Source organism: Aeromonas sp. INTO2, assembly GCF_049860605.1.
In the GTDB taxonomy this organism is placed as follows: domain Bacteria; phylum Pseudomonadota; class Gammaproteobacteria; order Enterobacterales; family Aeromonadaceae; genus Aeromonas; species Aeromonas caviae.
This window is the reverse complement of record NZ_CP187588.1, coordinates 53,673-109,172: the sequence shown is the minus strand read 5'-3', so window position 1 is coordinate 109,172 and position 55,500 is coordinate 53,673. Positions and strand designations below refer to the sequence as shown.

The 55,500-nt window shown below is 60.5% G+C and carries 62 protein-coding genes (2 of these 62 running past the window's edge); 15 read left to right on the top strand and 47 right to left on the bottom strand.

All coding sequences use genetic code 11. The features are described 5' to 3' along the window. The 9 genes from ACPW74_RS00635 to murJ all read right to left on the bottom strand — a co-directional run. Positions 1-62 carry the beginning of a PilW family protein gene (locus tag ACPW74_RS00635; RefSeq protein WP_081332015.1) on the bottom strand. Its footprint begins 940 nt before the window's first position, so 62 of the gene's 1,002 nt are visible here — the first part of the coding sequence; it begins with the start codon at positions 60-62; the stop codon falls past the left edge of the window. Continuing rightward, on the bottom strand, positions 59-622 hold the full coding sequence (pilV, locus tag ACPW74_RS00630) for a type IV pilus modification protein PilV (protein WP_029313786.1): 564 nt from the start codon (positions 620-622) through the stop codon (positions 59-61). The genes ACPW74_RS00635 and pilV overlap by 4 nt, the downstream gene beginning before the upstream one ends. A 3-nt stretch (positions 623-625) precedes the next feature. Continuing rightward, positions 626-1,033, bottom strand: coding sequence for a type IVa pilus pseudopilin TppA (tppA, locus tag ACPW74_RS00625; RefSeq protein WP_041210959.1), 408 nt, complete (start codon positions 1,031-1,033; stop codon positions 626-628). A 110-nt stretch (positions 1,034-1,143) separates the two neighbouring features. After that, complete coding sequence (gene ispH, locus ACPW74_RS00620; protein WP_134997695.1) at positions 1,144-2,079, bottom strand: 4-hydroxy-3-methylbut-2-enyl diphosphate reductase; 936 nt, start codon at positions 2,077-2,079, stop codon at positions 1,144-1,146. Then, on the bottom strand, positions 2,079-2,531 hold the full coding sequence (gene fkpB / locus ACPW74_RS00615) for an FKBP-type peptidyl-prolyl cis-trans isomerase (RefSeq protein WP_041210958.1): 453 nt from the start codon (positions 2,529-2,531) through the stop codon (positions 2,079-2,081). The genes ispH and fkpB overlap by 1 nt, the downstream gene beginning before the upstream one ends. Beyond that, entirely contained in the window at positions 2,528-3,031 is a 504-nt protein-coding gene (lspA, locus tag ACPW74_RS00610; RefSeq protein ID WP_039039988.1) for a signal peptidase II, read from the bottom strand. Before lspA ends, fkpB begins: the two co-directional genes overlap by 4 nt. Further along, positions 3,031-5,892 carry an isoleucine--tRNA ligase gene (gene ileS / locus ACPW74_RS00605; RefSeq protein WP_201890519.1) on the bottom strand — a complete coding sequence of 954 codons (2,862 nt, stop codon included), beginning with the start codon at positions 5,890-5,892 and terminating at the stop codon, positions 3,031-3,033. The genes lspA and ileS overlap by 1 nt, the downstream gene beginning before the upstream one ends. After that, positions 5,892-6,866, bottom strand: coding sequence for a bifunctional riboflavin kinase/FAD synthetase (gene ribF, locus ACPW74_RS00600; protein ID WP_042014890.1), 975 nt, complete (start codon positions 6,864-6,866; stop codon positions 5,892-5,894). Before ribF ends, ileS begins: the two co-directional genes overlap by 1 nt. 207 nt (positions 6,867-7,073) lie before the next feature. Continuing rightward, on the bottom strand, positions 7,074-8,636 hold the full coding sequence (murJ, locus tag ACPW74_RS00595) for a murein biosynthesis integral membrane protein MurJ (protein WP_279981128.1): 1,563 nt from the start codon (positions 8,634-8,636) through the stop codon (positions 7,074-7,076). 191 nt (positions 8,637-8,827) lie between these two features. On the opposite strand from murJ, the gene rpsT reads away from it, so the two are divergent. Beyond that, entirely contained in the window at positions 8,828-9,091 is a 264-nt protein-coding gene (gene rpsT / locus ACPW74_RS00590) for a 30S ribosomal protein S20 (RefSeq protein ID WP_005308808.1), read from the top strand. Positions 9,092-9,139: 48 nt separating this feature from the next. On the opposite strand, the gene ACPW74_RS00585 is transcribed toward rpsT, so the two are convergent. The 8 genes from ACPW74_RS00585 to rppH form a co-directional block, all read right to left on the bottom strand. Beyond that, entirely contained in the window at positions 9,140-9,442 is a 303-nt protein-coding gene (locus ACPW74_RS00585) for an ArsR/SmtB family transcription factor (RefSeq protein ID WP_029313781.1), read from the bottom strand. A gap of 48 nt (positions 9,443-9,490) precedes the next feature. After that, positions 9,491-10,423 (bottom strand): transcriptional activator NhaR, encoded by a 933-nt coding sequence (gene nhaR, locus ACPW74_RS00580; protein ID WP_010673095.1) that lies wholly within the window; start codon positions 10,421-10,423, stop codon positions 9,491-9,493. Continuing rightward, the gene (locus tag ACPW74_RS00575) at positions 10,410-10,790 is read right to left on the bottom strand and encodes a hypothetical protein (RefSeq protein WP_183149949.1); all 381 of its coding nucleotides are present in this window, start codon (positions 10,788-10,790) and stop codon (positions 10,410-10,412) included. The genes nhaR and ACPW74_RS00575 overlap by 14 nt, the downstream gene beginning before the upstream one ends. A gap of 20 nt (positions 10,791-10,810) precedes the next feature. Beyond that, positions 10,811-12,001 carry a Na+/H+ antiporter NhaA gene (nhaA, locus tag ACPW74_RS00570; protein WP_010673093.1) on the bottom strand — a complete coding sequence of 397 codons (1,191 nt, stop codon included), beginning with the start codon at positions 11,999-12,001 and terminating at the stop codon, positions 10,811-10,813. 277 nt (positions 12,002-12,278) lie between these two features. After that, positions 12,279-13,073, bottom strand: a complete 795-nt coding sequence (gene thyA / locus ACPW74_RS00565; RefSeq protein ID WP_223933439.1) for a thymidylate synthase — start codon at positions 13,071-13,073, stop codon at positions 12,279-12,281. Further along, positions 13,073-13,897, bottom strand: coding sequence for a prolipoprotein diacylglyceryl transferase (gene lgt / locus ACPW74_RS00560; RefSeq protein ID WP_279981091.1), 825 nt, complete (start codon positions 13,895-13,897; stop codon positions 13,073-13,075). Before lgt ends, thyA begins: the two co-directional genes overlap by 1 nt. 66 nt (positions 13,898-13,963) lie before the next feature. After that, positions 13,964-16,243: a phosphoenolpyruvate--protein phosphotransferase gene (gene ptsP, locus ACPW74_RS00555; RefSeq protein ID WP_279981090.1), complete on the bottom strand. Its 2,280-nt coding sequence runs from the start codon at positions 16,241-16,243 to the stop codon at positions 13,964-13,966. Positions 16,244-16,256: 13 nt separating this feature from the next. Further along, positions 16,257-16,784: an RNA pyrophosphohydrolase gene (gene rppH, locus ACPW74_RS00550; RefSeq protein WP_082035008.1), complete on the bottom strand. Its 528-nt coding sequence runs from the start codon at positions 16,782-16,784 to the stop codon at positions 16,257-16,259. Between the two features lie 731 nt (positions 16,785-17,515). Between rppH and mutH the strand changes: the two genes are divergently transcribed. Then, complete coding sequence (mutH, locus tag ACPW74_RS00545) at positions 17,516-18,190, top strand: DNA mismatch repair endonuclease MutH (RefSeq protein WP_042014896.1); 675 nt, start codon at positions 17,516-17,518, stop codon at positions 18,188-18,190. Positions 18,191-18,239: 49 nt separating this feature from the next. Here mutH and ACPW74_RS00540 read toward each other — a convergent pair whose 3' ends face one another. Continuing rightward, positions 18,240-19,493, bottom strand: coding sequence for an IS256 family transposase (locus ACPW74_RS00540; protein ID WP_113069873.1), 1,254 nt, complete (start codon positions 19,491-19,493; stop codon positions 18,240-18,242). Positions 19,494-19,661: 168 nt separating this feature from the next. Here ACPW74_RS00540 and ACPW74_RS00535 point away from each other — a divergent pair, with 168 nt between their 5' ends. Further along, a complete protein-coding gene (locus tag ACPW74_RS00535; protein WP_103260846.1) occupies positions 19,662-19,991 on the top strand; it encodes an isoamylase early set domain-containing protein in 330 nt (109 codons plus the stop codon). A 102-nt stretch (positions 19,992-20,093) separates the two neighbouring features. Here ACPW74_RS00535 and rplS read toward each other — a convergent pair whose 3' ends face one another. From rplS to ffh, 5 genes are all read right to left on the bottom strand, one after another. Beyond that, positions 20,094-20,441 (bottom strand): 50S ribosomal protein L19, encoded by a 348-nt coding sequence (rplS, locus tag ACPW74_RS00530; protein ID WP_005313505.1) that lies wholly within the window; start codon positions 20,439-20,441, stop codon positions 20,094-20,096. Positions 20,442-20,473: 32 nt separating this feature from the next. Then, positions 20,474-21,223, bottom strand: a complete 750-nt coding sequence (gene trmD / locus ACPW74_RS00525) for a tRNA (guanosine(37)-N1)-methyltransferase TrmD (protein WP_010673086.1) — start codon at positions 21,221-21,223, stop codon at positions 20,474-20,476. A 34-nt stretch (positions 21,224-21,257) separates the two neighbouring features. Beyond that, the gene (gene rimM / locus ACPW74_RS00520) at positions 21,258-21,779 is read right to left on the bottom strand and encodes a ribosome maturation factor RimM (protein WP_039039979.1); all 522 of its coding nucleotides are present in this window, start codon (positions 21,777-21,779) and stop codon (positions 21,258-21,260) included. A gap of 24 nt (positions 21,780-21,803) precedes the next feature. Next, positions 21,804-22,052: a 30S ribosomal protein S16 gene (gene rpsP / locus ACPW74_RS00515; protein WP_010673084.1), complete on the bottom strand. Its 249-nt coding sequence runs from the start codon at positions 22,050-22,052 to the stop codon at positions 21,804-21,806. Between the two features lie 179 nt (positions 22,053-22,231). After that, positions 22,232-23,611 (bottom strand): signal recognition particle protein, encoded by a 1,380-nt coding sequence (gene ffh, locus ACPW74_RS00510; RefSeq protein ID WP_010673083.1) that lies wholly within the window; start codon positions 23,609-23,611, stop codon positions 22,232-22,234. 284 nt (positions 23,612-23,895) lie between these two features. Here ffh and ACPW74_RS00505 point away from each other — a divergent pair, with 284 nt between their 5' ends. Beyond that, entirely contained in the window at positions 23,896-24,687 is a 792-nt protein-coding gene (locus ACPW74_RS00505) for a cytochrome C assembly family protein (RefSeq protein WP_279981089.1), read from the top strand. A gap of 39 nt (positions 24,688-24,726) precedes the next feature. Then, a complete protein-coding gene (locus ACPW74_RS00500; RefSeq protein ID WP_010673081.1) occupies positions 24,727-26,007 on the top strand; it encodes an HlyC/CorC family transporter in 1,281 nt (426 codons plus the stop codon). A gap of 30 nt (positions 26,008-26,037) precedes the next feature. On the opposite strand, the gene ACPW74_RS00495 is transcribed toward ACPW74_RS00500, so the two are convergent. Continuing rightward, a complete protein-coding gene (locus tag ACPW74_RS00495) occupies positions 26,038-26,505 on the bottom strand; it encodes an Rrf2 family transcriptional regulator (protein ID WP_039039978.1) in 468 nt (155 codons plus the stop codon). Between the two features lie 111 nt (positions 26,506-26,616). Here ACPW74_RS00495 and hmpA point away from each other — a divergent pair, with 111 nt between their 5' ends. Further along, the gene (hmpA, locus tag ACPW74_RS00490; protein ID WP_039039977.1) at positions 26,617-27,810 is read left to right on the top strand and encodes an NO-inducible flavohemoprotein; all 1,194 of its coding nucleotides are present in this window, start codon (positions 26,617-26,619) and stop codon (positions 27,808-27,810) included. Between the two features lie 82 nt (positions 27,811-27,892). Here hmpA and ACPW74_RS00485 read toward each other — a convergent pair whose 3' ends face one another. From ACPW74_RS00485 to ACPW74_RS00460, 6 genes are all read right to left on the bottom strand, one after another. Next, positions 27,893-28,483: a tetratricopeptide repeat protein gene (locus ACPW74_RS00485; protein ID WP_029313773.1), complete on the bottom strand. Its 591-nt coding sequence runs from the start codon at positions 28,481-28,483 to the stop codon at positions 27,893-27,895. Positions 28,484-28,879: 396 nt separating this feature from the next. Next, complete coding sequence (gene mdh / locus ACPW74_RS00480) at positions 28,880-29,815, bottom strand: malate dehydrogenase (protein WP_010673076.1); 936 nt, start codon at positions 29,813-29,815, stop codon at positions 28,880-28,882. Between the two features lie 242 nt (positions 29,816-30,057). Next, positions 30,058-30,720 (bottom strand): arginine ABC transporter permease ArtM, encoded by a 663-nt coding sequence (artM, locus tag ACPW74_RS00475; protein ID WP_010673075.1) that lies wholly within the window; start codon positions 30,718-30,720, stop codon positions 30,058-30,060. 2 nt (positions 30,721-30,722) lie between these two features. After that, a complete protein-coding gene (artQ, locus tag ACPW74_RS00470) occupies positions 30,723-31,373 on the bottom strand; it encodes an arginine ABC transporter permease ArtQ (RefSeq protein ID WP_042014905.1) in 651 nt (216 codons plus the stop codon). Between the two features lie 3 nt (positions 31,374-31,376). Further along, a complete protein-coding gene (locus ACPW74_RS00465) occupies positions 31,377-32,114 on the bottom strand; it encodes an arginine ABC transporter substrate-binding protein (protein ID WP_010673073.1) in 738 nt (245 codons plus the stop codon). Between the two features lie 24 nt (positions 32,115-32,138). Then, positions 32,139-32,879 carry an ATP-binding cassette domain-containing protein gene (locus ACPW74_RS00460; protein WP_041210949.1) on the bottom strand — a complete coding sequence of 247 codons (741 nt, stop codon included), beginning with the start codon at positions 32,877-32,879 and terminating at the stop codon, positions 32,139-32,141. A 200-nt stretch (positions 32,880-33,079) separates the two neighbouring features. Here ACPW74_RS00460 and argR point away from each other — a divergent pair, with 200 nt between their 5' ends. After that, positions 33,080-33,550, top strand: a complete 471-nt coding sequence (gene argR / locus ACPW74_RS00455) for a transcriptional regulator ArgR (protein WP_005308670.1) — start codon at positions 33,080-33,082, stop codon at positions 33,548-33,550. 79 nt (positions 33,551-33,629) lie between these two features. On the opposite strand, the gene ACPW74_RS00450 is transcribed toward argR, so the two are convergent. From ACPW74_RS00450 to glnK, 5 genes are all read right to left on the bottom strand, one after another. After that, positions 33,630-34,535 carry a Dyp-type peroxidase gene (locus ACPW74_RS00450; protein ID WP_039039974.1) on the bottom strand — a complete coding sequence of 302 codons (906 nt, stop codon included), beginning with the start codon at positions 34,533-34,535 and terminating at the stop codon, positions 33,630-33,632. 89 nt (positions 34,536-34,624) lie between these two features. Then, entirely contained in the window at positions 34,625-35,659 is a 1,035-nt protein-coding gene (locus ACPW74_RS00445; protein ID WP_104455236.1) for an ABC transporter ATP-binding protein, read from the bottom strand. 40 nt (positions 35,660-35,699) lie between these two features. Next, on the bottom strand, positions 35,700-37,325 hold the full coding sequence (locus ACPW74_RS00440; protein ID WP_279981087.1) for an ABC transporter permease: 1,626 nt from the start codon (positions 37,323-37,325) through the stop codon (positions 35,700-35,702). A 39-nt stretch (positions 37,326-37,364) separates the two neighbouring features. After that, positions 37,365-38,372, bottom strand: coding sequence for a Fe(3+) ABC transporter substrate-binding protein (locus ACPW74_RS00435; RefSeq protein WP_039039971.1), 1,008 nt, complete (start codon positions 38,370-38,372; stop codon positions 37,365-37,367). Between the two features lie 228 nt (positions 38,373-38,600). Beyond that, positions 38,601-38,939 (bottom strand): P-II family nitrogen regulator, encoded by a 339-nt coding sequence (gene glnK, locus ACPW74_RS00430; protein ID WP_005332325.1) that lies wholly within the window; start codon positions 38,937-38,939, stop codon positions 38,601-38,603. Positions 38,940-39,140: 201 nt separating this feature from the next. Here glnK and arfB point away from each other — a divergent pair, with 201 nt between their 5' ends. Together arfB and ACPW74_RS00420 are read left to right on the top strand one after the other, a co-directional pair. Next, positions 39,141-39,557, top strand: coding sequence for an alternative ribosome rescue aminoacyl-tRNA hydrolase ArfB (arfB, locus tag ACPW74_RS00425; protein ID WP_279981086.1), 417 nt, complete (start codon positions 39,141-39,143; stop codon positions 39,555-39,557). A gap of 26 nt (positions 39,558-39,583) precedes the next feature. Further along, a complete protein-coding gene (locus tag ACPW74_RS00420) occupies positions 39,584-40,078 on the top strand; it encodes a methylated-DNA--[protein]-cysteine S-methyltransferase (RefSeq protein ID WP_010673066.1) in 495 nt (164 codons plus the stop codon). A 606-nt stretch (positions 40,079-40,684) separates the two neighbouring features. Here ACPW74_RS00420 and ACPW74_RS00415 read toward each other — a convergent pair. From ACPW74_RS00415 to ACPW74_RS00385, 7 genes are all read right to left on the bottom strand, one after another. Then, complete coding sequence (locus ACPW74_RS00415; RefSeq protein WP_041214468.1) at positions 40,685-41,881, bottom strand: NupC/NupG family nucleoside CNT transporter; 1,197 nt, start codon at positions 41,879-41,881, stop codon at positions 40,685-40,687. Positions 41,882-42,063: 182 nt separating this feature from the next. Then, a complete protein-coding gene (locus ACPW74_RS00410) occupies positions 42,064-42,999 on the bottom strand; it encodes a LysR family transcriptional regulator (RefSeq protein ID WP_010673064.1) in 936 nt (311 codons plus the stop codon). A gap of 82 nt (positions 43,000-43,081) precedes the next feature. Continuing rightward, positions 43,082-43,618, bottom strand: a complete 537-nt coding sequence (locus ACPW74_RS00405) for a glutathione peroxidase (protein WP_010673063.1) — start codon at positions 43,616-43,618, stop codon at positions 43,082-43,084. Between the two features lie 59 nt (positions 43,619-43,677). Next, a complete protein-coding gene (locus ACPW74_RS00400) occupies positions 43,678-44,241 on the bottom strand; it encodes an NnrU family protein (protein WP_210600295.1) in 564 nt (187 codons plus the stop codon). Between the two features lie 261 nt (positions 44,242-44,502). Next, on the bottom strand, positions 44,503-45,636 hold the full coding sequence (locus tag ACPW74_RS00395; protein WP_182955349.1) for a glycerate kinase: 1,134 nt from the start codon (positions 45,634-45,636) through the stop codon (positions 44,503-44,505). A 9-nt stretch (positions 45,637-45,645) separates the two neighbouring features. Beyond that, the gene (locus ACPW74_RS00390; RefSeq protein WP_425858514.1) at positions 45,646-46,914 is read right to left on the bottom strand and encodes a GntP family permease; all 1,269 of its coding nucleotides are present in this window, start codon (positions 46,912-46,914) and stop codon (positions 45,646-45,648) included. Positions 46,915-47,033: 119 nt separating this feature from the next. After that, a complete protein-coding gene (locus ACPW74_RS00385) occupies positions 47,034-48,149 on the bottom strand; it encodes a sugar diacid recognition domain-containing protein (RefSeq protein WP_425858513.1) in 1,116 nt (371 codons plus the stop codon). A gap of 206 nt (positions 48,150-48,355) precedes the next feature. Between ACPW74_RS00385 and ACPW74_RS00380 the strand changes: the two genes are divergently transcribed. The 3 genes from ACPW74_RS00380 to ACPW74_RS00370 all read left to right on the top strand — a co-directional run bounded on the left by ACPW74_RS00380 (position 48,356) and on the right by ACPW74_RS00370 (position 50,062). Beyond that, positions 48,356-48,730: a YacL family protein gene (locus tag ACPW74_RS00380; RefSeq protein ID WP_039039964.1), complete on the top strand. Its 375-nt coding sequence runs from the start codon at positions 48,356-48,358 to the stop codon at positions 48,728-48,730. A 49-nt stretch (positions 48,731-48,779) separates the two neighbouring features. Then, on the top strand, positions 48,780-49,070 hold the full coding sequence (locus tag ACPW74_RS00375; protein WP_039039963.1) for a hypothetical protein: 291 nt from the start codon (positions 48,780-48,782) through the stop codon (positions 49,068-49,070). 161 nt (positions 49,071-49,231) lie between these two features. Further along, complete coding sequence (locus ACPW74_RS00370; RefSeq protein ID WP_279981084.1) at positions 49,232-50,062, top strand: CPBP family intramembrane glutamic endopeptidase; 831 nt, start codon at positions 49,232-49,234, stop codon at positions 50,060-50,062. Between the two features lie 75 nt (positions 50,063-50,137). On the opposite strand, the gene ACPW74_RS00365 is transcribed toward ACPW74_RS00370, so the two are convergent. The 5 genes from ACPW74_RS00365 to ACPW74_RS00345 form a co-directional block, all read right to left on the bottom strand. Further along, positions 50,138-50,557, bottom strand: a complete 420-nt coding sequence (locus ACPW74_RS00365) for a DUF4426 domain-containing protein (protein WP_029313762.1) — start codon at positions 50,555-50,557, stop codon at positions 50,138-50,140. A gap of 18 nt (positions 50,558-50,575) precedes the next feature. Next, positions 50,576-50,875, bottom strand: a complete 300-nt coding sequence (gene yggU / locus ACPW74_RS00360; protein ID WP_041210939.1) for a DUF167 family protein YggU — start codon at positions 50,873-50,875, stop codon at positions 50,576-50,578. Continuing rightward, the gene (locus ACPW74_RS00355; protein ID WP_010673053.1) at positions 50,875-51,426 is read right to left on the bottom strand and encodes a YggT family protein; all 552 of its coding nucleotides are present in this window, start codon (positions 51,424-51,426) and stop codon (positions 50,875-50,877) included. The genes yggU and ACPW74_RS00355 overlap by 1 nt, the downstream gene beginning before the upstream one ends. A gap of 23 nt (positions 51,427-51,449) precedes the next feature. Next, positions 51,450-52,274: a pyrroline-5-carboxylate reductase gene (gene proC / locus ACPW74_RS00350; RefSeq protein WP_010673052.1), complete on the bottom strand. Its 825-nt coding sequence runs from the start codon at positions 52,272-52,274 to the stop codon at positions 51,450-51,452. Between the two features lie 122 nt (positions 52,275-52,396). Beyond that, positions 52,397-53,098 (bottom strand): YggS family pyridoxal phosphate-dependent enzyme, encoded by a 702-nt coding sequence (locus ACPW74_RS00345; RefSeq protein WP_042864460.1) that lies wholly within the window; start codon positions 53,096-53,098, stop codon positions 52,397-52,399. 39 nt (positions 53,099-53,137) lie between these two features. Here ACPW74_RS00345 and tapT point away from each other — a divergent pair, with 39 nt between their 5' ends. The 3 genes in view from tapT to yaaA are tightly spaced (at most 32 nt apart) and all read left to right on the top strand, a layout consistent with a single transcriptional unit that may run on beyond the window. After that, positions 53,138-54,172 (top strand): type IVa pilus ATPase TapT, encoded by a 1,035-nt coding sequence (gene tapT, locus ACPW74_RS00340; protein ID WP_010673050.1) that lies wholly within the window; start codon positions 53,138-53,140, stop codon positions 54,170-54,172. A gap of 23 nt (positions 54,173-54,195) precedes the next feature. Next, entirely contained in the window at positions 54,196-55,305 is a 1,110-nt protein-coding gene (locus ACPW74_RS00335; protein ID WP_041214461.1) for a PilT/PilU family type 4a pilus ATPase, read from the top strand. 32 nt (positions 55,306-55,337) lie between these two features. Then, positions 55,338-55,500, top strand: partial view of a peroxide stress protein YaaA gene (gene yaaA, locus ACPW74_RS00330; protein ID WP_279981083.1) — the start only. 611 nt of this gene lie beyond the right edge of the window; 163 of the gene's 774 nt are visible here — the first part of the coding sequence; its start codon is at positions 55,338-55,340; its stop codon lies beyond the right edge, outside the window.

Here is a 55,500-nt window from a genome sequence, read left to right as displayed (position 1 = left end):
AGAAATACGCCGATCAACATGGCAATCAGCCATTCAATCAGGGTGAAGCCGCGGGCATTCATAGTGTGGTCGTCAGTACGAACTGACGCCTCTGTCTGTCTGCCGCATTGCCCAGCCCACAACTGTTGCGCACCGCGGCAACCGCACCGGCACCATCGGACAAAGACTCCCGCCCCTGCCAGAAGATCCCTATGGTCAAACTGTTGTTGGCGCCACGAATCACGCAGCCGACCGGAGATTGCAGAGGTGACGCGGCACCGGATACTGCGGTTCCCAGCAGGGACTGCTGCCAGTAGAAGAGGTCCAGTGCCTGCCGCTCTGTCCTGCTGCAATCCGACATGGTGCCATTGTTGTTGGCACAGCTCGGCATATCCAGGATCGCGTTGCCGGATACCACTGTCGTTCCCTGACCAGCCCAGCTGTCTTTGTTGATCCTGGCGCGTTCCACCAGATCATTGGCCAGCCAGTTGGCGATGGTGCGCTGACGCGCTTCGTAGCTGGAAAACTTGGCGGTAACCTGCATGGCAACCAATCCCAGCAAGCCGAAGGAGAGCACCACGGCCGCAATCATCACCTCCAGCAGGCTGAATCCCCTCGTGTGTCGATGGTGCAGTGGTTTCATCGCCTAGTCCCAGCAAGCATTGTTGACGGTATCCCCGAGCCGGGTGGCACTCCGGGTGCCATCCTGGTCGATGGAGAAAATGATGCAGTCGCTGTCTGACCCCTGCGCACCAGAGGCCGTGGCAAACAGGATGTATGTATTGACCCCGGCTGAGATGACCAGATGATAGAAGCCGGATTCGGAGTTCTCCGGGATATTCAAGTCGGCTGCGGATGAGGTATACCGATTGAAGTCCATAAAATAGGTTTCTTGTCTGTTGGCGGCGTCCAACAGCATTTTTTTGGCATCAATTCGGTGGCTGGACAGCAGGTAACGCTGATAGGAGGGATAGGCAATAGTGCCAAGAATCGCCACGATTGCGACGACAATCATCAATTCAATGAGAGAAAAGCCTCGATAGAACCCAATCATAACCCATCCTTGGTGACTGGCGGTTCATATAGTCTAATGCCGGATAGGTCGCAACGACAAATCCGGCATCAGGAACATAACTCTTTATTCTCAGGCCATCCTGGCCACATTCAAATAATTCTAAGCTCGGGCGGCACTTCAAACACCACATTCTCTTCTCGGCCAGGATGCTCAGTCACTATCTTGCCTCCCAGCTCGCGCAGACGAGCAATGACATTCTGAACCAGCACATCTGGGGCTGACGCACCCGCCGTGACCCCGATACGGGCAACCCCGTCCAGCCATTGCGGATCAATCATGGAGGCATCGTCGATGAGGTAGGCCTTGGCTCCCACCTTCTCGGCCAGCTCTCGCAGTCGGTTGGAGTTGGAAGAGTTGCGCGACCCCACCACCAGCATGGCGTCCACCAGCCCGGCCATCTCCCGCACCGCATCCTGGCGGTTCTGGGTGGCGTAGCAGATGTCATCCTTGCGCGGCCCCTGGATCTTGGGGAAGTGCGCACGCAACGCATCGATGACATCTGACGTCTCATCCACGCTGAGAGTCGTCTGGGTGACGAAACAGAGGTCGTCCGGGTTCTTCACCTTGAGTTTGGCCACATCTTCCGGCGTCTCCACCAGATACATGCCACCCTCACTGTTCTCGTACTGTCCCATGGTGCCGATCACCTCGGGGTGGCCGGCATGGCCGATGAGCACGGCTTCGGAGCCCTTGCGACTGGCGCGATGGACCTCCATGTGCACCTTGGTCACCAGCGGACAGGTGGCATCGAACACCTTGAGGGCGCGGGATTTGGCCATCTCGCGCACGACCTTGGCGACACCGTGAGCGGAGAAGATGACGATGCTGTCATCCGGCACCTCGTCCAGCTCTTCGACGAAAACGGCACCCGCCTCCTTGAGCTTGTTCACCACGTAGCGGTTGTGCACCACTTCGTGACGGACATAGATCGGGGCACCGAACTTCTCCAGCGCGCTCTCGACGATGCTGATGGCCCGGTCGACACCGGCACAGAAGCCACGGGGGTTAGCCAGCAGAATATCCATCAGTGCACCTTCTCCTCGTCATCAACCCCCAGGATCTCCACCTCGAAGGTGACGGTGTGACCGGCCAGGGGGTGGTTGAAATCGACCGTGACCGACATCCCTTCCACCGCCCGGATGATCCCGGGCAGTTCGCTGCCGTTGGGCTGGTCGAACAGAATGATGGTACCCACCTTGGGCTCAACTTCGTTACCGAACTTGGCGCGATCGAGATGGTAGATGTTGTCAGGATTGGAAAGGCCAAACGCCTCTTCCGGCGCCAGGGTAAAGCTCTTGCTCTCCCCTTCGCGCAGCCCCAGCAGGCATTGCTCGAAGCTCGGCGTCAGACTGCCGTCTCCCATCCGCAGACGGGCAGGCTTGCCGTGCAGCGCCGTGCTGTCCGCCACCGAGCCATCTTCCAGTTTGATAGAGAAATGGAACAGCACGCTGCTGTCCGCAGCAATCAGCTGGCTCATAAGGTCGCGTCCTGTTTTTTCTCACCACGGAAGCCATCCAGCACGATCATGGCGGCACCGATGAAGATGAAGCTGTCAGCCAGATTGAACGCCGGCCAGTGGGCGCGCTGCCAGTAAAAGTCGAGGAAGTCGACCACATGGCCCAGCACCAGCCGGTCAAACACGTTGCCGAGCGCCCCGCCGATGATCAGGCTGTAGGCGATACCGCTCCAGCGCTGGGTGACCGACTGCTTGCGCAGCCAGTGGATCAGCAGGCCGCAGATGGCGAACGCCAGCACGGCGAAGAACCAGCGCTGCCAGCCCCCCTGATCTGCCAGGAAGCTGAAAGCAGCGCCCTTGTTGTAGACGTGGACCAGGTTGAAGAAGGGGGTGATCTCCACCCCCGGGTAGCCAAATGGCAGCAGTTTGACCACGGCGAGCTTGCTCGCCTGGTCCAGTACGAAGGCCAGCACCGCCAGCCACAGCCAACGCAGGCCGCTTTTATGTTGAGTCATGTTCATCAGGCAAATTGACGCGTTTCGCCGTCACCCTCGACGTTGGTGACGCAGCGGCCACAGATCTCTTCGTGACCCGCGATGGTACCCACGTCCTCTACATGGTGCCAGCAGCGGTCGCACTTGGCGGCGGCAGACTGGGCAACGCAGAGCCACAGGTCATCGCGCTCAGTTGCCACTGCCTCTGCCGGTGCAGCATCGACGCTGACCACCTTGGCCTTGGAGGTGAGCAGCACGAAGCGCAGCTCATCGGCCAGGGCGTTCAGACGCGCGGCCAGCTCCGGCTTGGCGAACAGGGTCAGCTCGGCCTGCAGAGAACCGCCGATGCGCTTCTCGCCACGGGCCACTTCCAGCGCCTTGTTCACTTCACCGCGCACGGTGAGGATCTCGGCCCAGAACTCGTCGTTCAGCACTTCGCCCGCTTCCAGCCCGAACAGGCCGTCGTACCACTCCTCGGTGAACACGAACTCGCCGCGCTCGCCCGGCAGCAGGGCCCAGATCTCGTCGGCGGTGAAGCTCATGATCGGCGCCATCCAGCGCACCATGGCCTCGGCGATGTGATAGAGGGCGGTCTGGCAGGAGCGACGGGCCAGGCTGTCAGCCTTGGCGGTGTACTGACGATCCTTGATGACGTCCAGGTAGAAGGAACCCATCTCGATGGAGCAGAACTGCATCAGCTTCTGGGTCACGCCGTGGAAGTTGTACTCATCGAACGCGGCAACGATCTCGGCCTGTACCGCTTTGGCACGGCCCACGGCCCAGCGATCCACCACCACCATGTCGGCAGGCGCCACCATGTCGGTCGCCGGATTGAAACCGTTCAGGTTGGCCAGCAGGAAACGGGCAGTGTTGCGGATACGACGATAGGCGTCGGCGGAGCGCTTGAGGATCTCGTCGGAGACGGTCATCTCACCGGTGTAGTCAGTGCTCGCTACCCACAGACGCAGGATGTCGGCACCCAGCTTGTTCATCACGTCCTGAGGGCTTACCACGTTGCCGATGGACTTGGACATCTTGCGGCCCTGACCATCCACGGTGAAGCCGTGAGTCAGCACCTGGTTGTAGGGTGCCTTGTCCTTCATGGCGACGCCGATCATCAGGGAGGACATGAACCAGCCACGGTGCTGGTCAGAGCCTTCCAGATACATGTCGGCCGGCTTGCCGTTGAACTCGGGACGGGCGTCGACCACGGAGGCGTGGGTAGAACCGGAGTCAAACCAGACGTCCAGGGTGTCGGGCACCTTCTCATAGTTGTCGGCATCAGCGCCCAGCAGCTCGGCCTTGTCCAGATCCCACCAGGCCTGGATGCCGGACTGCTCGACCCGCTTGGCCACCTCTTCCATCAGGCGCACGGAATCCGGGTGCAGCGCCTGGGTATCCTTGTGAACGAACAGGGAGATGGGCACGCCCCAGGTACGCTGACGGGAAATACACCAGTCGGGACGGTTCTCGACCATCGCCTGGATGCGATTCTTGCCCCAGGCCGGGACCCAGCCGCTCTGGCCGTGTTCGGCAATGCCCTGAGTCTCGATACGCTCGATCTCTTCCAGGGCGCGCTGCCGAAGACCCTTCTGCTCCATGCTGATGAACCACTGGGGGGTGGCACGGAAGATGATCGGGGTCTTGTGACGCCAGCAATGCGGGTAGGAGTGGTTGAATACCTTGTGATGCAGCAGTGCGCCGCGCTCGGTCAGCACCTCGACCACGGCCGCATTGGCCTTAAACACGTGCTGGCCGGCAAACAGTTCGGTATCCGGCAGATAGACGCCGTTGCTGCCAACCGGGTTGGCCACTTCCAGACCGTACTTCTGACCGACCACGAAGTCTTCCTGACCGTGACCAGGGGCGGTGTGCACCGCGCCGGTACCGGCATCCAGAGTGACGTGGTCACCCAGCACCACAGGTACGTCGAAGCTGTAGAAGGGGTGGTTGAAGCGCAGCAGCTCGAGTGCGGCACCCTTGGCGTAACCCAGGTTGTGGAAGTGCTCGATGCCTGCGCGATCCATCACATCCTTCACCAGCTCAGCGGCCAGGATCAGACGCTCGGGATTGTCGCCCTCAACCTGCACCAGCGCGTAGTCGAGATCGGCATGCATGGCGATGGCGCGGTTGGCCGGCAGGGTCCACGGGGTAGTGGTCCAGATCACGGCAGAGAGCGCGCCCTTGCCGGTGTGGCCTTCGGCGCAATCAAACTTGGCGACAACGGCAGCCTCGTCGACGGCCTTGAAGCGCACGTCGATGGAGGGGGAGTTCTTGTCGTAGTACTCCACTTCCGCTTCAGCCAGCGCGGAGCCGCAATCGGTACACCAGTGCACCGGCTTGGAGCCTTTGTGCAGGTGGCCGTTTTCAACGATCTTGGCCATGGAACGGATGATGTTGGCTTCGGTCCCAAAATCCATGGTCAGGTAGGGGTGTTCCCAGTCACCCAGCACGCCCAGACGGATGAAGTCGGTCTTCTGCGCTTCGATCTGGGTCTTGGCGTATTTGCGGCACTCGGCGCGGAACTCGGCGGCGGAAACCTTCTCGCCCGGCTTGCCGACCATGCCTTCCACTTTCAGCTCGATGGGCAGACCGTGGCAATCCCAGCCCGGTACATAGGGGGAATCGAAGCCAGAGAGGCCTTTGGACTTGATGATGATGTCTTTGAGGATCTTGTTGACCGAGTGACCGATGTGAATGCTGCCGTTCGCATAGGGGGGGCCATCGTGCAGAATGAAAGAAGGCTTGCCCGCTTTGGCGCGGCGAATGGCGCCGTAAAGATCCTGATCGTACCAACGTTTCAACATGTTGGGTTCGCGTTTGGCCAGATCGCCACGCATCGGAAACTCGGTTTCCGGCAGATTCAGGGTGTGTTTATAGTCGCTCATCAGTCCTGGGTTCCCTTCTTTTCTAAAAGAGTGCTGGGTAAATGAAATTGTGGCAGCCCGAACCAGGCTCGGGCCGCCAGGGCATCTCGTTCGATCTGCTCTTTCAAGGCGGTGAAAGAGTCAAATTTCTGCTCTTCGCGCAGCTTGTGGCGAAGCAGCACCTTGACCTGCTGACCATATAGATCACCAGAAAAATCAAATAGATGTACTTCCAATCTGGCTTGTGTACCGCTCAAGGTCGGACGTACACCCACATTGGCGACACCGGGGAAAGTCTTGCCGGAACATATCACTTCCACCGCAAACACGCCACCGACCGGGACAACCTGGCGTTTGAGGGCCAGATTCGCGGTGGGAAAACCTATGGTGCGCCCCAGCTTGTCACCATGGGCCACCCGGCCGCTGATGGCATAGGGGCGACCGAGCATCAGCTCCACCTCCGCCATGCGACCCGCTTTCAGGGCCTCGCGCACCAGGGTGCTGCTGACCCGCTGGCGGGAAAGCTGGAAACTCTGGGTGCTGATCACCTCGAACCCGAAGCGCCGACCGGCCTCCTCCAGCAGGTGGAAGTCCCCTTCCCGCCCCTTGCCGAAGCGAAAATCGTCGCCGACCACCAGATAGTGCACGCCGAGTTTCTCCACCAGCAGTTGCTCGATGAAGGTGCAGGCCGCCTGCTCGGCAAAACGATGGGTGAAACGCACGCAGAGCATGCGATCGATCTGCATTCCCTTGAGGGCTTCGTACTTCTCCCGCCAGCGGCTGAGGCGGGCGGGCGCGGCACTGCCCGCAAACAGCTCCAGCGGCTGGGGTTCGAACAACATGACGCAGGCGGGCAGGCCAAGTTGGGCTGCCTTCTCCTGCAAGCGGGCCAACACCGCGTGGTGCCCCTGATGAACCCCATCGAAGTTGCCTATGGTCAATACACAGCCCCGGTGACGGGGCTTGATATTGTGAATGCCGCGAATAAGCTCCATCAGTGCCTTGTGCGTTGCTGCCATGGAAATCGGCGGATTATATATCAGGCAGCAGGCAGGGTCAGCCCTGCCGTTGAGCCGATTTAGCCATCCCGCCCACTTCTCGGACTCTGCCAGGAGCATCGCACCTCGTTGGCGGGCCAACCCGACAGCCCCTGAGACCGCCCCCATCGACCCTGTACTGTCCCCTCCCTTGCAGCTGGCTCCTTATTGCTGACCGGCTCTCAGGTGCCGTGGCCGGATCCCCAATGCCAAGAGGACAATGCCATACAGCGCTCCGCCCAGGCAGAGCAGCAGGGTCAACTCCAGGCTGGCCTTGCCCATGCTCCAGGCGCCCCACTGGGCGAGATCCGGTGACAGGTAGGCGAGCAGCCCCCCCATCAGCACAGTGGCAACCAGCAGTTTGAGGCAGAACACCCCGGTGTTGCGGGAGGGGCGGTAGACATTCTGTTGATAGAGCCCCTTGAACAGCAAGGCGGCGTTCAGGGTGCCAGAACAGGCGGTAGCGAGCGCCAGCCCCACGTAACCGAGCGGGTAAATGAAGATGAGGTTGCAGACCATGTTGGCCACCATGGCCATGATGCCTATCCGCACCGGGGTCTTGGTGTCCTGGCGGGCATAGTAGCCCGGCGCCAGCACCTTGATCAGCATCAGGGAGAGCAACCCTGTGGTGGAGGCCAGCAAGCTGGCGCTGGACATGCTCACCTCGTGCAGGCCGAACTCGCCGCGCATGAACAGCACCCGCAGTATGGGCTCACGCAGCACGGCGATGCCCACCATGGCGGGCATGCCGAGCAGCATCACCATTCGCATACCCCAGTCCATGGTACGGGAGAAATCCGCCGGATCCGCATCCACATGCTTGCGGGCCAGGGCTGGCAGGATGACGGTGCTGATGGCCACCGCGAACAGGCCGAGGGGAAACTCCAGCAGGCGATCAGAGTAATACAGATAGCTGATGGCGCCGGTGGCCAAGAAGGAGGCCAGCATGGTGTTGATCAGCAGATTGATCTGGCTGACCGAGACACCAAACAGGGCCGGGATCATCAGGGTACGGATCTTCACCACCCCGGGGTGATGCCAACCCCACTTGGGCCAGACCAGCATGTTGAGTTGGCGCAGGAAAGGATACTGGAACAGGAACTGCACCAGGCCACCGAGGAAGACACCGATCGCGAGGGACAGCTCGGGGCGATCCAGCAAGGGGGCAATCCACCAGGCGGCCCCTATCATGGTGATGTTGAGAAACACCGGCGTGAACGACGAGACCGCGAAACGGCCGAAGGTGTTGAGGATAGCCCCCGCCATGGCGGTAAAGGTGATGAACCAGAGATAGGGGAAGGTGATCTTGAGCATCAGGCTCGCCAGCTCGAACTTCTCGGCCGCAGGCCCGCCGTGCAGCCAGTCCCAGAACCAGCCCCAGCCGAAGACGGCGGTCAGCACCCCTGACCCCAGCACCCCCAGCAGGGTCACTATGGTGACGATGCCACCGAGCGTCCCCGCCACTGCGGCCAGCAGCTCACGCAGCGCCTGCTCGTCACCGTTTTTCTTGTACTCCGTCATCACGGGTACGAACGCCTGGTTGAACGCCCCTTCTGCAAACAGGCGGCGCAAGAAGTTGGGAATGCGATTGGCGAAGAAGAAGACGTCTGCGGCCACCCCGGCACCGAGCAGATTGGCGATGACTACATCGCGCACCAAGCCCATCACACGGGATGCCAGCGTCATTCCGGACACTATCATGCCGGATTTGATCAATTTCTTACTCAAGACGAGGCCTCTGGAACTGTCGGAAAGAAAAGAATGCTGTTAGAATCGGCCGACAGTTTAACCGTCTCCCATCTGACACACCACCGGGGGGCGGTGTTTATTTGCACAAATCATTTGACAATATGTGGTTGGGAAGGCATATTTCCGGGCCTTTTCAATACACTCGCTAAGACAGTTTTAGGAGTTTTACCTTGGCTAACATCAAATCTGCTAAGAAGCGTGCTCTTCAGTCAGAGAAACGTCGTCAGCACAACGCCAGCCGTCGTTCCATGACCCGTACCTACCTGAAGAAAGTGATCGCTGCCATCGCCTCTGGTGACAAGGCTGCTGCCACTGCCGCTTTCGCTGTTGCTCAGCCGATCATGGATCGTATGGCGACCAAAGGCCTGATCCACAAGAACAAAGCTGCTCGTCACAAGAGCCGCCTGTCTGCCCAGATCAAAGCCATGGCTTAATCAGCATCCGCTGATGAAAGCTGAAAAAACCGGCCTAGTGCCGGTTTTTTATTTGGGGTCGCTACAGTACAGTCTGTGCAACAGTCCGATCATCTCACGCACTTCATGGCTGCGCAGGGAATAATAGACCGTCTGGGCTTCCTTCCTCGTCGCCACCAGCTCATCCCGGCGCAACACCGCCAGATGCTGCGACATGGCTGACTGGCTCAATCCCAATACCTCGTTCAGCTCGCCGACCGACAGCTCCCTATCCAGCAACTGGCACAAGATAAACAGCCGCCGTTCATTGGCCAATGCCTTGAGCAGGGTGACGGCACGCCCGGCATTCGCTTCCATCTCTTCCAATTGCATCTCACCCTCCTCTTCCAAGACAGGCATCATAGCGCCGTCACCGTCGATTTAAAACGAGAGGCTTGCCGGCTGAATGGCCGTGAAATCCTCCTGCCCGGCAAAGAGGAAGGAGAAATCACTCTCGCATACTCGCTTGACCGCAGGATGTTGGATCATCCGCTCGGCAAAGATGACGTAATACTCCTCCATCAGATCCTGGGTTTCACCTAGCAGCATCACCTCCTCCCCCTCCAGGATCTCTTCCCGATAGATGGTCGGAGCCATGAAGATGCCCTGGTTGAAGAAGCCGAACGCCTTCATCAGCGCCGCATCATCGAATTCTCCCAGAATACTGGGGGAAATCCCCTGCTGCTCGAACCACTGGGTCAGTTGACGACCCATGGCGGTGCGACGGCCCGGGATGAGCAACTTGCGCTCTTCCAGGCAAGCAGGGAAAGGCTGGGAGGGCAGAGGCGCCTTGCAGAAGAAACTGACGCCGCATCCCCCCAGGCGCTTGGACAGCAACCCGGCATGCTGGCTGGAGTCCACCGGGCAGTCAGAGAGGATCATGTCGAGCTTGTGCTCGCTCAACTGCTCCAGGAGCAGTTCATGGGTCGACTCGAAGCAGCGCAGGTGAATGGAACCGTCATTGGGGATCACGGAGAGCAGTACCCGGCTGGCAAGACGCTTGGAGAGTGCATCGGCGATGCCGACGTCGAACAGGATCTGGCTCTCCTTGCGGTAATTGACGATATCCAGCATCTCGTAGGAGAGGCTGAACATCTTGTCCGCATAGCGAAACACCAGTTGGCCAAGCTCGGTGGCCTCAAGGGAGCGCCCCTTTCTGATCAGCAACTTGCCGCCAAGACGCTGCTCAAGCAGTTTGATCTGACCGGTCACGGTCTGTGGGGTCAAAAAGAGGGCTTCCGCCGCCTGCGTGACGGAGCCCTTCTTCTGAGTCATCCAAAAATAGTAGAGATGGTTGTAGTTAAGGTGTGACATCCGATGGGGTTCCCGCGCCAGGCGGGCTCCGGTAGCAGCTGAGTTCAACCGCCAGAATGTCATACATGTCGCTGATCGAGTCAACCTTGTTCGCGTCGAACTGTGCCTGCAGATGGGCCTTGAGACGACCGGCATCCGGCATTCGCTCGGTACAATAGCGCTTGTTGGACAGCTTGACTCGCTCGCCGGCACGACTGCTCAGTGCCCGTTCGGCGAAGGTCTCTCCGAACCGGGCTTTTACCTGTGAGTCCCCCAGCATGAGTGCGCTGTCGACCACCCCGTTGAGATAGGCAGAACAACTTGCCGAGGTGGCATCCCGCTGACAATCAACCAGGCTATTCGCCCAGATTGCAGGGCTCGCCAGCATGACTAACCATCCTAGTTTTCTCATAACCCCTCCGTACTTTGATTCGCCTCCCGATTGGGCAGCGATATCCGCAGGGCGATGTAACCGATCACAGCCGCGAGTGTGGAACCTGCCAGGATCCCGAGGCGCGAGTAGCTGCCGTAGTCCAGTCCGCCATGCTCGAATGCCAGCGATGCGATAAACATCGACATGGTAAAGCCGATGCCACACAGAATGCTGACGGCAAAGATCTGTCTGAAGTTCACTCCTTGCGGCAGTTGGGCAATGCCTGATTTCACTGCCAGCCAGCTGATGGTGAAAATCCCGAGCGGCTTGCCGACGAAGAGCCCCAGGATGATCCCCATGGGGAGCGGATTGAGCAGAGCCGAGAAGTAGATCCCCTCCAGCGATACCCCGGCGTTGGCGAAAGCGAACAGTGGCAGGATCAGGAAGGCGCTCCAGGGGTGCAGCACATGCTCCAGATGCTTGAGTGGCGATGCGTAACGCTTGCCGTTGAGGGGGATCATGAAGCCCACGATGACCCCCGCCAGGGTCGCATGGACACCGGACTTGAGCACGGCAACCCAGAGCACCAGGCCGACCAGCATATAGAGTCCAATCCTGTCCTCACCACGACGATTCATCCAGAGCAAGGCCAGGGTGGCCACCACACCTATCGCCAGCGCAGTCAGCGACAGTTGCTGGGTGTAGAAGAGGGCAATGATGATGATGACCCCCAGATCGTCCATGATAGCCAGCGCCAGCAAGAAGACCTTGAGGCTGGTCGGTACCCGCTTGCCCAGCAGCGCCATGACCCCGAGAGCGAAGGCGATGTCGGTTGCGGCCGGAATCGCCCAGCCAGCACGGGTAGCCTCGTCCCCGTAGTTGAAGAAGCTATAGATGAGTGCCGGTGCCAACATGCCCCCCACGGCAGCAATGGCCGGGAAGGTTGCCTGCACCCGGGAGGAAAGCGCCCCCTCCAGCATCTCTCGCTTCACCTCGAGACCCACCAGCAGGAAGAAGATCGCCATGAAGCCATCATTGATCCAGAGCAGCAGCGGCTTGTTGATGTCGAGGGCCGCGATGCGAACCTGCACCTCGGTATTGAGGAAGCTCTGATAGTGTTGCGCCAGCGCCGAATTGGCCAGGCCGATGGCAAGCAGGGCGGCCAGGATCAGAATGATCCCGGAAGCGGACTCCAGTTTGAGAAAACGCTTGAATACATCGCTCATATCTAACTACCCATAAAATTGCATCTTTTCAGTCTAGGGCTCGAGTAGCTCAATGAAAAATCGTTTCTTACGGCTGATAACAACGAAAAAACCGAAAGCAAAACGAATAATGCCTGCTATAAGCAGGTTATCTCCCCTTTTCAGGAGCCGCCTCCCAGCCCGAAAATTGCATATTAATTCACAAAAATGCAAAAAGGCGCCCGCAGGCGCCTCTAATAGCTGAGTGTAGATTCATCGTCACCTGAGAGACGGGGCTCGCCCCGTACTCATAACCTACTCAAATGGCGACAGGCGCCTTGATCCCAGGATGGGGATCATAGCCCTGGATTTCGAAATCGTCGAACTGGTAGTCGAAGATGGAGTCAGGCTTGCGCTTGATCACCAGTCGCGGCAGCGGTCGTGGCTCGCGAGAAAGCTGCAGCGCCGTCTGCTCCATGTGGTTAGAGTAGAGGTGTACGTCACCACCGGTCCAGACGAAGTCCCCCACTTCGAGATCGCTCTGCTGGGCCATCATGTGGGTCAGCAGGGCGTAGCTCGCGATGTTGAACGGCAGTCCCAGGAATACGTCGCAACTGCGCTGGTAGAGCTGGCAGGAGAGCTTGCCATCCGCCACATAGAACTGGAAGAAGGCGTGGCAGGGTGCCAACGCCATTTTGTCCAGCTCGCCCACGTTCCAGGCGGAGACGATGATGCGGCGGGAATCCGGGTTGTGCTGGATGTCATCCACCGCCTTCTGGATCTGGTCGATGACAGACCCATCGGCCGCCGGCCAGGAGCGCCACTGGGCACCATAGACAGGCCCCAGATCACCGTGCTCGTCGGCCCACTCGTCCCAGATGCTGACACCGTGCTCTTTCAGATAGGCGGTGTTGGTATCGCCGTTGAGGAACCAGAGCAGCTCGTGAATGATGGAGCGCAGGTGGCACTTCTTGGTGGTCACCAGCGGGAATCCTTCCGCCAGATTGAAGCGCATCTGATGACCGAACAGGGAGACGGTCCCGGTCCCGGTACGATCGGATTTGACGGTCCCTTCATCCAGAATTTTCTGCATCAGGTCGAGATAGGCACGCATTATTTCGCCTCCTTGGATGCATTGCCGAACAGACGGGGCTGCTTGTAGGCGGCCCAGACCATGAGCGCACCCGCCACTATCATCGGGGTAGAGAGGATCTGGCCCATGCTGATCTCGTTGAAGTAGAGACCCAACTGGCTGTCAGGCTGACGAACAAACTCCACCAGGAAGCGGAACAGACCGTAGAACAGCAGGAACATGCCGGAGATGGCGCCACGGGGCGGGTGCTTGCGCCAGAACAGGTTCAGGATGATGAAGAGCGCCACCCCTTCCAGCGCGAACTGATAGAGCTGGGACGGGTGACGCGGCTCGGGGCCAGCCTCGGGGAAGATGATGGCCCAGGGGACATCGGTCACCCGACCCCACAGCTCGCCGTTCATGAAGTTGCCGATGCGGCCAACACCGAGGCCAAACGGAATCAGCGGCGCCACGAAATCCGCCACGGTGAAGAAGTGGCGCTGGGTTTTGTGGGCAAACCAGATCATGGCGGTGATCACCCCGATGAGGCCACCGTGGAACGACATGCCACCGGTCCATATCTTGAACAGATAGGTCGGGTCGGCGAGGAAGAGATCGAAGTTGTAGAACAGCACATAGCCGATACGGCCACCCAGGATCACCCCGAGAAAGCCATAAAACAGCAGGTCGGATACCTCGTTGCGAGTCCAGCCGCTATTGGGTGCATCGGCACGGCGACCAGCCAGCCACATGGCGAAGGCAAAACCGAACAGGTACATGAGACCATACCAGCGTACCGATAATGGTCCCAAACTGAATGCTACGGGATCAATCTGCGAGAAAACCCAATATCCGTCGTGCTGCATAGGCGGCCCCAATCATAAGAAAAGCCGCATTCTCCGATCATTCTTACGCAGTAACAAGACGGAATATCAATCGGGCAGCCTGACCTTGTGCCCAGCCCGCAGCAAGCCTCCCAGACCGTGCTCTTCCAGATAGCGGGCAAACAGGCCGCGCAGCACATGGGGGTTGTCGTGTTTGAGGCCATCGCTCATCAGGGCCGTGAGCTCGTCAAGGTGGGACTGGCGCAGCACGTACTTGATGCGGGAGATGTTGTGGGTATTCATGCTGAAGCGCCGATACCCCATGGCCAGCAGCAGCAGCACCCCGACCGGATCGCCAGCCAGCTCGCCACAGACAGAGACCGGCTTGTGATAGCGCCGGGAGGCATCCACCAGCAGCTGCAAAGCGCGGATCACCGCGGGATGGAAGGCATCGTAGATGCTGGCGACACGGGCATTGTTGCGATCCACCGCCAGCAGGTACTGGGTCAAGTCGTTGCTGCCCACCGACCAGAAGTCGATGAGCGGCGCCATCTCCGGCAGGATGTACAGCGCGGAGGGGACTTCGATCATCACCCCGAGACTGGGGTAGCGGATCACCGCATCGCGGCTGGCCGCTTCTTCCGACACCTCGCGCCACGCCTGATCCAGCAGACGACGGGAGGCCTTGATTTCACTGACGCTGCTGATCATCGGCAGCATGATGGCCAGATTGTCCAGCCCTTCGCTGGCCCGCAACATGGCCTTGAGCTGAACCAGGAAGAGCTCGGGGTGATCCAGGGTGAGCCGGATCCCCCGCCAGCCAAGGAAGGGATTTTCCTCCACGATGGGGAAATAGGGCAGTTGTTTGTCCCCCCCCACGTCCAGAGTCCGCATGCAAACCGGGCGATCCCGATAGGTTTCCAGGATCCCGCGATAGCGGGCAGTCTGCTCCCACTCCGAAGGGAAGCTGTCCTGCAGCATGAAGGGGATCTCGGTGCGATAGAGCCCGACCCCGTCCGCCAGATGATTGAGGGAGATCTCGGTATCCGCACTCAGCCCTGCGTTGAGCAGCAGAGAGACCTTGGTGCCGTCGGCGGTCTCGGAGGGCTGGTTGTCGACGCTACGCACCAGGGTGTCGAGTGCCCGCTCCTCACTCAGCAGTTGCCGGTACTCGGTCAGGATCACCTGGTTGGGTTCGATGAAGAGATCGCCGCTGTAGCCATCGATGACCAGAGTGCGCCCGCCGATGTCACCGAGGGGCAGATCCACCCCCATGATGGCCGCCACCCCCATGGCACGGGCCAGGATGGCGGCATGGGAGTTGGTTCCCCCCTTGAGGGACACCACGCCGCTCAGAAACTCCCGCGGGATCTCGGCGAGTATGGTGGCGGTCACCTCGTCGGCGACCAGCACCACCGGCTCCCCTATGGTGAGCTGCTCGGGTTCGTCCTGCACCAGCCGGCTGATGAGCCGCTGGGCGATGTCTTTCACATCGGTGGAGCGCTCCCGCAGGTAGGGATCCTTCATCCCCTTGAACTGCTCGATCAGCCGATCGCTGATGAGCTTGACCGCGGAGATGGCGGTCCAGTGCTCCTTGCTGACCTTGTTGCGGATAGGCTTGATATAGCCGGGATCATTCAGCAGGTGCAGATAGATGTCGAAGATGGCGACCGAGTCCTGGCTGTAACTCTCGCGAAAGCGCAGGGCCAGGCTCTCAAGATCGTGGCGCACCTCCGCCACCGCCAGCTCGAGACGGGCCAGCTGCTTGGCATGATCCTCGTCCTTGCGCGGGGTGATGGTGTTGAGCGCCTTGCGCGGACGCCACACCCAGGCCTTGGCGATGGCGATGCCGCTCGCCCCGGCAATACCGCGCAGCGGCTTGCTCCAGTCGGTCTTCTGCAGCCACCCCTTGGCCTGGGCCTGGGCGATGCGGGCAGCCAGCTGAGCTGCCAGGGTGACCATGAAGGACTCCTCCCCCTCATCGAAGAGGCGGCTCTCCTTCTGCTGCACGACCAGAATCCCCACCACCTGACGCTGATGCATGATGGGAGCGCCGAGGAAGGAGCGAAACGCCTCTTCCGCCACATCGGGCAGGAACTTGAAACTGGGATGGGAGGGGGCATCGGCCAGGTTGATCAGCTCTTCACGCTGACCCACCAGGCCGACAATACCCTGCTCGAACGGCAGGGTGGCCTTGCCCACGGCCGATTCGGCCAGACCATCGGTCGCAGCCAGTCGATAGCGGCGCATGTCCGGCTCGGCCACATAGACGGAGCAGCAGTCCACCGTCATGGCGAGCCGGGTCTGGCTTACCAATGCTTGCAGGGCCTGTTCGAGGGTATTGGCCTCGGCCATGCTCTCCACGATGCGTCTGAGTTCCGTCAGCAACTAGTCATGCTCCTTAGCGCGAGCGGTTGCGCCGCCCATCCTTTCGATTAGCCTGCACCACGGGGACTGGCATCGCCAGCGGGGCAAACTCCTTCATCACCCGGCGGTACACTTCCCGCTTGAAGGAGACGACCTGGCGAACCGGGTACCAGAAGCTGACCCAACGCCAATCATCAAATTCCGGGTGACCATGACAGCCAAACTGGATCCTGGACTCTTTGCCGGGATCGAGCTGCAACAAAAACCATTTCTGCTTCTGGCCAATACAGACCGGTGAACTGTCCCAACGGACAAGACGCTTGGGTAAACGATACTTCAGCCAGTTGCGACTGGTCGCCAGTATGGTCACATCGTCCGGCTTGAGGCCTATCTCCTCATACAGCTCACGATACATGGCCTGTTCCGGCGATTCACCATCATCAACCCCCCCCTGCGGAAACTGCCAGGAGTGCTGCCCATAGCGCTTAGCCCACAATACTTGTCCGTCACGGTTACAGATCACGATGCCGACATTGGGACGAAATCCGTCACCATCTATCACGTGATCACCTTATAAAGGCTGAATCTATAAAGGGATTGTTCCACATTCACTCCGTGGCGGCAAACAGGGACTGTCATCTTCCATTCATGAATAACTTGCTATTTCAAGCAAAGTTATAAACAAACCAGAGGCACAAGCCGGGCAAGTTGCCCACCCAGACTGTGCATAAACCTGTGATCAAGCAGGTATATACAGTAGTTTTATACTGTGGCATTGCACGGAAGCATATCATACCCGATTCACTTAAAAACAAAATATACATTTAAATACATAAGGTTATAGTTTAATTGCTGGATCAAGATCCATGTCTTTTGCCTAAGAGGATCCAGCCTGTCAATTGTGAACAAGTTCGACTGCTCAAAGATCCACCAAGACGGATTTATCCACAGATATGGCGCATTATCTGCACCGAAATGGCGCTGAAAATCGGCGTACTCTCACATTTATTTCTGGTGCCACGCTTCCTTTCACCACTTTACGCCAGTTATCCAAGATTTCTGTGGATAACTGTGTGCAACAGCTCGCACAAACCCTTGGACAACTCGTTTATGCGGGGATCCGGCGGGCCAACATACTGGATAAATAAAGTAAAACCCTTTAAAATCATTTAGATATGTTGAATTCTGTCACCCATGTCTCCCTGTGTATAGTCGGGCGAGGATCGGTTACAAAATCAGCGATACCATGCAAGGATCCGTATTGCGATGTCTATTATCTCCAGAGGAGCCCTCATGCCCGCCAATCCCCAGTCAGAACAAGAGCTGCTCAGTCGAGCCTACGCCATGGCTGGCTTCACTCTGGCCCAGCTTGCCGCAACGGCGGGCATCCCCGTACCGCGGGATCTCAGGCGTGACAAGGGCTGGACAGGGCAGTTGATCGAGTGGCAGCTGGGGGCCAGTGCAGGTAGCCGTCCCGAGCAGGATTTTCCGGATCTCGGTATCGAGCTCAAGACGATCCCCGTCGATCCTCAAGGGCGCCCGCTGGAAACCACCTTTGTCTGCGTGGCCCCCCTCATCGGGGTCAGCGGCCAGCGCTGGGAGGAGTCGAACGTGCGCAACAAGCTGTCGCGGGTGCTCTGGATCCCAGTGGAAGGCAGCCGCGACATCCCTGTCGGCGACCGTCGCGTCGGCATGCCGCTGCTATGGAGCCCGAATGAAGAGGAAGAAGGACTGCTGCGCCAGGACTGGGAAGAGCTGATGGACATGATAGTGCTGGGGGAAGTGGAGCAGATCAGCGCCCGCCACGGCCAGGTATTGCAGCTGCGCCCCAAGGCGGCCAACAGCAAAGCGCTGACCCGCGCCATCGGCCGCAATGGCCAACCCATCATGACGCTACCACGGGGCTTCTACCTCAAGATCGAGTTCACCCATCAGCTCCTGCAGCGCCATTTTGCCCTCCCCCTTTGATCCTGCTTATCAACATCCTTGGAGTTATTGTCAAATGTGGTGTATGGAGTCAGGCGGCGTTCCTGTCTGACTCTTCCTGCATCTGTATTCCGTCCTTGAACTTCACGTTGTTTACCACCAACGTCAGCAGCGCAAATCCCTTGAGCCGCTTCCAGTTCTTTTGGGCCGACTCCAGCAGCTTATAAACCATCGCCAGCGTGGTCTCCCGTGAACCACAGTTTCTCGCTCGCTTGGTGCGTAACCGGACCGTCGAAAACGTTGACTCTATCGGGTTAGTCGTCCGGATACTGACCCAGTGCTCCGCCGGAAAATCATAGAACGCCAGCAGTTCATCCCGGTCTTTAACCAGTTTATCCATGGCCCCTGGATACTTCGCTTCAAAACGGGTCAGGGTGCGATCAAACGCCTTGTGAGCATCCTCTCTCGTCTCGGCCATCCAGATATCATGCAGCGCCTCCTTGACCTTGGGCTGTACCGACTTGGGCAGCACCGACAAGACATTCGCTGTCTTGTGAACCCAGCAGCGCTGATGGGCTGTGTCCGGGTAGCACTTGGCCAGCGCCTTCCAAAAGCCCAGTGCCCCATCCCCGATGGCCAGCTTGGGACTGAGGGTGAGCCCTCTGCCTCGCAGTCCCATCAGCACCTCCGTCCAGCTTGTCTCTGACTCCCGGTGACCATCCTCCACCGCAACCAGCTCCTTGCGCCCGTGCTCGGTCACCCCGATGATGACCAGCAAACAGAGCCGGTCATCCATGCGCACGTTGCTGTATATCCCGTCGGCCCACCAGTAGACATAGCGAGACTTGGTCAGGTCTCGTTGTCGCCACCGCTGGTGCTCATCAATCCAACCTTGCTTGAGCCGGCAGACGGTGTTGGCTGACAGCCCCTTGGCCTGGTCGCCGAGCAGCGCACAGAGGGCCTCCTGATAGTCCCCACTGGATATCCCCTTGAGGTAGAGCCACGGCAACAGCTCCTCGATACTGCGGGAGCGCTTGAGATAGGGCGGCAGCAGGGTGCTGGTGAAGTTGATACCGGAGCCGCTGCGGTCGCGTACCTTGGGCACTTTGATTTCAACGTCTCCGATGCCGGTTTGGATAGTCCGCTGGGGCAGATACCCGTTGCGCACTACCGCCTGGCGGCCATCAGGGAGTCGCAACTCTCGATGCTGCTCAAGCATGATGGCGAGCTCCGCCTCCACAGCGTGTGCAATCAGGTCCCTGGCTCCGGCGCGTAGCAGCTCGGTGAGCATGTCGCCGGGCTTGCCTTCTGGTTGTGGCAGGACAGTGAGGGTAGAATGTTTCATGGCGTATCCGCTCTGTTGATTGAGATTCTTGCAGGAATCAATCAGCAGGATACGCCACTCCTTCTATCCCTCCGTACACCAGAAATCACCATAACTCACATCCTTGTCATAAAGTGATATAAAAATAACCAGCGCTATTTTCTTCGCAACCAGTGACAAGGAGTCCATATGCCGATCAACAAGCAATTCCTCAAATCGCGTCCCGAGGTCAAGGTGACCTTTGCCGTCGAAAAGGAGGCCGCCGGTGATGCCGAGCAGGTCTTGCTGCTGGGTGAATTCAGCCAGTGGCAGCCCATTGAACTGAAGAGGATGAAAAACGGGGAGTTCAAGGCGACACTCAACCTGCCGACCGATGGCCCCAGCCATTTCGAGTATTGCTATCAGCTAGTGCAACCCGATGGTGAAACCCTTTATGACAACGACTGGGAGGCGGACGACTACGTGCCTGGCCCCTTCGGGCGTGATAACTCTGTGGTGCGGGTCAGCCAGCCCAGTTGAGCCAATACCCCGCACACGGATACAAAAAAGGCTCGCCATTGGCGAGCCTTTTCACTACCTGTCGAGCTTTTCGCCGACATACCGACACCAATTCGAATCGAATTAGTTGAGCTTCTCTTTGATACGAGCAGCTTTGCCGGACAGGTTGCGCAGGTAGTACAGTTTGGCGCGGCGAACATCACCACGACGCTTCAGTTCTACACTGTGGATCAGCGGAGAGTGAGTCTGGAATACACGCTCAACACCTTCGCCGTTGGAGATCTTGCGAACGGTGAAAGCAGAGTGCAGACCGCGGTTACGCTTGGCAATCACGATGCCTTCGAAAGCCTGCAGACGCTCTTTACCACCTTCTTTAACACGAACTTGAACACGTACGGTGTCGCCCTGGGCAAAAGCCGGGATGTCGGTACGCAGTTGCTCTTGTTCAAGCTGCTGAATAATCTTGCTCATTGTCTTTCCTTACCTAGGATAAACTGAAAACTCTACTTAACGCTGTCACGCACTTCGCGGACATACTCGGCAAGAAGTGATTCTTGCTCGTCAGTCAGAGCTAGGTTGTTAATAAGTTCCGGCCTTCTCTGCCAGGTTCGTCCGAGCGATTGCTTGAGTCGCCAGCGCCGAATCACTTCGTGATTGCCGCTTGTCAGCGCCTCGGGCACCGTCAGCCCATCCAACACCTCCGGCCGAGTATAGTGGGGATGATCCAGCAGCCCATCCGTGAAGGAGTCCTGCTCGGCACTGGCCTGATCACCCAAGACCCCCGGGACCAGACGCGAAACCGCATCGATCAGGGTCATGGCAGGCAACTCGCCACCACTTAACACGTAATCCCCGATAGACCACTCTTCGTCGACTTCGGTTTGTATCACGCGCTCATCGATACCTTCGTATCGACCGGCGACCAGAATCAGTTTCTGATTCGTCGCCAACTCGGTCACGCCCGCTTGAGTCAGCTTGCGTCCCTGAGGAGAGAGATAGATGACTTTCGCCCCGTCTCCCGCCGCTTGCTTGGCTGCATGAATGGCATCACGCAGCGGCTGAACCATCATCAACATGCCGGGCCCACCACCATAAGGACGATCATCGACCGTACGGTGTTTGTCGTGGGTGAAGTCCCGAGGGTTCCAGCACTCAATCTGCAGCAGGCCACTCTTGACGGCCCGACCCGTTACCCCGTGCTCGGTAATGGCTCGGAACATTTCCGGGAAGAGGCTAATGACCCCAATCCACATAAGAAACCTCCGGCACCCGTGTTAGCGCGGGAAACTAGAAACCAGGATCCCAATCAACTTCGATTGTTCGAGCAGTCAGATCAATATTCTTGATCACCTGCTCTTCCAGGAACGGTATCAACCGCTCCTTTGCACCAAAGGCATCTTTTACATTGGCCTCAACCACCAACACATCGTTGGAGCCGGTTTCCATCAATTCGGTCACCTTGCCCAGGTCGTATCCCTTGGTGGTTACCACGGTGCAACCAATGAGGTCACGCCAGTAGAACTCCCCTTCGGGCAACGCAGGCAACAGATCGGCGGGGACGCCAATCTCGACGTTGGTCAATGCCAGGGCATCCTCACGCACATCGATACCATCGAGTTTGCAGATCAGACCCTTGTTGTGACGCTTCCAGGATGACACCCGGATTTCACGCCACGCCCCGTTCTGATTGATCAGCCAGGGGTTGTAATCGAAAATCGCTTCGGCAACATCGGTGAAGGAGTTCACTTTAAGCCAGCCCTTGATCCCGTAAACGGTCCCCAGGGTGCCCAGAACTACAGGTTTTTCCACCTTAACTCCCTACCGTTTGGCTGATTAAGCAGCTTTGGCAGCGTCTTTGATCAGCTTGGCAACGCGGTCAGAAACAGCGGCACCAGTAGCAACCCAATGCTCGATACGAGCCAGGTCCAGGTTCAGCTTTTCAGCGTTACCAGCAGCAACCGGGTTGAAGAAACCGACGCGCTCGATGAAACGACCGTCACGGGCGTTACGGCTGTCAGCAACTACTACCTGGTAGAACGGACGCTTTTTCGCGCCACCACGTTGTAAACGAATGGTTACCATATCGTCCTCATAAACATCTAATGAACAAGGCCTGCAAATACGCAGACCCTAGCTTAAAATAAGCCGCGTAATTCTACTTGGATTCGTAATAATTGCAACCAAGCCAGCTATTTTTTGCGCAGGGATTGGCATGAAAAAGGCTCACCAGGGTGAGCCTTTCTGCCTGACCAGCAGGAAAATCAGAACGGACCGCGACCGCCACCACCGAATCCGGGGGGCAGCATGTTCTTCATCTGGCCCATCATCTTGCGCATGCCGCCCTTGCCGGACATCTTCTTCATCATGCGCTGCATCTCGGTGAACTGCTTGAGCAGCTTGTTCACATCCTGGACCTGCATGCCGGAGCCCGCCGCGATACGGCGCTTGCGGGAGCCCTTGATGAGATCGGGATGGGCACGCTCTTTCGGCGTCATGGAGCTGATGATGGCCTCCATCCGCACGGTGAGCTTGTCATCCATCTGATCCTTGATGTTGTCCGGCAGGCCGGACATGCCGGGCAGCTTGTCGAGCATCCCCATCATGCCACCCATGTTGCGCATCTGGGCCAGCTGCTCACGGAAGTCTTCCAGGTCGAAGCCCTTGCCGCTCTTGACCTTGCTGGCCAGCTTGGCCGCCTTCTCTTTATCGACGTTGCGCTCCACCTCTTCGATGAGAGAGAGCACATCCCCCATGCCGAGGATGCGGGAGGCGAGACGATCCGGATGGAACGGCTCCAGCGCGTCAGTCTTCTCACCCATACCGATGAACTTGACCGGCTTGCCGGTGATATGGCGAACCGACAGGGCGGCACCACCGCGGGCATCACCGTCTGCCTTGGTAAGGATCACACCGGTGAGCGGCAGCGCTTCGTTGAAGGCCTTGGCGGTATTGGCAGCATCCTGGCCTGTCATGGCATCCACCACGAACAGGGTTTCGACCGGCTTGATGGTGGCGTGCAGATCCTGGATCTCCGCCATCATTTCGCCATCGACGTGCAGACGACCGGCAGTATCGACGATCACCACGTCATAGAACTTCTTGCGCGCCTGATCGATGGCGGCAGTGGCAATGGCGATCGGTTTCTGGCTGGCATCACTCGGGAAGAAGTCGACACCGATGTCGCCCGCAAGGGTCTCAAGCTGCTTGATCGCCGCCGGACGGTAGACGTCCGCACTGACCACCAGCACCTTTTTCTTGCTGCGCTCCTTGAGCAGTTTGGCCAGTTTGCCGACCGTAGTGGTCTTACCGGCCCCCTGAAGACCTGCCATCAGGATAATGGCCGGCGGCTGGGCAGCCAGGTTGAGCTGTTCGTTGGCCTCCCCCATCACGGTGACCAGTTCGCCATGGACTATCTTGATGAAGGCCTGGCCCGGGCTCAGGGATTTGGCCACTTCCTGGCCCACGGCACGTTCCTTAACGCGCGCCACGAAATCGCGCACCACCGGCAGGGCGACGTCCGCCTCGAGCAACGCCATGCGGACTTCGCGCAGGGTATCCTTGATGTTCTCTTCGGTCAGACGGCCGCGGCCGCTGACGTTGCGCAGGGTGCGCGAGAGTCGTTCAGTCAAATTCTCAAACATGACGCTTTCCGGTTCTTGGCGTGACACTGAGGGCATTATACCCCGGTCAGCACTCTAGGGACGATTACTCGCCGCTTGCCGCGGCGGCCTGCCATCGAGCGGGCAGGTCAACAATGGAGGGCAGTATACCCCAGTCAACGCCGGAGGACGATTATTCGCCGCAGGGTGACCATCAACGCCTACTTATATGTGGGCAGTTAGCCTCTGGCACAACTGGCGAGCATATCTTGTGCAAGGTATACTGCCCCTCTTATCCATAAAGCTTGTTTGACAACGACCTGGTTATGATCGTGATCTCTGTTCTGGCCCTGGCGTTTTACCTGCTGGCCATCATCGCCTCACTGCACCTTCTGCTCAGCGCCAAGCCCGTCGGGCAAGTATTGCTGTTCGCCTGTGTCGGCCTGGCCCTGACCGCCCATGGCATGGCGGTGGGCAGCGAAGTGCTGGCCACCCATTCCGGCCAGAATCTCAGCATGTTGAACGTGGCGTCCCTGGTCAGCCTTATCATCAGTTGCTTCATGACCTGCGTCACCCGACGCTTCAACGGCTGGATCCTGCTGCCCGTCGTCTACAGTTTTTCAGCCCTGCTGCTGGCAGCCAGCGCGCTCATTCCCGGGCGCTACATCACCCATCTGGAAGCGCACCCCCAGTTACTGCTGCACATAGGCCTCGCGCTGATGGCCTATTCGGTACTGATGATCGCCTGCTTGTTTGCCCTCCAGCTTGCCTGCCTGGACAGGCAACTGAAATCCAGAAAGATCAGCCACCTGCCAGCCATGCCACCCCTGATGACGGTGGAGAAGCGCCTGTTTCAGCTCATTTCCGCAGGTCTGCTGCTGCTGACTCTCTCCATCGCATCCGGCCTGTTCTTCCTGGAAGACATGTTTGCCCAGGGCAAGTCCCACAAGGCCATCCTATCTATCCTGGCCTGGTGCGTCTACGCTCTGCTGCTCTGGGGCCACCATACCCGTGGCTGGCGCGGCCGCAAGGTCATCATGCTGAGCCTCATCGGCAGCTTCATCCTGACACTGGCCTATTTTGGCAGCCGCTTCGTCAAGGAAGTGCTGCTTAGCTGACATACGAACATTCCCCAACCATCCTTACAGGAGCCCTTCTTGGACAGTATCTCAACGAGTACATTGCTGATTGTTCTCGTTATCTTGATCCTTTTGTCAGCCTTCTTCTCCAGTTCCGAAACCGGTCTGATGTCGCTCAACCGCTACAAGCTGCGGCATCTGGCCCAGACCAAGCACAAAGCTGCCCGCCGGGTCGAGAAGCTGCTGGCCAGGCCGGACCGCCTGCTTGGCCTCATTCTCATCGGCAACAATCTGGTCAACATCCTGGCCTCCGCCATCGCGACCATCGTCTGCATCCGGCTGTTCGGGGATCTCGGCGTCGCCATTGCCACTTTCGGGCTGACCCTGGTGGTACTGGTATTCGGGGAAGTCACCCCCAAGACACTGGCGGCCATGTTCCCCGAGCGGATAGCCTACCCTGCCTCCTGGATCCTCAAGGGGCTGATGGTGCCGTTCGCCCCCCTTGTCTGGCTCATCAACAGCATCACGAACCTGCTGCTGAAACTCTTGCGTCTCGAGCACAACAAGGATGATTCCCTCAATTCCGAAGAGCTGCGCACCATCGTCAACGAGGCGGGCAATCTCATTCCCAAGCACCACCAGGAGATGCTGATAAGCATCCTGGATCTCGACAAGATGACGGTGGAGAACATCATGGTCCCTCGCAGCGAGATCTCCGCCATCGACATCAATGACGACTGGAAGATCATACTGCGCCAGCTGGCCCACTGCGCCCACACCAAGATCCTGCTCTATCGCGACAACATCGATGACGTCGTCGGCTTCCTGCACTCACGGGACGCCCTGAGACTGGTCGCCCGGGATCAGTTCAGCAAGTCCAGCCTGCTGCGGGAAGTCGACCCCATCTATTTCATCCCCCAGGGGACCCCCCTCAACGTGCAGTTGGCCAAGTTCCAGCGCAACAAGGAGCGAATTGGCCTTATCGTCGACGAATATGGCGATATTCAGGGGCTGATCACCCTGGACGACATCCTGGAAGAGATTGTCGGTGACTTCACCACCTCCATGACACCAACCCCGAGTGACGAGATCCATCCCCAGCCGGACGGCTCCTTCCTGGTTGAAGGCTCCGCCAGCATCCGCGAGCTGAACAAGGAGATGGACTGGCACCTGCCCATGGACGGCCCACGGACCCTCAATGGCGCCATCCTGGAGTACCTTGAGGAGATCCCCCAACCCAACATCAGTGTCAGGCTGGCGGGCTACCCTATCGAGATTCTCGAAGTGGAGAACAACATGGTGAAGATGGCGAGGATCATGCCGCACCTGTACCGGGACGATTCAGGGTACGAGGATTGAAAAAAGGCTGCCAATGGCAGCCTTTTTGTTTCACTCGCTCTCGTCATCCGGCTCCAGCACCAGAGTGGGGATGAGCTCACCGAACACCTGCTGCAACTCGTCACGGTTTGCCAGCAAATCCTGCAGCGTATAACCATCCATCACCGCGAGGAAGGCGTTCATCGCCTCCTTCAAGGCACTCTTGAGCAGACAGACGGAGACGATATGGCAGACCGGGGAGCTGCAGTCGATCCCGTCCAGATTGCCTTCCAACGCCCGGATCACTTGCCCGATATTGATCTCGTCGGGGGAGCGCGCCATGCGGATGCCACCATTCTTGCCGCGTTGTGACTGCAGATAGCCCAGTTTTACCAACTGGTTCACCACCTTCACCATGTGATTGCGGGATACGTCGTACAAGGCGGATACCTTGGCCACGCTCGACAGTTCCCCCTCCGGCAGGGTGGCCAGATAGAGCAGGGCTCTCAATCCAAAATCGGTATAGCTCGTTAGTCTCATAGTGCCTGTAGCGCCTAGCGCGAAGAATTGATGATTGATCCAGATCAATTAAACATTTAGGATGCAACTTAATAAGTGACATTCCAGATGTTCAATTAGAAAGGACCTCCTATGTTAGACCAAGCCACCATCGCCGTCATCAAGAGCACCATTCCTTTGCTCGAATCGGCGGGCCCTGACCTCACACGGCACTTTTATCAGCGCATGTTCAGCCACAATCCCGAGTTGAAGGATCTCTTCAACCTGGCTCACCAGCGTAGCGGGGGACAGCCCTTGGCACTGTTCAGTGCGGTGGCGGCCTATGCCAGGAACATTGACAATCTGGGGGCCCTGGCCGGAGCCGTTGAACGCATCGCCCACAAACATACGGGTTTCCTGATCCAGCCGGAACAATATCACATTGTGGGTAGTCATCTCTTGGCCACGCTCAAAGAAATGGGTGGCAACGCTGTCACGGAGGAGGTCCTTACCGCCTGGGGCAAGGCTTACGGTGTGCTGGCCGACATCTTTATCGGCCGGGAGAGCGAGCTCTATCGGGAGAAGGCAAGCCAGGACGGTGGTTGGCAGGGAACCCGCCCTTTCATCATCAAGGAGAAGCGTCAGGAGAGTGAACTCATCACCTCTTTCGTCCTGGCTCCCCTCGATGGCAACCCCGTGTTGCGTTTCAAACCGGGGCAATATCTCAGTATCAAGCTGGTTCATCCTGCCCTCGAGCATCAGGAGATCCGCCAGTACTCTCTCTCGGACGCCCCCAATGGCCGCGACTACCGCATCAGCGTCAAGCGCGAACCCAGGGGGCAGGCCTCCAACCTGTTGCATGATCATCTTCACATCGGTGACACGGTCGACATCATGCCGCCGGCCGGTGACTTCTTCCTGCAAGAGGAGACAGACACGCCCGTGGTGCTGATCTCCGCCGGGGTCGGCCTCACCCCCATGCTGAGCATGCTCAACCACTTGCTGGCCGAGGGCCCGGATATGGATATTCGCTGGCTTCACGCCTGCGAACATGGCGCCCACCACGCGTTCAGGGACGAGATCCGGGCAAAGAGCAGGCAATACGGGAAACTGGAGAGCCGGATCTGGTATCGGGAGCCGGGGGAGCAGGATGTCAAAGGAGAGGATTACGACTTCAGCGGCACTCTGGCGCTGGAGCAGGTCACCGACCTCATTCCGGCCAACGCCCACTACTATTTCTGCGGCCCTGTCCCGTTCATGAAAGCAGTCAAAGCTCAGCTGGAGAATGTGGGCGTGCCTGCAGGGCGGATGCATTACGAGGTCTTCGGCCCCCATCAGGGCCTCTGATCCCTCCCCTGACCGGGAAAATGCACAAGGCCCACAAGCACAGCTTCGTGGGCCTTGTAATATCAAAGCGGGCTACCAGAACTCAGTGCATCGCCTTGGCACGGGCGATGGCATTGGCGGGCATCCGGTTGCCGAGCCGGCTGAGCAGGCTCGCCGCCTTCTGGTGCATGGCCTTGTCGCCGATGACGGCGCCGTGCAGCCAGTGATACGCCTCCTCGTAATCCAGGGGACTCCCCATGCCCTGCAGCAACATCTCCACCCACTCCATCTGTGCCCGCAAGAAGCCGAGGCTCGCGGCTTCCCGCATCAGAGTCTCGGCCCTCACCAGATCCTTCTGAACCAGGATCCCCTTCCAGTAATAGCGGCCAAGCTGTTCCAGCGCCGGCGCCAGCCCCTGGTTGGCGGCCTCCCACATGTACTGCACCCCGATCTGGGCGTCCGGCTTGGTGCAAACTCCCCAGGCCAGCATGTCTCCCCAGAGGAACTGATAGGCAGGGATCTTCATCACCGAGGCCCGCGCCTCGATATCCTGGGTGAGCTGGCACCTGTCCTGCTTCACCCGGGCCAGATGGCGCCCCTGCTCTATCCAGTTGAGCAGTTCGTCCTGGCGATAAAGCGGCACGGCCTGCAACTCTCCCGCAGCAGCGGATGCCTGCGTCGTCGCCCTGGGCAGCGGCGCAGCTGCCGGTGCGGACGGTACAGGTGCGGATGCGGATGGCGCCTGGGCTGGCGCTGCTGACACAGGGAGGGATGGCGTGGCGACAGAAGAGGCTGGCGTCAGGGCTGGCTGGGCCGATGATGAGGCCGGTGACAAGGGGGCAGACGCCGCGGATGGCGGCGCGGCTGCAGCCGCCACCGCCTGGCTGGACGCGGCGGCCGAGGTGGACTCCGCCCCCTGCAAGGGTAAGCTGCACACACCGATAATGGCGATGAGGGTTCTTGGTTTCATCATAGGGATCTCCTGCTGCCTTCTGTTATCGGCAGCCAGGGCCATCTCCTTAGCCCGCCACACCCAGCCCCGAAAATGACAAAGGGGAGCCTGGGCTCCCCTTGCGGTCGACGTAGCAACTTACTTGACGAAGTCGACGCCCAGCTGGATGTCGGCCTTCAGGGTGGCCAGCATGCTGTCCATCGCTTCCTGCTCGAAGGCGCTCAGCTTGCCGTAGTCCAGCACGGTTTCGACACCGTTCTTGCCGAGCAGCACCGGCTGCGCGAAGAAGGTGGCGTGCTCACCGTTGCCTTCCACATAGGCACACTCGATGACGTTGGCTTCCCCTTGCAGACCCTTGATGAGCGACAGACCGAAACGGCAGGCTGCCTGACCCATGGAGAGAGTGGCGGAACCGCCACCGGCCTTGGCTTCCACCACTTCGGTACCGGCATTCTGGATGCGCTTGGTCATGGCAGCCACTTCCTCAGCGGTGAAGCTGGCGCCTTCAACCTGGGAGAGCAGCGGCAGAATGGTCACGCCACTGTGACCGCCGATGACGTTGACACGTACCTTGTCAACGTTCAGGCCCTTGGCCTCGGCCACGAAGGTCTCGCCACGGATCACATCCAGGGTGGTCACGCCGAACAGGCGACGCTTGTCATAGACACCGGCTTTCTTCAGCACTTCGGCGGCGATGGCGACCGTGGTGTTGACCGGGTTGGTGATGATGCCGATCAGTGCTTTCGGGCAGGAAGCGGCACACTTTTCCACCAGGTTCTTGACGATCCCGGCGTTGATGTTGAACAGGTCGGAACGGTCCATGCCGGGCTTGCGCGCCACGCCGGCAGAGATCAGCACGACATCGGCGCCGACCAGAGCCGGGCTCGGATCTTCACCGCAGAAACCTTTTACTTTCACGTCAGTCGGGATGTGGCTCAGGTCCGCCGCCACGCCCGGAGTGACCGGGGCAATGTCATACAGGCTCAGTTCGGAACCGGCAGGCAGGCGGTTTTTCAACAGCAGAGCGAGGGCTTGGCCGATGCCACCGGCGGCACCCAGAACGGCAACTTTCATGATCAACTCCATGTCTAAGCGTAGGTTTAAGGTTGTTTCTAGTTGGGTTAACGCTGATTCTTATTGTGCGCCTCACCTTAAAGGATCCCCTCCTAAAAAACAATCTGATAACAGTTGTAATCACGGGTTCTGTGAGCCAGGGAACAAGCGGCGATGAAAGCGGAGAGGAATATGCGATAAATGGGAGGAAAGACACAGATTTCCTGTGCTTCCCTCATCATTAAGAGGTAAATGTGACTGCTTCAGGACTGGAAAGCCAGTGCCCGACGCTCACACCAGCGGAAACCAATTGTTAACAATCCATTCATGGTCAGATAGAGCGCTCCGGCCACGGTGAACACCGCCAGGGTGTCATAGGTCTGGGCGTTGAGACGCTGGGCCAGCCCCATGATGTCCATGATGGTGATGGTACTGGCGAGCGAACTCCCCTTGAGCACCAGGATCACCTCGTTGGAATAGGCGGGGACCAGCCGACGGGCGGCATGGCGGGTCTTCATCCACAGGGTCTGTCCGGCCGAGAAGCCGAGCGCACGGCAGGCCTCCACTTCACCGGCGGGGATGGCGTCGAGCGCCCCTTTGAACAGCCGGGTGGAGTAGGCTGCGGTATTGAAACCGAGCGCCAGCACGGCGCAGAACCAGGGTTGCTTGAGCAGCGGCCAGAGCGGCCCCGCCTTGAGCCATTCAAACTGGCCAGGCCCGTAGTAGATGAGGAAGATCTGGATGAGCAGCGGCGTACCGGTAAAGACCAGTACCCAGAGCTGCACCAGCTGGGTCGCCACCGGAATGCGACGCTCCAGCACCCAGGTCATGCCGGCCGCCATCAGCACGCCCAGCAACAAGCTGAACGCGGTGAGCTGCAGGGTGATCGCCAGCCCTCCCAGCAGGGTCATCAGGTAATCCTGCATGGTCAGCCTCCGTAACGGCGGGTATAGCGGGACGCCTGCTTCAAACCGAATTCACTCACCAGACTAATAGCCAGATAGATGAGGGCGGCAGCGGCGTACCAGGTGAAGGGTTGATAGGTGCTGGCCGAAGCCATCTGTGCCTGACGCATCATCTCGTTCACCCCGATGAGGGAGACCAGGGCGGTGTCTTTCAGCAGCACCAGCCACTGGTTGCCGAGCCCGGGCAGGGCGTGACGCCAGGCCTGGGGCAGCACGATGCGAAAGAAGGTGTGCCCCTTGCCCAAGCCGAGCGCCTGCGCCGCCAGCCGCTGCCCAGGGGGCACCGCATTGAGGGCGGCACGCAGGGTCTGGGTGGCGTAGCTCGCAAACAGCAGGGAGAGCGCCAGCACACCGCAGGCGAACGGGCTGAACTCCACATACTCCCCGGTGATGAGGAACAGCACCTGGGTCGAGCCGAAGTAGATGAAGAGCACCACCAGCAACTCGGGCAGACCACGGATCAAGGTGGTCAGGGTGGCCACGGGCCACACCAACGCACGCTGCTTGCTCAACTCAGCCGCACTGAATGCCAGTGCCAGCACCATGCCACCGACCAGGGATGCCAGGGCCAGCCCGAGGGTCATCCAGGCTGCATCCAACAACAGGCTCAACATGGCTTACTGCGCGAAGTACTTGTCATAGATCTTCTGATAGGTGCCGTTGGCCTTGATCTCGGCCAGCCCCTTGTTCAGCTGGGTCAGCAGTTCCTGGTTGCCCTTGGCCACCGCGATGCCAAAACCGGTACCGAAGTACTTGGCGTCGGTCACCGGGGTACCGACCACGGCGTATTCCTTGTGCTGCTTGAGCCAGTCGGCGGCCACCGCCGTATCGGCAAACACGCCGTCAGTACGGCCATTCATCATGTCCAGGAAGGCGCTCTGGTAGCTGGCGTAGGGCACGGTCAGCAGACCCTTGCTCACCCAGTTGTCCACCAGATAGGACTGGTGAGAAGTGCCGTTCTGCACGCCGACTGTCTTGTCCACCAGATCGTCCGGCCCCTTGAAGGTCTCTTTCTTGGCGACGAACACCGCGGAGTTCTCGTAATAGATGTCGGAGAAGTCGACCTGGGCGGCCCGCTCCGGCGTCACGTCCATGGCGGCGATGACGGCATCATAGCGACGGAACTTGAGGCTGGGGATCAGGCTGTCGAAGGCCTGGTTGTGGAAGCTGCACTCCAGCTTGGCCTGCTCGCAGACAGCGCGGGCCAGATCGATGTCAAAGCCCTGGAACTCGTTCTTGTCATCCAGGTATTCGAACGGCGCATAGGTTGCCTCGGTGGCGAACTTGATCTCTTTGGCCAGCACAGAAGTGCTCAGCAGACCCATGGCGGCGATCAGCAACAGACTCTTTTTCATGACAGCTTCCTTATCGACTCAATATCAATGCATCAAGAATTCGGCAAACCGGCTGGTTTGCGGGGACTGGAAGATGGCGGCGGTGCCGGATTCGATGATCCGCCCCTTCTCCAGATAGATCACCTGACTGGCCACCTTGCGGGCGAACTCCACCTCGTGGGTCACCACCACCTGGGTGATGCCGGTCTGGCTCAGAGTGCGGATGATCTCCGCCACCTCTTTGGTAATTTCGGGATCCAGGGCAGCCGTCGGTTCGTCAAACAGCAGCACCTGGGGATCCATCATCAGGGTCCGGGCAATGGCGACCCGCTGCTGCTGGCCACCGGAAAGCCGTGCGGGCCAGGCGTCCCGTTTGTCGGCCAGTTGCAGCTGGGCCAGCAAATAGGCCCCTTTCTCGATGGCCGCGTCGCGGCTCATGCCGAGCACCTTGACGGGCGCTTCAATCAGATTCTCCATCACGGTGAGGTGCGGCCACAGATTGTACTGCTGGAACACCATGCCCACCTTGCGGCGCAGCGCCTGTGCCTGACGGTTGAATTCGGCAGTAGAGAGGCTGGACGGGAAAGAAAATTCACAGTCTGCGATGCGCAACACACCGGCATCCGGCGTGTCCAGCAAGTTCATCATGCGCAGCAGAGAGCTCTTGCCTGCCCCGCTCGGGCCCAGCAATACCAAGGTCTCGCCGGGAGCAGTCCGAAAGCTCACCTGCTGCAGTACCGGCACCTTGTGCCAGGATTTTTCGATGCCGATTAATTCGATACCCATACAGCCCAATTGAATAAGTTTTCAAAATTTCGTCCTGATTCTAGCGCCAGCATAAGTTGATGCAAGCTATATTTGAATCAATATGCAGAACAAGCGCCGCTTCCTTGCCAAAACAGGCATATGAATGCAAAATAGCAGCGCTGTTCGTATCTGCCGCCTGAGCGTGACAGGCGGTCACTCCCCTCATTCGTGAGTCCAAGATGAAACATAACGACAAGCAAGAAAAACTGGCCAAGGCCTTTAAAGCCTTGCTGAAAGAGGAGCGTTTCGGCTCCCAGGCAGAGATAGTGACTGCCCTGCAAGAGATGGGCTTCGAGAACATCAACCAATCCAAGGTCTCGCGCATGCTGAGCCGCTTCGGCGCCGTTCGCACCCGCAATGCCAAGATGGAGATGGTCTACTGTCTGCCGGTGGAGCTGGGCGTGCCCACCACCTCCAGCCCCCTCAAGAACCTGGTGCTGGATGTCGACCACAACGGCGCTCTGGTGGTGATCCACACCAGCCCCGGCGCAGCCCAGCTGATCGCCCGCCTGCTTGACTCCCTCGGCAAGGCCGAAGGGATCCTCGGCACCATCGCCGGTGATGACACCATCTTCATCACCCCGACCAGCGATACCGACATCGAGGAGCTCTACCTCTCCGCCCTCGAGCTGTTCGAGCAGACGCCCTGATCCGGTCGCCTTGGGCGATCCGCACAAAAATCCCGGCCTTGGCCGGGATTTTTTGTTTTGAGCGGTCGGCAGGCCGGGCTTATTTGCCCTCGGCCACCAGAAAATCGACGGAAGGGGCGAAGAAGGCCGCGCCGGTCACCGCCCGGGTGAAGCGCAGCAGGTGATCGAAGTGGCTGCCTTCCCCTTTGTACATGCTGGCCAGCATGGCGTTGAAGTGCAGCGGCGTGCGGCAGCAGGAGATGAAGTAGAGCCCCTGCTCGCTCATGGTGCCCCAGGGCATGCTCTGGCGCAGGATCTCCATGGACTCCCCCTTCGGGGTCTTGAGGTTGACCCGCTTGATGTGGGAAGTGAGCGGCTTGTCGGCGGACTCGTATTCGATGTTGTCGACTTTGGTGCGGCCTATGATGTCTTCCTGCTCCTTCAGGGCCAGCTTCTCCCAGTCGCTCATGGCGTGGACCCAGCGCTGCACGTGGATATAGGAGCCACCGGCGAACTCGCCGCCGTCCAGCAACGCCACCACGGCGCGGTGCTCATCCTGCGGGTTCTCGGTGCCGTCGACGAAACCGGTCAGATCCCGGCAATCCTGGTTGCGAAAACCGCGGACTTCCTCGGCCAATTCAACAAGCCCGGCCAGAAGGGCCATGACGCGATGACCGGCATGATGCAGCACGTCCACCCGATCAGCACGCAACTGCACGAAGAGATCAAACGGGGTATTGGGGGCCTCCTGACCGTTGGCGGATTGCGCCATGAAACCGCGGAACTGGGGCGGCCGGGCGGCAGGATAGAGATCATCCCAGGCGTCGGCCCCGACGGCGACCAGACCGCTGAAGGCAGCATCGGGGAAGTCGGCGCTCACCGCCTCCCAGAGTGCTGGCAGGCTGGCCAGGCGGGAGGTCAGGGCAGCGGCGTCACCGGTGCGATTGAACATCAGATAGAGGGCGTGCAGATTCGGCTCTGCGCAGATCCCGGCTTGGGCTTTCATGTCTCTCTCCAAGTGCGTTGGCTATGGGCGTGGCGCGATTATAAACCAGCGCGCTTCCAGTTCATTGATTTCACGACAATACCACGCACTCAGGGCAAGGGGTCAAACAACACCAGGGCATGAGGCGCCACGGTCACCCGCGCGCGCTCCCCTTCCAGAGGCTCACCGATGCTGGCTTCCAGTTGCTGGCCGCCACACTCCACCAGTACCCGGCAGTGATGGCCCAGGAACTGTTGCTCACGCACCCGGAGCTCACCGTCATCCGCCGCCGTCAGCGCCAACTGCTGGGGTCTGAGCATGAGCTGCAGCCGCTCCCCCACCGCGCGGCCATGGGGCTCCTGACCGCAGATGGTTCCAAGGAGGGTCTGCACGCAGTGGCTGTCCACCACCTCGGCCGCCAGATAGTTGACCCCGCCGAGAAACTCCGCCACGAAGCGGTTCCCGGGGCGGCGATAGAGCTGCTCCGGCTCCCCCACCTGCTCGATGCGACCGGCGCGAAACAGGGCCAGCCGATCGGCGAAGGCGAAGGCCTCTTCCTTGCTGTGGCTGACGAAGATGGCGCCAATGCCCTGCTGTTTGAGCAGGGTGCGGATCTCGAGGATCAGCTTCATCCGCACCTGGGTGTCGATGTTGGAGAAGGGCTCGTCCAGCAGCATCAGGCGCGGCTTGCACACCAGGGCGCGGGCGATGGCCACCCGCTGCTGCTGGCCGCCGGAGAGCTGATGGGGATAGCGCTCCCCCAATCCCTGCAGGTTGACCAGCGCCAGCGCCTCTTCCACCTGCTGCAGGCGGCTGCCGCGATCCTGCCCGGTCAGGCCGAAGCCGACGTTCTCGGCCACCGTCAGGTGAGGAAAGAGAGCGTAATCCTGGAAGATCATGCCGATATGGCGGGCCTCCGGCGGCACACTCACGCCGGGGGCATCGAGCAGGGTCTCTCCCAGCCGGATCTCCCCCTGGGCCAGGGGCAGCAGACCGGCCACCGCCTTGAGCAGCGTGGTCTTGCCACAGCCGCTGGCCCCCAGCAGACAGACGATCTCGTTGTCGGCCACCTGCAGGGAGAGCTGCTCCAGCACGGGGCGGCCATTGTAGTGACAGCTGACCTTCTCGATATTCAGGCAGGACAAGGTTCTTTTCCTCTCGCGTAGTGATGCCGGACGGGGCCGCTCAATGGCCTGGACCATCCAGGGTACGGTTGATCCACAGCAGGGGAATCAGCCCCACCAGCACGATGACGATGGCACCGAGCGCCCCCCGCTCCAGCATCTCGTCCGAGACGAACTGATAGACGTGGGTCGCCAGGGTTTCGAAGTTGAACGGCCGCAGCAGCAGGGCGGCGGGCAGCTCCTTCATGGATTCGATGAACACCAGCATGGCGCCGGCAAAGAGGCCGCGCCGTACCAGCGGCAGGTGAATGCGACGCAGCATGCCGCCCGCCCCCTGCCCCAGAGAGCGGGCCGCCATGTCGAGGCTGGGGGAGATCTTGCTCATGCTGCTCTCCACCGACCCGATGGCGATGGCCACGAAGCGCACCAGATAGCCGAACACGATGGCGGTGAGGGTGCCGGTCAGGAGCAGACCGGGGCCCGGCATCCCGAGCCACTCGGCCAGATCGTTGATGCCAAAATCAAGGGCCGTGAGCGGCACCAGCACGCCGATGGCCAGCACGGTCCCCGGCATGGCATAGCCCATGGCGGCGAGGCGCAGGGGCAGCAGGCTGCGAGTCCCCCCATCGAGGCGACGGAAGAAGCCGAGCAGCAGGGCGATGCCCATGGCCAGCAGGGCGGTCAGGGCCGAGATGGCGAGGCTGTTGCCCGCAAAGCGCACGAATTCGGGCGTCCACGACAGCGCGAAGTAACGCACCCCGTAATCGAGCAGGATGACGAACGGCAGGGCGAACCCCGCCAGCACCAGGCCCCAGCACCAGAGCCCGGCCAGCACGCCCCTCAGGCCCCCGAGGGGGTAACGCAGGGGCTGCTCGAAGCCCATGGACTTCTGGAACACCTGCTGGCGCTGGCGGGAGCGGCGCTCCAGCGCGATGAGCAGCACCACCGCCAGCAGCATCAGACAGGAGAGCTTGGCGGCGGTCGCCAGGCTGCCGTAGCCGAGCCAGGTGTCGTAGATGGCGGTGGTCAGGGTGTTGATGGCAAAGAAGTGGACGGTGGCAAAGTCCGCCAGAGTTTCCATCGCGACCAGAGATGCCCCCACCATGATGGCCGGACGGGCCAGGGGGAGGCTCAAGCGGCGAAAGCTCTGCCAGGGGGTGCAGCCGAGCAAACGGCTGGAGTGAATGAGGCTCACCGACTGCTCCAGGAAGGAGGCCCGTGCCAGCAGATAGACATAGGGGAAGAGCACCAGCGCCAGCACCCAGGCGGCGCCCCCGAGGGAGCGAATGGCCGGGAACCAGTAGTCGGCAGGTCCCTGCCAGCCAAACAGGGCACGCAGCCCCGCCTGCAACGGGCCCGAGTAGTCGAGCAGGTCGGTATAGACGTAGGCAACGATATAGGAGGGCATCGCCATGGGCAGCATCAGCGCCCATTGCAGGGCGCGGCGCCCCGGCACCTCGCACATGGCCACCAGCCAGGCGGTGGGCACTCCGAACAGCAGGCTGAGGCAGACCACCCCCAGCACCAGGCCGGACGTGTTTCGCAGATAGTCGGGCAGTACGGTATCGGCGAGGTGGGCAAACAGTTCCCCATCAGCCGAGAAGGCGGAGAAGAGCAGGGCGAGTACCGGCAAACCCAGCAGCAGAGCGGTGACCCAGCTGCCGGCAATCCATCCAAAATGTTTCATGAGTCCACAGAAGTTGATGGGGCCGTTGGCCCCATCTGATTACAAGTCGAATTTCACTTCATCCAGCAGTTGCAAGGCGTCCTTGCGGTGCTTGGCATAATCGCTGACCGGCATGGGGTCAGACTTGAACGTGCCCCAGGACTTGACCATGGCAGAAGGCTCGACCCCTGCCTTGACCGGGTACTCGGCATTCACATCCGCATACATGTGCTGGGCGGTATCCCCGGAGAGGAACTCCATCAGCTTCTGTGCTGCGTCCTTGTTCTTGGCATACTTGGTCATGGCCACGCCGCTCACGTTGACGTGGGCACCGCGATCACCCTGGTTCGGGAAGTTGATCTCCACCGCGTCGGCCCAGGACTTCTGCGCCGGGTCCTTCAACATGGCACCCAGGTAATAGCTGTTGCCCAGGGAGACATCACAGATGCCGTCCTTGATCGCCTTGACCTGATCACGGTCGTTGCCCTGGGGCTTGCGCGCCAGGTTGGCCTTGACCCCTTCCAGCCAGGTCTTGGTATCCGCCATGCCGTGATGGGCAATCATGGACGAAACCAGCGCCACATTGTACTCGTGCTTGCCGCTACGGGTACAAATTTTTCCTTTGAATTCAGGCTTGACCAGATCTTCGTAGCGGATGGTGTCGAGCTTGCCAAGACGCTCCTTGCTGGAGTAGATGGCACGCACCCGGGTGGTCAGGGCGAACCAGCGGTTGTCCGGATCGCGATAGATGGAGGGGATGTTCTCCTGCAGCGTCTTGCTGTCCACCGGCTGCACCAGGTCCTTGTCCACCAGCTCGGTCAGACGGCTGATGTCCACGGTCAGCATCAGATCGGCCGGAGAGAGCTTGCCTTCCCGTTCCAGACGCTCGTTCAGCCCCTCTTTGGCAAACACCACATTGACCTTGATCCCGGTCTCCTTCTCGAACTGCTGGATGATGGGCTTGATCAGCTCATCCTGACGGTTCGAATAGACGTTTACCTCCTGGGCGGCGAACGCCGACTGGGCGACAAGCGTGGAGAAAGCCAGTGCCAACATCTTCATTTTCATCATCCGTTCCTTGTCTGCGTAAAGAGTGATAACTATTTTCGTTTGCATTCTGCATGAATCGGGAGGAGAGGATCAAGGCGGTTTGCTGGGTTGGAACGATCTATTTAATCAGCGGCCAAACAAAAAGACCGGATGGAATCCCATCCGGTCTTTCGACGACCACCCATTCACACTGTCGGCAGAACCTGCCCGGACCTTTGCCCGACCCGGCCGGGCAAAGGAGCGTACTCAGAGCGCCTCGTCGTCGCTCTCACCAGTACGAATACGCACCGCTTGCAGCAGGTCATAGACGAAAATCTTGCCGTCACCGATCTTGCCGGTATAGGCCGCCTTGCAGATGGCCTCGATCACCCCTTCGACGTTCTCGTCTGCGGTGGCGATCTCCAGCTTCACCTTCGGCAGAAAGTCGACCTGGTACTCGGCCCCCCGGTATAATTCGGTGTGCCCCTTCTGGCGACCAAAACCCTTCACTTCGGAGACGGTCAGGCCTTCCACCCCCAAGTTGGCGATGGCCTCGCGCACGTCGTCCAACTTGAAAGGTTTGATAATCGCAGTAATCAGCTTCATCTGGTTGCTCCCAATCCATGGTATGTCACGAATGGGTCATCAATTCTTGTGCCAAGTATTTTTATCGTTTATTTTCATATAGATAGATATGACACTCTGAGCCAGAAAGGCTCAGGATCACCAAGGAAGCGCATCTCGCCCCATAATGAGGCACCAAGCTGCACCAGACTCCCTTGATGCACCAAATGAGAGCATCACCCCATGTTAGTCATCTCCAACAGCGTGATCATCCCCTGGCATGAACTGCAATTCCAGACCATGCGGGCCCAGGGCAATGGCGGCCAGCACGTCAACAAGACCGACTCCGCCGTCTGGCTGCGCTTCGATTATCGCGACTCCCCCAGCCTGCCGCCGCTCTACAAGGAGGGACTGGAGCGGCTCAGCGACAGCCGGGTTCACGACGGCTTCATCCAGATCAGGGTCGAGACCCATCGCAGCCAGGACATGAATCGCAAGGAGGCCATGATCCGCCTGACCGAGCTGCTGAAAAAAGCCGCGTGGCGCCCCAAGGCCCGCCACGCCACCAAGCCGACCCGCAGCTCCCAACGCAAGCGGGTCGATGCCAAGAAACGCAAGGGAGAGATCAAATCCACCCGCGGCAAGCCCGTGCTGGAGTGACCTGCCACAAGCCCGAGGACAAGAGAATGCAGTACAGCTTTTGTGAATGTGCCAAGGGGCCCCTGCTCATCGCCATCGATGGGGCCGGGCTGCGCCACGTGGAATTCATGCAAGGGGAGCGCCCCGTCCTGCCGCAACCGGAGTGGCAGCGGGATGATGTCGCCCTTGCCCCTTTCGTCGAGCAGTTTGCCGCCTACTTTGCCGGCCGCCTGCGGCGCTTCGATCTCCCCCTGGCCGCCACGGGCACACCATTCCAGCAGGCCGTGTGGCAGGCGTTGTGCGACATTCCCTACGGCGAGACCGTCAGCTACCTCCAGATTGCAGAGGCCATCGGCAACCCCAGGGCCGTGCGGGCGGTAGGCGCCGCCAACGGCCGCAATCCCCTCAGCATCATAGTGCCCTGCCACAGGGTCATAGGGCGCAGCGGTGAACTGACCGGCTACGGGGGAGGCATCCCCATCAAGCGCTGGTTGCTGGCACTGGAGCAGGAGACCGCAGACCACTTCGCGCTGACCCCATGAGAGCGTGCACCTCCTGTCAAATGCGGGTTGCGGGTGCAGGCACCACAGACCACAGGCCACTCGCGCGGCTCCTCTGACGAGCGGCATCTCCATCACATACGAGTTGCTGGGCCCAACAGCAGACCGCAGGCGGCGTTGCACTGCCCATGACGGGCAACACCCCAATCACATACTGGTTGTTTGCCATCTGACAGCATGGTTACGTGATGCGTTGAGCCGTCACCGGGATAATCTGCCGCCGCATCCGCCCCATGGCAGGAGCGTGCCCACCACCCCGATTCATCTTTCCTTTGAGCTGCACAACAAAATAAATCACTGATTATTTATTTTATTTCAGCATCAATCATTTAAAAATCACATTGCAGCAGCATTTTGAAAATGAACACAGTATGAAGAATCGCCTCAGAAGCGCTTCAGAGAGCATCAGGCATCATGGCTTCACACTTGGATGGGACGGCTCATCCCTCATTCAGGTGGCACCCATGTGACGCTTCCAATCTGTCTTTTCCCCGCGCCTCCCCAGAGGCGCTTTTTTTGCCTGCAAGCGGGTGCAAAAAAGCCCGCCGAAGCGGGCAATGACCGGAAGGTGCTGACTTCCAGGGTCTATCAGAGGGCGAGGAACAAGCCTGCCAGGGAGGCGCTCATCAGGTTTGCCAGCACCCCCGCCAGGATGGCGCGCATGCCGTAGCGGGCGATGAAGGACTTGCGCTCCGGCACCATGGCCCCCAGGCCGCCGATGAGGATCGCCATGGAAGAGATGTTGGCGAAACCGCACAGGGCGAAGGTGACGATGGCCTTGCTCGACTCGTTCAAGGTCTGATCCTGCACCAGGGCAATGAAGGCGACGAACTCGTTGATGACGATCTTGGTGCCGATCAGGGCACCGGCCGCCTGGGCCTGATCCCAGGGGACGCCGATGAGCCAGGAAACGGGGGCAAACAGCCAGCCCAGGATGATCTGGAAGCTCAGCTCCAGCCCCACCAGGTCGCCGGCCCAGCCCAGCAGGCCGTTGAGCAGGGCGATCACGCCGACGAAGGCCAGCAGGGTCGCCCCCACGGCGACGGCGATGTTGAGACCCGCCATGGCGCCATCGGCGGCCGCTTCAATGACGTTGGTGGCGCGGGGGATCTCCACGTCTTCGTGGTGATCTTCCTCTTGCGCGGCGGGCGGCACCAGGATCTTGGCCATGGCAAGCCCGGCAGGGGCGGACATGAAGGCCGCCGCAATCAGGTATTTCAGCTCGACCCCGATGCTGGCGTAGCCCACCAGGGTGCCGCCGGCTACCGAGGCCAGCCCGCAGCTCATCACCGCAAAGAACTGGGAATCGGACATCCTGGAGAGATAGGGTTTGACCACCAGCGGCGCTTCCACCATGCCGACGAAGATGTTGGCGGTGGCAGAGAGGCTCTCGGCGCGGCCGGTGCCCAGCAATTTCTGCAGGCCGCCGCCGAGCAGGGCGATCACTTTGGGCATCAGGCCGATGTGATAGAGGATGGCGATCAGCGCGGAGAAGAAGATGATCACCGGCAGCACGTTGAAGGCGAAGATGAAGCCCAGCTTGAACTTGGCCAGATCCCCGAACAGGAAGGCAATCCCCTCCTGGCCGTAGCCGATGACGCTGCTGACGCTCTCGCTGACACCGTTCAAGACCTGCTGACCGGCGGGCAGCCAGAGCACCAGGGCGGCGAAGAGCACTTGCAGGCAGAGGGCAAAGCCCACTGTTCGCAACGGGATACGACGACGATTATCAGAGCAGAGTGCGGCCAGGGCCAGGATGCTCAGGATACCAAGCAGGGCAATCATGGGGATTCCATCCAGTGAGGCTGAAGATGGGCGCGGATTCTGCTCCCCTCCCCTCACCGCCGCAACCCTGCCGGGTTACAACCCTGTTAGCAAAAACGTTTGCACGATATCGGTTGCGCCAACTGACTGATTTGACACAACTTTGAAACCGCACTCACGCCAGTGTTCTTGTATGGAAACGATTATTCCTCGGTGCCGGACAATTTCCCCCCGAGCCAGGGTGCGAGTCGCTGCGCCCAGTAGGGCCCGGGTCCGAAGCTCTCCTTGAGGAAGTCGATGAAGAGGCGGATCTTGGGATCCAGATGCTCTCGCCTGGCATAGACGGCGTGCACCGCCATCTTCTGGTTTGGTTGCCACTGGGGCAGCAGAGGGATGAGCTGACCAGATTGCAGCTCCTTGTCCAGCAGGTAGTTGGCCACATAGGCGATGCCGAGCCCGGCCAGGGCGGCGTCCCGCACCGCTTCCGCCAGATCCACCCGATAGTTGCCCGCCACCTGCACCGTCTGGCGCTCCTTGCCCTGGCGAAACGACCACTCGTGGTAGCGCCGCTCCCGGCTCTGGTAGGTGATGCAATTGTGATGGGCCAGATCCCTGGGGTGCAGTGGCGTGCCGTGACTCAGCAGATAATCCGGCGAGGCCACCAGCACGAAACCGATGTCTGCCAGTCGCTGCCCTACCAGGGACTCGGGTTTGTCCTCGTAGGTGGTGATCCAGAGATCCAGCCCCTCATCCACCAGATTGGTGCGGTGATCGAACAGGGACACCTCCAGCTCCAGATCCGGATAACGTGCTTGAAACGCCTTGAGGCGCGGGATCACGTGCAACCGCCCGAAGGATTGACCAACCCCCAGATGGAGCACGCCGCTCACCTTGCCACGGCGCTCCGCCACCATGGATTCCGCCTCCAGCGCCACCGCCACCAGAGCGCGGCAGTGGCGGGCATACTCCTGACCCAGTTCGGTGAGCCCGAAACGGCGGGTAGTGCGCTGTACCAGCTGGGCGCCGAGCGCGGTTTCCAGCAGGGCGAGCTGCTTGCTGATGTGGGATTTGGAGACCCCGAGGCGGCGCGCAGCCGCCGAGATGCCCTGTTCACGAACCAGGGCATCGAAGATCACCATTTGGGGAAGACGTTGCAGCACGGTGTCACCGGAGTGGATGGCGGGGCTGCATTATTCCAGAGTGGCCCGCCATGGGGTAGGGTCAGTGCCCCAGGGCATCGATGATCTGCTGTTTGAGAGGATCATCCGACGGATTCTGGTTGGCGCCATAGCTCGCAATCAGCTTGCCGTCCCGCCCGACCAGGTACTTGTGGAAGTTCCAGTTGGGCGCATCACCGTCGGCAGCCGCGGCCAGCCCCTTGAACAGCGGCACTGCATCCGAACCCCGCACCGCCACCCGGTTGAACATGGGGAAGGTCACCCCGTAGTCCCGGCGGCACACCTCGGCGGTTTTGTTCTCGTTGCCCGCCTCCTGCCAGAAATCGTTGGAGGGGAAGCCCAACACCATCAGTCCCTTCTCCTTGTAGCCCTGATAGAGGGCTTCCAGATCCCGGAACTGACCGCTGTAACCACAGTAGGAGGCGGTGTTGACCACCAGCACCACCTTGCCTTCGGTCAACTGGCAGAGGTTGTGGCGCTGGGTGCTGTTGAGCTCCCGCATCTCCACGTTGAAGTAATCGGGGCAGGCGGCAGAGACCGCGCCCGAGCCGAGCATCAGCAGCAGGGTGAACCATTTCATCGACGTGACTCCCATTGTTTTGTCCATCATACGCAAGACCCTGGAATCTGGTTCAGGGATCAGTGCAAGGGGATCCCGGTCAGCCAGCCGTGTCCCCAGAAGATAAGCAGAGCCGTGAGGGCCAGCCCCGCCCCCAGACTGATCCCCGTCCCCTGCCAGGTGGCGGCGGCACGGGGGTGACGACCCCACTCCCGCATCGAAATCCAGACGATGCTGATGAGTGTCCAGAGACCGAGCCCGCCAAACAGCACCAGGGAGCGCGCCTCGCTGTTTACCGCCAGATGGGCCCCCGACCAGAGCAGCACCCCGAGCAGCTGGGGATGCACCAGCCAACGGCGGAAATGGTTGGCCACCTGCCCCGCGCACAGCAGGACAAGGGCGATCGGCATGATCCCCATCACCAGGGTGGGCCCCCAGACAGGCAGAAAATAGAGAGGCATGGGGCTGGCACTGCGCCAGCCTGCGAGGATGCAGCCGATGGCGACGAACACCAGCAGCGAGAAGAGCCCCTTGTAGCGGTTCTCCCCCAGCCGAGCCCGCAGACGGGCGCGGTGCTGTGCCGCAAAACAGGGGTAAAGATGAGTCAGGGTGAACAACACCACCCCCAGGGTCAGCAGGATCATGGCTCGCACCTCGCATATTGCCCCCCGGAATGGGAAGCCCTCCCTCAGGCGGGCCTTGTTTCTCGTGGCTCCCTCACTGTCGGGAGATCACTATGCCGCAAAGCCCCTTGTCAGAATACAAAAACCATATGAAAGACAGCAGGATAATAAAAAAAGCCGACCCAAGGATCGGCAAGTGCGTCAGAGGTGCCACGCCGGGCCGCTCACTCTGCTGCACGGGGCAGGGTCAGGCCGATGCACCGCATCGGCCAGGAGAGAGGGTCATTTGCGCAGCAGGTAGAGAGCCGCCACGTTGCGGGCCGTGAGCTGCAGGTTGGTGGTGGCGGTGGCCAGCGCCTCCGGCAGGGACATGGCCCGATTGACCACGGCGAACACCGCATCCAGCCCGTGCTCGTGCACCACGCCGCAGTCATCGGTGAGGCATCCGGCGATGCCGATCACCGGCTTACCGAACTGCTTGGCACAGCGAGCCACCCCGATGGGCGTCTTGCCGTGGATGGTCTGGCTGTCGATGCGGCCCTCGCCGGTGATGACCAGATCCGCATCGGCCACCGCCTTAGCCAGATTCAGCGCCTCGATGACGATCCGGATGCCGGGTTTGAGCTCGGCGCCGAGCAGCCCCACCAGGGCTGCCCCCATGCCGCCTGCGGCCCCCGTTCCCGGGATCTCCTTCACCTGCTTGCCGAGCGCCTGCTCGATACAGTCCGCGTAACGGGCCAGATTGGCATCCAGCTCGGCCACCATCTCGGGAGTTGCCCCCTTCTGCGGACCGAACACGGCGGACGCCCCTTTCGGGCCGCACAGCGGATTGTCCACGTCGCAGGCCACCTCGATGGTGAGTCCGGTCAGACGTGGATCCAGCCCGCTCAGGTCGATGGTGGCCAGCTCGGCCAGACCGGCACCGCCCGGCGCAATGGGGGTACCATCTGCTTTCAGGAGCTTGCCGCCGAGTGCCTGGATCATGCCGGCACCGCCATCATTGGTGGCGCTGCCGCCGATGCCGAGGATGAGGTGGTTCACCCCCATCTCCAGCGCGGCCAGGATCAGCTCCCCGGTGCCGACACTGGAGGTGAGCCGCGGATTGCGCAGCTCGGGCGCCACCAGATGGAGGCCGGAGGCCGCCGCCATCTCGATGACGGCGCGCTTGCCATCCCCCAGCAGGCCCACGAAGCCCTGTACCCTGTTGCCGAGGGGGGCGGTCACCTCGACCGGCAGGATGCGACCACCGGTGGCATCCACCAGAGACTGCACCGTCCCCTCGCCGCCATCGGCCATGGGCAGCTTGACGTAGGTGGCATCCGGCAGCACCTGCTTGAAACCGGCCTCGATGGCATCGGCCACCGCCATGGCGCTCAGGCTCTCCTTGAATGAATCGGGGGCGATCACAATTTTCATATCAGTTCCTTAGGCGAGGCCAAACACGCCAAACATCAGGGTGGAGACAACGGCGATGGTCAGACCGACCGCGGTTTCGTAGGGGATGAGCTTGAGCCGCTCGCCGACGCCCATGTGGACGCTGCCGCCGGTGGCATGGAAGAAGGAGCCGTGGGGCATGTGGTCAAACACGGTGGCGCCGGCGTGGATCATGGCGGCCCCTGCCAGGCTGCTGATCCCCAGTTCAATCAGAGTGGCACTGAACACGTTGGAGGCCACCACGGTCCCGGCCGTGGTCGAGGCGGTCGCCAGCGACATCAGGGCACCAGAGATGGGGGCCAGCAGATAGGAGGGCAGACCGGAGGCGGTCAGGCCGCTGATGAGCACATCTTTCAGGCCGGAGTTGGCGATGATGCCCGCCAGGGTCCCCGTCCCCAGCAGCATGATGGCCACCGGCGCCATGCGGGCCAGGCCCGAGACGGCAAACTGGTTCACCTTGGTGAACTTGCCCATCATCAGGGCCCCCACCAGGCCGCCGAGAGGCAGCGCAATGAGCGGGTCCACCACGATGCCGGCGATGGGACGCAGGGCCAGCAGCAGGATGGCGACCAGGGGCGCACTGATGGCGGCGGCAAAGCCGGGCAACTTGACACCGTCAAAGCTCACCACCTCGTCGGCGGCCACCTTGCTGCCCCGGTTGTTGAGGCGCTTGGCGAGCCAGTAGGCCATCACCAGACCGAACAGGCCGGGAATGATGCCCGCCGCCATCACCGAGGTGAGAGGCAGGTGGAAGGCATCGGCTGCCGCAATGGCGTTGGGGTTGGGAGACATGACGTTGCCCGCCTTGCCACCGCCTATCATCGCCAGCAGGATGGCCGCCTTGGAGAGATCGGCACGGCGGGCGATGGCCAGCGCAATGGGGGCGACCGTGATGACGGCCACGTCCACGAAGACGCCGACCGCGGTCAGGATCAGGGTGGCCAGCGCCAGCGCCAGCGCCAGCAGGGCGCGGGTTTCGCCGAGTTTCTTGACGATGGTCTCGGCGATAGTGGTGGCGGCGCCCGATTCGATGAGCACCCCGGCCAGCACACCCGCCGCCAGGATCCGCATCACCGCCGTGGTGATCCCCTGGGCGCCGCCGATCATCAGGGCGACGGTCTGGGTCAGGTCGGCGCCACCGATCAGGCCACCGGCCAGGGCACCGACAATCATGCCGTAAGCGGGCGGCACCTTCTTCAGGATGAGGAAGATGGCGATGGAAAGCGCGGCGAGCGCGCCGAGCGCGGAGACTGGGATCATGACGGGCACCTTGTTGTTGTAATGAGTGGCGCCATTATGGGGATCCCCGCCTGGAATGCCTTGGTGAGAAAGCCAAAGTTTACGTTTTCGTGACCTTCAAATTTGTTCAAACGAACAAATCACCCATCGAGATTGAGCCCGAGATAGAGCAAGAATTTATCATCTAACTTGTTGAAACTTAAACAAGTTATCTGCTCTATTCGGGTCAGCCGATAGCGCAGCGTGTTGGGATGAATGAAGAGCGCATCGGCACAGGGATGCAGATCACAGTCCTGCAAGAAATATTGCCGCAGCGTCTTTTGCAGCGTTCCCTTTGTGTCCTCCTGCGCCAGCCTGAGCAGGGGTGCGCGCAGCTGATCCGCCTGCCAGGAGTCCGCCAGACTGCCGAGCAGCACCGGCAGCCGATAATCCTCGAAGAAGTAGACCTGCTTGCGGGGCGACTGGCGCATGCCACGGCGCAAGGTGTCTCGCGCCGTCTGGTAGGAGAGCGCCAGCCCGGGGATGCCGGCGAAGTAATCACCCACCCCGATGCGAACCTTGAAATGGGGAATACGGGAGAGCAGCTGCCGGATCCGGCTGCGCTCCTGCGCCGACTGCCAGACGCCGTCGCTGAGCTGGGCGGGTTTGAGCACCACTATCTCGTCCAGGCCGTTGATGGCCACCAGGTTGTCCCGCTCCGGGTTTTCCAGCAGGTGAACCAGCTCCCTCACCTGGGCAGGCTCGGCCTCCTCCAGCGCCAGCACGGCCACCACCCGGGGCTGGGCGAGATCCAGCTCGAGGAAGCGGGCCACCTGTTGCAGTTGATCGGCCCGCCCTTCGCCGCGAATGAGCTGCAACACCAGCTCCTCCTTGTGGCGCTTGTCCCACTGCAACTGCTCGGTGAGTGCCGCCTGTTCCAGGATGAGCTCGGCGGTCATGCGCACCAGCTCGGCGTAAGCACGCACGATGTCCGGATCCCCAGAGATGCCGATGACGCCGAGCAGCTCCCCCTGATAGGCGATGGGCAGGTTGATGCCAGGCCTCACCCCCTTGAGCTCCCGGGCGGTGGCCTCGCTTATCTCCACCACCCGGTTCTCGGTCAGGGCCAGCACGGCCCCCTCGTGGCGCTGGTGCAGCCGCTCCGGATTGCCGGACGCAATGATGAGTCCCCGCTCATCCATGACGTTGACCGAGAACGAGAGGATCTTCATCGCCCGGCTGACTATCTGATGCGCGAGCGCGTCGTTGAGCTGCATTGCCTCTCCATACCATTCGTTGACAGGGTCCCCGGCGTGCGCCATCACCGGGATCACCCGTTAAAGATCCCACATCATCAAGACAAGCGCGGGGGGGATCGCTAGAATAGGCCACTTTACGCTATCAGTGCCCCACCATGGATCAAGGATCCGGCATCATGCCGCTTTGCGCCGTGGTGGTTTCACCCTCCGATATGGACTCCGCTATGGATTATGAATTTCGCCGCGACCCGTTCGGTGGCTATCGCGCCCGGTTCTCCATGGGCCATGAAGCCATCGGCCAGTGGTTGATCGACGAGGTGGGCAAGGACGAGGAGAAGCTCGACGAGCTGTTCGCCATCATCGACCAGCTCTCCAGCCGGGCCCGCACCGAATACCGGCTGCTGGGGGGCGACTACTCCCTGCTGCTGACCCACGAGGAAGCCGAGGTGAAGGCCAATGTCCTCAATATCGAGCAGGACGAGGATCTCGACGATCTCGCCTACTACGATGATGAACAGCTGGCCATGTGCGGGCTGGAAGATTTTGCCCAGGTACTCGGCTCCTGGCGCGCCTTTATCCGCAACGAGGATATGGGCTGATTACCCCCATTCGGGCGAGCATGCCCCTTGCAACCCAACAGGATTGACTATGTCCATTTACGATTTTGATGACGAACTGCCGGAAGACGAGCTGGATCAACCGAAGAAACCCGCCCAGCCCAAGAAGAAGGGCAAGCAGGTGCTGAACACCCAGGTCAACCTGAGCCCGCGCGATGCCAGCCGCCTGAACGGCATGCACGTCGAGGCCATCACCACCCTGGATGACGTCAGTCTGCCGAAGAACGTCATCTTCAAGGCCGGTCTCATCGCCCTGGGCGAGCTGGAAGCCAGCAAACGCGCCGACATCATCGCCCGGGTCATCGCCGAGTCAGGTCGCTGATACGGGAAGGCCATCGCCTCTCTCGGTGACATCTTGCCGCCGCCCAAGCCGGAGCCCAGCTCCGGCTTTTCATTGCGCGTCTTCTGCCGGCCAGTCCCTTTTCCTTGAACCAGACCATGGGGATCGTTAAGGTGCGCCCTTCATTCATACAAGGAGACTCGATGTTACCACACCCCGATATCCTCATCTGGCTCGTCCTGGGGCTCGCCGTACTCTGCTGCCTCGCCCGCCGGACCAGGCCCGGCATGCTCCTGCTGGGACTTGCCCTGCTTACCGCCCTCTGGCTTGAGCGACTCGCGCCCCTCGCCGCTCTTGTCAGCCTCGCCGGTCTGCTGATGGCCTGGCGTACCCCCACCCTGCCCCCACCCTGGCGCGGCGTCGCACTGACGCTGATCCTGCTGTGGTCCCTCGCCCTGACGCTGCATCTGGTGCCCGGCTTTGACAATCTCAGGGTGCTCGACAAGGTACAGGCGGGCCCGGCCAGCGTGCCCTTCACCCTTTACCTCAATCTGGACAAGCCGCTCATTTTCTTTGCCCTGCTGCTGGCCATCCCCGGCCTGCTCGGCCCGGGTGGAACGATGCGCTGGCGGCCGCTGGCCCTGCTCATCCTGCCGCTCGCGGCCCTGCTCATCACCGCCTGGCAACTGGGCGCCCTCAAACCCGAAGCGGGACTGCCCCACTGGTGGTGGCTGTTCGCGTTCAACAACCTGCTGTTCACCTGTGTGGCGGAAGAAGCGCTGTTCCGGGGATGCATCCAGCAAGGCGTGGCAAGCCGAAGCACGCCCTGGGCAGGTCTCCTGGTCGCCAGCCTGCTGTTCGGCGCAGCCCATCTTGCCGGTGGCCCGTTGCTGGTGTTGTTCGCCGCGCTGGCGGGGGCCTGCTATGGCCTGGCGTTCCAGCTGAGCGGGCGCCTCAGTATCGCCATCCTGCTCCACTTCCTGTTCAACTTCGCCCACCTGGCCCTGTTTACCTATCCCCTGGCCAGCCACTGACGTCGAGCACAGGTTCACCGGGCAAAAAAATGCCCCGCCCCCGTGGGGGCAGGGCATCTGCATTCCCCCTGCAATCTAGTCGACGTAGAAGGTCTGCTGGAAGGTCAGCGTCTGCTGCTGCCCCTCCCCCATGATCTTCAGGGTGAACTGGTAGGTGTCCTCATTGCGATAGGGCAGCACTGCCAGGTAATAGATGGCATTCCCCTCTTTCACCTCCTGAAAATTCAGGGTGCGAAGGGTGCCGGTCAGATTGCGGGCTTCGCCGCTGATCCCCACCGCCTGTGCCACCCCCTGCTTGTTCTGCACCGCGATATTGACGATGCCGTTATAGCGGCTGCGCTCCAGGCCATAGGTCCTGGCTACCTCGGGGGTGAGGAAGCTGGAGTTGAACGCGCTGTAGTGCACTTTCCAGGGGCCCAGCTCCTGCATCTGCTCAGCCCGCAGCGGCAGCGTCATCAGGAGTGCCAGCAGGCAACTCATCCAGGCAGTTTTCATGATGTCATCCCTCTCGTATCAATCCTGATTATCCAGCAGAGCGGCAATCTCGGCGGGGATCTGCTTTGGCGCGTCGATGGCGACCGTCTTGTGCCGACCCAGCTCCCCCCGCAGGATGCGAACCTGCCCCTTGGCCACCTTGCACTGCTTGGCCAGGTACTTGATCAGGTGACTGTTGGCCTGACCATCCACCGGCGGCGCCGTGATGGCCACTTTCAACTCGTCACCGTGCAATCCGATGATCTGATCCCGGCTCGCCTTGGGCTGGATCATCAGATGCAACACCAGCTCGTCCCCTTCCAGCAGGACGGCGGGCATCAGATCATCCACCACAACTGGCCGAACAGATCCCCCATCAGGTAGTTGATGGCCTGCAGCGCGATGAAGGCGACCAGCACGGAGAGATCCAGCCCGCCCAATGCAGGCAGGATGCGGCGAATGGGGGCCAGGAAGGGTTCAGTGAGCTGGTGCATCACGTATTCAATGGGGTTGCGACCCTGGCTGACCCAGCTCAGGATGGCGCGGATAAGCAGGATCCAGAAGATCATGGAACCCGCCTTCTTCAGCACGGTGAGCGTCGCAAACAGACAGAGAGTGAGCCAGTCCGCCTGCAGCACATTCATGCTCTTGAGCAGGACCAACTTGCCAAAGGCGATCAGCAGCGCCAGCAGCACAGAGGCCATGTCCAGCCCGCCAAAACCCGGGATGACGCGGCGCAGGGGCACCACCAGCGGGTTGGTCAGCTTGACCACCATCTGGCTCATGGGGTTGTAGAAGTCGGCCCGCGCCCACTGCAGCCAGACCCGCAGCAGCACCACCATGAGGTAGAGATCAAAGACAGTGTTAATCAAAAAGTAAGCCGTGTTCATCCGGGCTCCTTGCTAAAAGGGATTCAGAAAAGGGTTTCCATTTCGCCGGCCCGGGTAACGGCCGCCTGCATGGCTCTTGCGGTCAGCGGCATCAGCCCCTGCTCCTGGAATGTCTTGACGGCCTCGGCCGTGGTCCCGCCCTTGCTGGTCACCTGCTCGCGCAGGGTCTGCAGCGACAGCTCGGGATTCTGCTCCACCATGGCGGCCGCCCCCAAGGCGGTTTGCTGCACCAGCAGGCGAGCCTGCTCCGGCGTAAAGCCCATGGCCTCGGCCTCCTCGGCAATCGCCTGCATGAACAGGAAGAAGTAGGCCGGGGCACTGCCCGCCGCCGCAATGACGCCGTTGATGCCGGCCTCCTGCTCCACCCAGAGGGTCTTGCCCACGGATTGCATCATCTGTTCGGCCACAGCACGATCGGCCTGCCCGATGGCGGGCGGTGCATAGAGCCCGGTCATCCCCAGCCCCAGCAAGGAGGGGGTGTTGGGCATGGTGCGAATGATGCGATCGTGACCGCCCGCCATCTCCTGCAAGCGTGCGACGCGAATGCCGGCGGCGATGGAGATGAGCAACTTGCCATCCAGCGAGCCAAGCTCGGCCACCAGCGCCGTCAGCATGCCCGCCATCAGCTGGGGCTTGACCGCCAGCACGATCACCTCGGCCTCCCGGGCCGCCTCGGCGTTGTCCTGGGTGATACGGATGCCGAACTGGCTGGCCAGTTCGTCCAGCTTGGGGCGGCTGGGATTGGCGGCGATGATACGCTCTGCCGGGTAACCCGCCTGGATGAGGCCGGCAATGATACTGCGGCTCATGTTGCCTGCCCCGATGAAGGCGAGGGTTCTCTGCTGCATCAAACACTCCTGTTACTGACATCGCAGCGGATGCCGACCCAGCCTGTGCGGGCTGACAGCATCACACGCGCCTGTTTACCTGAAAAAAGCACGACCGGGGTGTTTCTCGCCCCGGCTCTTGCTCATGAATAGTCACGGGCCCCGAAGATGGCGGTCCCGACCCGCACCATGGTGCTGCCATGGGCAATGGCCGGCTCAAGATCCTCGGTCATTCCCATCGAAAGGGTGTCGACGCTCGGGTATTGTTGCGCAAGCTCGGTGAACAGAGCCTGCATGCGCGCCATCTGGGCCGCCAGCACTCCCTCGTCGCGGGTATGCTCGGGGATGGCCATCAGGCCGCGCAACCGCAGCCGCTCGCTTTGGGCCACCAGGGAGGCCAGGCGGAAAATCTCTTGCTCCGACGTACCGGATTTGCTGCTCTCTCCGCTAATATTGATTTGCAGACAGATATTTAGCGGCGCGAGCCCGCTCGGTCTCTGGTTGTTGAGGCGTTCGATGAGCTTGTCGCGATCGACACTTTGAACCCAGTCGAACCGCTCCGCCACCAGCTTGGACTTGTTCGATTGCAGCGGGCCGATAAAGTGCCACTCTATGTCTGTACAGGCGTTCTGCTCGCGCAAGGCATCAATCTTGAGCGCGGCCTCCTGGGCGTAGGATTCGCCAAAGCGCCGCTGGCCGGCGGCATAGGCAGCCTGAATGTCCCCCAGCGGCTTGGTTTTGCTGACAGCAAGCAACTGGATGTGATCTGGGCTGCGGCCAACACGCCGGGCAGCCTCTACAATACGTTCCTTTACCTGAAGCAGGTGCTGGGCAATCTGGCTCATATTTCGTTCGTAATCTTGTGATGGGAGAATAACAAATCTATGGATATCACAGAGTTATTGGCATTCAGTGTAAAGCATAAGGCCTCGGATCTACACCTCTCGGCCGGAGTCCCCCCGATGATCAGGGTTGATGGGGAGGTTCGCAAGATCAATTTGCCCGCCCTGGATCACCGGGAAGTCCATGCTCTCATTTACGACATCATGAATGACCACCAGCGCAAGGAGCTGGAGGAGAACTTCGAAGTGGACTTCTCCTTCGAAGTGCCCGGCATGGCACGCTTTCGGGTCAACGCCTTCCAGCAGGCGCGCGGCTCGGGCGCGGTGTTTCGTACCATCCCGAGCACCGTTCTGACCCTGGACGATCTGGGGGCGCCGGAGATATTTCGCAAGATTGCGGAGTACCCTCGCGGCCTGGTGCTGGTGACTGGGCCCACCGGCTCGGGCAAATCCACCACCCTGGCCGCCATGGTCGATTACATCAATGACAACTTCCACCACCACATCCTCACCATCGAGGACCCCATCGAATTCGTGCACGAGAACAAGCGCTGCCTGGTGAACCAGCGGGAAGTACACCGCGACACCAAGAGCTTCAGCAACGCCCTGCGCTCGGCCCTGCGGGAAGACCCGGATATCATCCTGGTAGGTGAAATGCGGGACCTCGAAACCATCCGTCTCGCCATGACCGCCGCCGAAACCGGGCACCTGGTGTTTGGCACCCTGCACACCTCCTCGGCTGCCAAGACCATCGACCGTATCATCGACGTCTTCCCCGGCTCGGAAAAGGACATGGTGCGATCCATGCTCTCCGAATCCCTGCGGGCGGTCATCTCCCAGACCCTGCTCAAGCGTATCGGTGGCGGCCGGGTGGCGGCCCACGAGATCATGCTGGGGATCCCGGCGGTGCGAAACCTCATCCGGGAAGACAAGGTGGCCCAGCTCTATTCCGTCATCCAGACCGGGATGACCCACGGCATGCAGACCATGGACCAGAGCCTCAAGCAGCTGGTCAACCGGGGGGTCGTCGCCTCCCTCGACGCCAAGGCCAAGGCGGTCGATCCCAATACCATTTAAGCTCGCACACCCAAGGAGTCGCCATGAACATGGATGTTCTGCTCGCCGCACTGGTTGAACAAAAGGGCTCGGATCTCTTCATCACGGTCGATGCCCCCCCGACCCTCAAGGTCAACGGGCGTCTGGTGTCGCTCGGGCCGGCTCCCCTCGACAAGACGACGGCGCTGGCGTTGATCAGGGAGAGCCTGGACGAGACCCACTTCGAGCGCTTCCTGCACACCCGCGAGGCCAACTACGCCATCCAGCGAGGCTCGCTGGGGCGCTTTCGGGTCAGCGCCTTCTGGCAACAGGATATGCCGGGCATGGTGCTGCGCCGCATCGAGACCCGCATCCCCACCTTTGACGAGCTGGTGCTGCCCCCCATCCTGCAGGAGGTCGCCATGGCCAAACGCGGGCTGGTGCTCTTCGTCGGCGCCACTGGCGCCGGCAAGTCCACCACCCAGGCGGCCATGATCGGCTTTCGCAACCAGCACGGTGACGGCCACATCCTGACGGTGGAGGATCCGGTGGAGTTCGTCCATCAGCACGATCGCTGTCTGGTGACCCAGCGGGAGGTGGGGATCGACACCGCATCCTTCGATGTCGCCCTCAAAAACTCCCTGCGCCAGGCCCCGGATGTCATCCTCATCGGTGAAATCCGCTCCCAGGAGACCATGGAGTTCGCCATCCAGTTCGCCGAGACGGGGCACCTCTGCCTCGCCACCTTGCACGCCAACAATGCCAACCAGGCGCTGGATCGCATCCTGCATCTGGTCCCCCAGGAGAAGCACCGCCAGTTCCTGTTCGATCTCTCCTTCAACCTGCGCGCCATCGTCGCCCAGCAGCTGCTCCCCTCCGCTCATGGGCAGCGCCGGGTCGCCGCCTTCGAGATCCTGCTCAACACCCCGCTCGTCACCGACATCATCCGCAAGGGAGAGATGCACAGACTCAAGGAGGTGATGACCAAATCCGGCGAGCTCGGCATGCAGACCTTCGATCAGGCGCTGTTCGGCCTGTTCTGTGCCGGCCAAATTGGCTACAGTGAGGCCCTTGCCCATGCCGACTCCGCCAACGACCTGCGACTGCTCATCAAGCTGTCGGGTCGCGAGCAGCTGGGCGCAGGCACTCTCGACAACGTGACCCTGGATGAATGAGGGGCGTGCGTCATCGCTAGTAAAGGACAGTTATGCTGATTGTGGTTTCCCCGGCCAAGACGCTGGATTACGAGTCACCCCTGGTGACCTCCCGTTTCACCCAACCCGAACTGCTGGACCACTCCGCAGCACTGATCACCCGGGCTCGTCAACTGAGCCCGGACCAGATCGCCAGCCTGATGAAGATCAGCGACA

Bases quoted from the DNA above. Each gene is read 5' to 3' on its own strand.
- pilV (WP_029313786.1), bottom strand. From the start codon at position 622: ATGAAACCACTGCACCATCGACACACGAGGGGATTCAGCCTGCTGGAG.
- tppA (WP_041210959.1), bottom strand. From the start codon at position 1,033: ATGATTGGGTTCTATCGAGGCTTTTCTCTCATTGAATTGATGATTGTC.
- ispH (WP_134997695.1), bottom strand. From the start codon at position 2,079: ATGGATATTCTGCTGGCTAACCCCCGTGGCTTCTGTGCCGGTGTCGAC.
- fkpB (WP_041210958.1), bottom strand. From the start codon at position 2,531: ATGAGCCAGCTGATTGCTGCGGACAGCAGCGTGCTGTTCCATTTCTCT.
- lspA (WP_039039988.1), bottom strand. From the start codon at position 3,031: ATGAACATGACTCAACATAAAAGCGGCCTGCGTTGGCTGTGGCTGGCG.
- ileS (WP_201890519.1), bottom strand. From the start codon at position 5,892: ATGAGCGACTATAAACACACCCTGAATCTGCCGGAAACCGAGTTTCCG.
- ribF (WP_042014890.1), bottom strand. From the start codon at position 6,866: ATGGAGCTTATTCGCGGCATTCACAATATCAAGCCCCGTCACCGGGGC.
- ACPW74_RS00585 (WP_029313781.1), bottom strand. From the start codon at position 9,442: ATGCAATTGGAAGAGATGGAAGCGAATGCCGGGCGTGCCGTCACCCTG.
- nhaR (WP_010673095.1), bottom strand. From the start codon at position 10,423: ATGTCACACCTTAACTACAACCATCTCTACTATTTTTGGATGACTCAG.
- ACPW74_RS00575 (WP_183149949.1), bottom strand. From the start codon at position 10,790: ATGCTGGCGAGCCCTGCAATCTGGGCGAATAGCCTGGTTGATTGTCAG.
- nhaA (WP_010673093.1), bottom strand. From the start codon at position 12,001: ATGAGCGATGTATTCAAGCGTTTTCTCAAACTGGAGTCCGCTTCCGGG.
- thyA (WP_223933439.1), bottom strand. From the start codon at position 13,073: ATGCGTGCCTATCTCGACCTGATGCAGAAAATTCTGGATGAAGGGACC.
- lgt (WP_279981091.1), bottom strand. From the start codon at position 13,897: ATGCAGCACGACGGATATTGGGTTTTCTCGCAGATTGATCCCGTAGCA.
- mutH (WP_042014896.1), top strand. From the start codon at position 17,516: ATGCCCGCCAATCCCCAGTCAGAACAAGAGCTGCTCAGTCGAGCCTAC.
- ACPW74_RS00540 (WP_113069873.1), bottom strand. From the start codon at position 19,493: ATGAAACATTCTACCCTCACTGTCCTGCCACAACCAGAAGGCAAGCCC.
- ACPW74_RS00535 (WP_103260846.1), top strand. From the start codon at position 19,662: ATGCCGATCAACAAGCAATTCCTCAAATCGCGTCCCGAGGTCAAGGTG.
- rplS (WP_005313505.1), bottom strand. From the start codon at position 20,441: ATGAGCAAGATTATTCAGCAGCTTGAACAAGAGCAACTGCGTACCGAC.
- trmD (WP_010673086.1), bottom strand. From the start codon at position 21,223: ATGTGGATTGGGGTCATTAGCCTCTTCCCGGAAATGTTCCGAGCCATT.
- rpsP (WP_010673084.1), bottom strand. From the start codon at position 22,052: ATGGTAACCATTCGTTTACAACGTGGTGGCGCGAAAAAGCGTCCGTTC.
- ffh (WP_010673083.1), bottom strand. From the start codon at position 23,611: ATGTTTGAGAATTTGACTGAACGACTCTCGCGCACCCTGCGCAACGTC.
- ACPW74_RS00505 (WP_279981089.1), top strand. From the start codon at position 23,896: ATGATCGTGATCTCTGTTCTGGCCCTGGCGTTTTACCTGCTGGCCATC.
- ACPW74_RS00495 (WP_039039978.1), bottom strand. From the start codon at position 26,505: ATGAGACTAACGAGCTATACCGATTTTGGATTGAGAGCCCTGCTCTAT.
- hmpA (WP_039039977.1), top strand. From the start codon at position 26,617: ATGTTAGACCAAGCCACCATCGCCGTCATCAAGAGCACCATTCCTTTG.
- mdh (WP_010673076.1), bottom strand. From the start codon at position 29,815: ATGAAAGTTGCCGTTCTGGGTGCCGCCGGTGGCATCGGCCAAGCCCTC.
- artM (WP_010673075.1), bottom strand. From the start codon at position 30,720: ATGCAGGATTACCTGATGACCCTGCTGGGAGGGCTGGCGATCACCCTG.
- artQ (WP_042014905.1), bottom strand. From the start codon at position 31,373: ATGTTGAGCCTGTTGTTGGATGCAGCCTGGATGACCCTCGGGCTGGCC.
- ACPW74_RS00465 (WP_010673073.1), bottom strand. From the start codon at position 32,114: ATGAAAAAGAGTCTGTTGCTGATCGCCGCCATGGGTCTGCTGAGCACT.
- ACPW74_RS00460 (WP_041210949.1), bottom strand. From the start codon at position 32,879: ATGGGTATCGAATTAATCGGCATCGAAAAATCCTGGCACAAGGTGCCG.
- argR (WP_005308670.1), top strand. From the start codon at position 33,080: ATGAAACATAACGACAAGCAAGAAAAACTGGCCAAGGCCTTTAAAGCC.
- ACPW74_RS00450 (WP_039039974.1), bottom strand. From the start codon at position 34,535: ATGAAAGCCCAAGCCGGGATCTGCGCAGAGCCGAATCTGCACGCCCTC.
- ACPW74_RS00440 (WP_279981087.1), bottom strand. From the start codon at position 37,325: ATGAAACATTTTGGATGGATTGCCGGCAGCTGGGTCACCGCTCTGCTG.
- ACPW74_RS00435 (WP_039039971.1), bottom strand. From the start codon at position 38,372: ATGAAAATGAAGATGTTGGCACTGGCTTTCTCCACGCTTGTCGCCCAG.
- glnK (WP_005332325.1), bottom strand. From the start codon at position 38,939: ATGAAGCTGATTACTGCGATTATCAAACCTTTCAAGTTGGACGACGTG.
- arfB (WP_279981086.1), top strand. From the start codon at position 39,141: ATGTTAGTCATCTCCAACAGCGTGATCATCCCCTGGCATGAACTGCAA.
- ACPW74_RS00420 (WP_010673066.1), top strand. From the start codon at position 39,584: ATGCAGTACAGCTTTTGTGAATGTGCCAAGGGGCCCCTGCTCATCGCC.
- ACPW74_RS00415 (WP_041214468.1), bottom strand. From the start codon at position 41,881: ATGATTGCCCTGCTTGGTATCCTGAGCATCCTGGCCCTGGCCGCACTC.
- ACPW74_RS00410 (WP_010673064.1), bottom strand. From the start codon at position 42,999: ATGGTGATCTTCGATGCCCTGGTTCGTGAACAGGGCATCTCGGCGGCT.
- ACPW74_RS00405 (WP_010673063.1), bottom strand. From the start codon at position 43,618: ATGAAATGGTTCACCCTGCTGCTGATGCTCGGCTCGGGCGCGGTCTCT.
- ACPW74_RS00400 (WP_210600295.1), bottom strand. From the start codon at position 44,241: ATGATCCTGCTGACCCTGGGGGTGGTGTTGTTCACCCTGACTCATCTT.
- ACPW74_RS00395 (WP_182955349.1), bottom strand. From the start codon at position 45,636: ATGAAAATTGTGATCGCCCCCGATTCATTCAAGGAGAGCCTGAGCGCC.
- ACPW74_RS00390 (WP_425858514.1), bottom strand. From the start codon at position 46,914: ATGATCCCAGTCTCCGCGCTCGGCGCGCTCGCCGCGCTTTCCATCGCC.
- ACPW74_RS00385 (WP_425858513.1), bottom strand. From the start codon at position 48,149: ATGCAGCTCAACGACGCGCTCGCGCATCAGATAGTCAGCCGGGCGATG.
- ACPW74_RS00380 (WP_039039964.1), top strand. From the start codon at position 48,356: ATGGATTATGAATTTCGCCGCGACCCGTTCGGTGGCTATCGCGCCCGG.
- ACPW74_RS00375 (WP_039039963.1), top strand. From the start codon at position 48,780: ATGTCCATTTACGATTTTGATGACGAACTGCCGGAAGACGAGCTGGAT.
- ACPW74_RS00370 (WP_279981084.1), top strand. From the start codon at position 49,232: ATGTTACCACACCCCGATATCCTCATCTGGCTCGTCCTGGGGCTCGCC.
- ACPW74_RS00365 (WP_029313762.1), bottom strand. From the start codon at position 50,557: ATGAAAACTGCCTGGATGAGTTGCCTGCTGGCACTCCTGATGACGCTG.
- yggU (WP_041210939.1), bottom strand. From the start codon at position 50,875: ATGCCCGCCGTCCTGCTGGAAGGGGACGAGCTGGTGTTGCATCTGATG.
- ACPW74_RS00355 (WP_010673053.1), bottom strand. From the start codon at position 51,426: ATGAACACGGCTTACTTTTTGATTAACACTGTCTTTGATCTCTACCTC.
- proC (WP_010673052.1), bottom strand. From the start codon at position 52,274: ATGCAGCAGAGAACCCTCGCCTTCATCGGGGCAGGCAACATGAGCCGC.
- ACPW74_RS00345 (WP_042864460.1), bottom strand. From the start codon at position 53,098: ATGAGCCAGATTGCCCAGCACCTGCTTCAGGTAAAGGAACGTATTGTA.
- tapT (WP_010673050.1), top strand. From the start codon at position 53,138: ATGGATATCACAGAGTTATTGGCATTCAGTGTAAAGCATAAGGCCTCG.
- ACPW74_RS00335 (WP_041214461.1), top strand. From the start codon at position 54,196: ATGAACATGGATGTTCTGCTCGCCGCACTGGTTGAACAAAAGGGCTCG.